Annotated in this window: 51 protein-coding genes, 1 tRNA gene and 2 rRNA genes (1 of these 54 running past the window's edge); 19 read left to right on the top strand and 35 right to left on the bottom strand. The window is 47.9% G+C overall.

Going from position 1 to position 57671, the window contains the following annotated elements; all coding sequences use genetic code 11:
* From MAQ5080_RS17420 to MAQ5080_RS17520, 7 genes are all read right to left on the bottom strand, one after another.
* Positions 1-248 carry the 5' portion of a hypothetical protein gene (locus MAQ5080_RS17420; RefSeq protein WP_067210046.1) on the bottom strand. The gene continues 94 nt to the left of window position 1, outside the view, so only the first 248 of its 342 coding nucleotides appear in the window; it begins with the start codon at positions 246-248; the stop codon falls past the left edge of the window.
* 333 nt (positions 249-581) lie between these two features.
* Entirely contained in the window at positions 582-1481 is a 900-nt protein-coding gene (locus MAQ5080_RS10935) for an AbiTii domain-containing protein (RefSeq protein ID WP_067210049.1), read from the bottom strand.
* Between the two features lie 95 nt (positions 1482-1576).
* Entirely contained in the window at positions 1577-2059 is a 483-nt protein-coding gene (locus tag MAQ5080_RS10930) for a hypothetical protein (protein WP_067210053.1), read from the bottom strand.
* 84 nt (positions 2060-2143) lie between these two features.
* Positions 2144-3910 carry a hypothetical protein gene (locus MAQ5080_RS10925; protein ID WP_067210056.1) on the bottom strand — a complete coding sequence of 589 codons (1767 nt, stop codon included), beginning with the start codon at positions 3908-3910 and terminating at the stop codon, positions 2144-2146.
* 86 nt (positions 3911-3996) lie between these two features.
* Complete coding sequence (locus tag MAQ5080_RS17415) at positions 3997-4911, bottom strand: hypothetical protein (RefSeq protein WP_067210059.1); 915 nt, start codon at positions 4909-4911, stop codon at positions 3997-3999.
* A 57-nt stretch (positions 4912-4968) separates the two neighbouring features.
* Positions 4969-5349 carry a hypothetical protein gene (locus MAQ5080_RS17525; protein ID WP_197464607.1) on the bottom strand — a complete coding sequence of 127 codons (381 nt, stop codon included), beginning with the start codon at positions 5347-5349 and terminating at the stop codon, positions 4969-4971.
* Positions 5322-5819, bottom strand: a complete 498-nt coding sequence (locus MAQ5080_RS17520) for a hypothetical protein (RefSeq protein ID WP_197464608.1) — start codon at positions 5817-5819, stop codon at positions 5322-5324. The genes MAQ5080_RS17525 and MAQ5080_RS17520 overlap by 28 nt, the downstream gene beginning before the upstream one ends.
* A gap of 1066 nt (positions 5820-6885) precedes the next feature.
* Here MAQ5080_RS17520 and MAQ5080_RS10910 point away from each other — a divergent pair.
* The 3 genes from MAQ5080_RS10910 (at position 6886) to MAQ5080_RS10900 (ending at position 9045) form a co-directional block, all read left to right on the top strand.
* Positions 6886-7155 carry a DUF3820 family protein gene (locus MAQ5080_RS10910; RefSeq protein WP_067210217.1) on the top strand — a complete coding sequence of 90 codons (270 nt, stop codon included), beginning with the start codon at positions 6886-6888 and terminating at the stop codon, positions 7153-7155.
* 103 nt (positions 7156-7258) lie between these two features.
* The gene (locus tag MAQ5080_RS10905) at positions 7259-7636 is read left to right on the top strand and encodes a hypothetical protein (RefSeq protein ID WP_067210062.1); all 378 of its coding nucleotides are present in this window, start codon (positions 7259-7261) and stop codon (positions 7634-7636) included.
* A gap of 59 nt (positions 7637-7695) precedes the next feature.
* The gene (locus MAQ5080_RS10900) at positions 7696-9045 is read left to right on the top strand and encodes a PepSY-associated TM helix domain-containing protein (protein ID WP_197464609.1); all 1350 of its coding nucleotides are present in this window, start codon (positions 7696-7698) and stop codon (positions 9043-9045) included.
* A 95-nt stretch (positions 9046-9140) separates the two neighbouring features.
* On the opposite strand, the gene MAQ5080_RS10895 is transcribed toward MAQ5080_RS10900, so the two are convergent.
* From MAQ5080_RS10895 to MAQ5080_RS10875, 5 genes are all read right to left on the bottom strand, one after another.
* Positions 9141-10517, bottom strand: coding sequence for a class II fumarate hydratase (locus tag MAQ5080_RS10895; RefSeq protein WP_067210067.1), 1377 nt, complete (start codon positions 10515-10517; stop codon positions 9141-9143).
* Positions 10514-10882: a hypothetical protein gene (locus MAQ5080_RS10890; RefSeq protein ID WP_067210074.1), complete on the bottom strand. Its 369-nt coding sequence runs from the start codon at positions 10880-10882 to the stop codon at positions 10514-10516. The genes MAQ5080_RS10895 and MAQ5080_RS10890 overlap by 4 nt, the downstream gene beginning before the upstream one ends.
* Before the next feature lie 267 nt (positions 10883-11149).
* Positions 11150-11629 carry an FKBP-type peptidyl-prolyl cis-trans isomerase gene (locus MAQ5080_RS10885; protein WP_067210075.1) on the bottom strand — a complete coding sequence of 160 codons (480 nt, stop codon included), beginning with the start codon at positions 11627-11629 and terminating at the stop codon, positions 11150-11152.
* Positions 11630-11684: 55 nt separating this feature from the next.
* The gene (locus tag MAQ5080_RS10880; protein ID WP_067210076.1) at positions 11685-12269 is read right to left on the bottom strand and encodes a DUF1439 domain-containing protein; all 585 of its coding nucleotides are present in this window, start codon (positions 12267-12269) and stop codon (positions 11685-11687) included.
* Between the two features lie 19 nt (positions 12270-12288).
* Positions 12289-13143: a mechanosensitive ion channel family protein gene (locus tag MAQ5080_RS10875; RefSeq protein WP_067210079.1), complete on the bottom strand. Its 855-nt coding sequence runs from the start codon at positions 13141-13143 to the stop codon at positions 12289-12291.
* 125 nt (positions 13144-13268) lie between these two features.
* Between MAQ5080_RS10875 and MAQ5080_RS17730 the strand changes: the two genes are divergently transcribed.
* Positions 13269-13691 (top strand): YebG family protein, encoded by a 423-nt coding sequence (locus tag MAQ5080_RS17730; RefSeq protein ID WP_067210080.1) that lies wholly within the window; start codon positions 13269-13271, stop codon positions 13689-13691.
* A gap of 33 nt (positions 13692-13724) precedes the next feature.
* Here the strand turns inward: MAQ5080_RS17730 and MAQ5080_RS10865 are convergent, their stop codons facing one another.
* The gene (locus MAQ5080_RS10865) at positions 13725-14384 is read right to left on the bottom strand and encodes a cytochrome b/b6 domain-containing protein (protein ID WP_067210084.1); all 660 of its coding nucleotides are present in this window, start codon (positions 14382-14384) and stop codon (positions 13725-13727) included.
* Between the two features lie 162 nt (positions 14385-14546).
* On the opposite strand from MAQ5080_RS10865, the gene MAQ5080_RS10860 reads away from it, so the two are divergent.
* The 4 genes from MAQ5080_RS10860 to MAQ5080_RS10845 all read left to right on the top strand — a co-directional run bounded on the left by MAQ5080_RS10860 (position 14547) and on the right by MAQ5080_RS10845 (position 19148).
* Complete coding sequence (locus tag MAQ5080_RS10860) at positions 14547-15554, top strand: GyrI-like domain-containing protein (RefSeq protein ID WP_067210087.1); 1008 nt, start codon at positions 14547-14549, stop codon at positions 15552-15554.
* 162 nt (positions 15555-15716) lie between these two features.
* Positions 15717-17003 carry a Xaa-Pro dipeptidase gene (gene pepQ, locus MAQ5080_RS10855; protein WP_067210090.1) on the top strand — a complete coding sequence of 429 codons (1287 nt, stop codon included), beginning with the start codon at positions 15717-15719 and terminating at the stop codon, positions 17001-17003.
* 206 nt (positions 17004-17209) lie between these two features.
* Positions 17210-18151 carry a pca operon transcription factor PcaQ gene (gene pcaQ / locus MAQ5080_RS10850; RefSeq protein WP_067210093.1) on the top strand — a complete coding sequence of 314 codons (942 nt, stop codon included), beginning with the start codon at positions 17210-17212 and terminating at the stop codon, positions 18149-18151.
* Between the two features lie 55 nt (positions 18152-18206).
* Positions 18207-19148, top strand: coding sequence for an AEC family transporter (locus MAQ5080_RS10845; protein ID WP_067210096.1), 942 nt, complete (start codon positions 18207-18209; stop codon positions 19146-19148).
* A 59-nt stretch (positions 19149-19207) separates the two neighbouring features.
* Here MAQ5080_RS10845 and aroQ read toward each other — a convergent pair whose 3' ends face one another.
* The 7 genes from aroQ to MAQ5080_RS10810 form a co-directional block, all read right to left on the bottom strand.
* Complete coding sequence (gene aroQ / locus MAQ5080_RS10840; RefSeq protein ID WP_067210103.1) at positions 19208-19660, bottom strand: type II 3-dehydroquinate dehydratase; 453 nt, start codon at positions 19658-19660, stop codon at positions 19208-19210.
* 166 nt (positions 19661-19826) lie between these two features.
* Entirely contained in the window at positions 19827-21044 is a 1218-nt protein-coding gene (locus tag MAQ5080_RS10835) for an MFS transporter (RefSeq protein ID WP_067210106.1), read from the bottom strand.
* A gap of 76 nt (positions 21045-21120) precedes the next feature.
* Complete coding sequence (locus MAQ5080_RS10830; RefSeq protein WP_067210112.1) at positions 21121-21783, bottom strand: glutathione S-transferase family protein; 663 nt, start codon at positions 21781-21783, stop codon at positions 21121-21123.
* A gap of 119 nt (positions 21784-21902) precedes the next feature.
* On the bottom strand, positions 21903-22616 hold the full coding sequence (locus tag MAQ5080_RS10825) for a dienelactone hydrolase family protein (protein ID WP_067210115.1): 714 nt from the start codon (positions 22614-22616) through the stop codon (positions 21903-21905).
* 121 nt (positions 22617-22737) lie between these two features.
* Positions 22738-25110: a bifunctional diguanylate cyclase/phosphodiesterase gene (locus MAQ5080_RS10820; protein WP_067210118.1), complete on the bottom strand. Its 2373-nt coding sequence runs from the start codon at positions 25108-25110 to the stop codon at positions 22738-22740.
* The gene (locus tag MAQ5080_RS10815; RefSeq protein ID WP_067210121.1) at positions 25110-25721 is read right to left on the bottom strand and encodes a methylamine utilization protein; all 612 of its coding nucleotides are present in this window, start codon (positions 25719-25721) and stop codon (positions 25110-25112) included. The genes MAQ5080_RS10820 and MAQ5080_RS10815 overlap by 1 nt, the downstream gene beginning before the upstream one ends.
* Before the next feature lie 23 nt (positions 25722-25744).
* Positions 25745-26635 carry a DUF4394 domain-containing protein gene (locus tag MAQ5080_RS10810; RefSeq protein ID WP_067210124.1) on the bottom strand — a complete coding sequence of 297 codons (891 nt, stop codon included), beginning with the start codon at positions 26633-26635 and terminating at the stop codon, positions 25745-25747.
* Between the two features lie 186 nt (positions 26636-26821).
* Between MAQ5080_RS10810 and MAQ5080_RS10805 the strand changes: the two genes are divergently transcribed.
* A tRNA-Arg gene (locus tag MAQ5080_RS10805) sits at positions 26822-26898 on the top strand.
* 20 nt (positions 26899-26918) lie between these two features.
* On the opposite strand, the gene MAQ5080_RS10800 is transcribed toward MAQ5080_RS10805, so the two are convergent.
* Positions 26919-27851 carry a LysR substrate-binding domain-containing protein gene (locus tag MAQ5080_RS10800; protein ID WP_067210127.1) on the bottom strand — a complete coding sequence of 311 codons (933 nt, stop codon included), beginning with the start codon at positions 27849-27851 and terminating at the stop codon, positions 26919-26921.
* A 134-nt stretch (positions 27852-27985) separates the two neighbouring features.
* Here MAQ5080_RS10800 and MAQ5080_RS10795 point away from each other — a divergent pair, with 134 nt between their 5' ends.
* Positions 27986-28750 carry an SDR family NAD(P)-dependent oxidoreductase gene (locus MAQ5080_RS10795; RefSeq protein ID WP_067210130.1) on the top strand — a complete coding sequence of 255 codons (765 nt, stop codon included), beginning with the start codon at positions 27986-27988 and terminating at the stop codon, positions 28748-28750.
* A 16-nt stretch (positions 28751-28766) separates the two neighbouring features.
* The gene (locus MAQ5080_RS10790) at positions 28767-29525 is read left to right on the top strand and encodes an SDR family NAD(P)-dependent oxidoreductase (RefSeq protein ID WP_067210133.1); all 759 of its coding nucleotides are present in this window, start codon (positions 28767-28769) and stop codon (positions 29523-29525) included.
* 55 nt (positions 29526-29580) lie between these two features.
* On the opposite strand, the gene MAQ5080_RS10785 is transcribed toward MAQ5080_RS10790, so the two are convergent.
* A complete protein-coding gene (locus MAQ5080_RS10785; protein ID WP_067210135.1) occupies positions 29581-30519 on the bottom strand; it encodes a nucleoside recognition domain-containing protein in 939 nt (312 codons plus the stop codon).
* Positions 30520-30757: 238 nt separating this feature from the next.
* A complete protein-coding gene (locus MAQ5080_RS10780) occupies positions 30758-32098 on the bottom strand; it encodes an MmgE/PrpD family protein (RefSeq protein WP_067210139.1) in 1341 nt (446 codons plus the stop codon).
* Between the two features lie 474 nt (positions 32099-32572).
* Here MAQ5080_RS10780 and MAQ5080_RS10775 point away from each other — a divergent pair, with 474 nt between their 5' ends.
* The 6 genes from MAQ5080_RS10775 (at position 32573) to MAQ5080_RS10750 (ending at position 40877) form a co-directional block, all read left to right on the top strand.
* Positions 32573-33781: an aromatic ring-hydroxylating oxygenase subunit alpha gene (locus MAQ5080_RS10775; RefSeq protein ID WP_067210142.1), complete on the top strand. Its 1209-nt coding sequence runs from the start codon at positions 32573-32575 to the stop codon at positions 33779-33781.
* Positions 33782-34073: 292 nt separating this feature from the next.
* Complete coding sequence (locus MAQ5080_RS10770) at positions 34074-35021, top strand: dihydrodipicolinate synthase family protein (RefSeq protein WP_067210145.1); 948 nt, start codon at positions 34074-34076, stop codon at positions 35019-35021.
* Positions 35022-35024: 3 nt separating this feature from the next.
* A complete protein-coding gene (locus MAQ5080_RS10765; RefSeq protein ID WP_067210148.1) occupies positions 35025-36542 on the top strand; it encodes an aldehyde dehydrogenase in 1518 nt (505 codons plus the stop codon).
* Positions 36543-36636: 94 nt separating this feature from the next.
* The gene (locus MAQ5080_RS10760) at positions 36637-37983 is read left to right on the top strand and encodes an NAD(P)/FAD-dependent oxidoreductase (protein WP_067210150.1); all 1347 of its coding nucleotides are present in this window, start codon (positions 36637-36639) and stop codon (positions 37981-37983) included.
* A 46-nt stretch (positions 37984-38029) separates the two neighbouring features.
* On the top strand, positions 38030-39139 hold the full coding sequence (gbcB, locus tag MAQ5080_RS10755) for a glycine betaine monooxygenase reductase subunit (RefSeq protein WP_067210153.1): 1110 nt from the start codon (positions 38030-38032) through the stop codon (positions 39137-39139).
* A 121-nt stretch (positions 39140-39260) separates the two neighbouring features.
* Complete coding sequence (locus tag MAQ5080_RS10750) at positions 39261-40877, top strand: BCCT family transporter (RefSeq protein WP_067210155.1); 1617 nt, start codon at positions 39261-39263, stop codon at positions 40875-40877.
* Between the two features lie 77 nt (positions 40878-40954).
* Here the strand turns inward: MAQ5080_RS10750 and MAQ5080_RS10745 are convergent, their stop codons facing one another.
* The 7 genes from MAQ5080_RS10745 to MAQ5080_RS10715 all read right to left on the bottom strand — a co-directional run bounded on the left by MAQ5080_RS10745 (position 40955) and on the right by MAQ5080_RS10715 (position 49007).
* Positions 40955-42274 carry an MFS transporter gene (locus MAQ5080_RS10745; protein WP_067210158.1) on the bottom strand — a complete coding sequence of 440 codons (1320 nt, stop codon included), beginning with the start codon at positions 42272-42274 and terminating at the stop codon, positions 40955-40957.
* Positions 42275-42370: 96 nt separating this feature from the next.
* Positions 42371-43360 (bottom strand): isopenicillin N synthase family dioxygenase, encoded by a 990-nt coding sequence (locus MAQ5080_RS10740; RefSeq protein WP_067210160.1) that lies wholly within the window; start codon positions 43358-43360, stop codon positions 42371-42373.
* A 112-nt stretch (positions 43361-43472) separates the two neighbouring features.
* Positions 43473-44438, bottom strand: coding sequence for a GlxA family transcriptional regulator (locus MAQ5080_RS10735; protein WP_067210163.1), 966 nt, complete (start codon positions 44436-44438; stop codon positions 43473-43475).
* Between the two features lie 90 nt (positions 44439-44528).
* Entirely contained in the window at positions 44529-45536 is a 1008-nt protein-coding gene (gene proX / locus MAQ5080_RS10730; protein ID WP_067210165.1) for a glycine betaine/L-proline ABC transporter substrate-binding protein ProX, read from the bottom strand.
* A gap of 25 nt (positions 45537-45561) precedes the next feature.
* Positions 45562-46533, bottom strand: a complete 972-nt coding sequence (gene proW, locus MAQ5080_RS10725) for a glycine betaine/L-proline ABC transporter permease ProW (RefSeq protein WP_067210168.1) — start codon at positions 46531-46533, stop codon at positions 45562-45564.
* A gap of 31 nt (positions 46534-46564) precedes the next feature.
* Positions 46565-47737 carry a glycine betaine/L-proline ABC transporter ATP-binding protein ProV gene (gene proV, locus MAQ5080_RS10720; RefSeq protein ID WP_067210172.1) on the bottom strand — a complete coding sequence of 391 codons (1173 nt, stop codon included), beginning with the start codon at positions 47735-47737 and terminating at the stop codon, positions 46565-46567.
* Between the two features lie 286 nt (positions 47738-48023).
* Positions 48024-49007: a LysR family transcriptional regulator gene (locus MAQ5080_RS10715; RefSeq protein WP_067210175.1), complete on the bottom strand. Its 984-nt coding sequence runs from the start codon at positions 49005-49007 to the stop codon at positions 48024-48026.
* A 365-nt stretch (positions 49008-49372) separates the two neighbouring features.
* Here MAQ5080_RS10715 and MAQ5080_RS10710 point away from each other — a divergent pair, with 365 nt between their 5' ends.
* A complete protein-coding gene (locus MAQ5080_RS10710) occupies positions 49373-50602 on the top strand; it encodes an OmpP1/FadL family transporter (protein WP_067210179.1) in 1230 nt (409 codons plus the stop codon).
* A 63-nt stretch (positions 50603-50665) separates the two neighbouring features.
* Here the strand turns inward: MAQ5080_RS10710 and MAQ5080_RS10705 are convergent, their stop codons facing one another.
* The 3 genes from MAQ5080_RS10705 to MAQ5080_RS10695 form a co-directional block, all read right to left on the bottom strand.
* Positions 50666-50983, bottom strand: a complete 318-nt coding sequence (locus tag MAQ5080_RS10705) for a c-type cytochrome (RefSeq protein ID WP_067210182.1) — start codon at positions 50981-50983, stop codon at positions 50666-50668.
* Positions 50984-51134: 151 nt separating this feature from the next.
* Entirely contained in the window at positions 51135-52160 is a 1026-nt protein-coding gene (locus MAQ5080_RS10700) for an HD-GYP domain-containing protein (protein ID WP_067210184.1), read from the bottom strand.
* A gap of 11 nt (positions 52161-52171) precedes the next feature.
* On the bottom strand, positions 52172-55537 hold the full coding sequence (locus MAQ5080_RS10695; protein ID WP_067210187.1) for an MHYT domain-containing protein: 3366 nt from the start codon (positions 55535-55537) through the stop codon (positions 52172-52174).
* A gap of 153 nt (positions 55538-55690) precedes the next feature.
* Here MAQ5080_RS10695 and MAQ5080_RS10690 point away from each other — a divergent pair, with 153 nt between their 5' ends.
* Entirely contained in the window at positions 55691-56869 is a 1179-nt protein-coding gene (locus MAQ5080_RS10690) for an AGE family epimerase/isomerase (RefSeq protein ID WP_067210190.1), read from the top strand.
* Positions 56870-57209: 340 nt separating this feature from the next.
* Here MAQ5080_RS10690 and rrf read toward each other — a convergent pair.
* A 5S ribosomal RNA gene (rrf, locus tag MAQ5080_RS10685) occupies positions 57210-57324 on the bottom strand.
* A 239-nt stretch (positions 57325-57563) separates the two neighbouring features.
* Positions 57564-57671, bottom strand: a 23S ribosomal RNA gene (locus MAQ5080_RS10680); the annotation flags it as partial.

Here is a 57671-nt window from a genome sequence, read left to right as displayed (position 1 = left end):
ACACCAAAGAAATGCTGATAGTCCGATGGCATTGGACAGCAACCGTAGGGCTCTACAACCCATAGAAAACTAAGGCAACACAATGCCCATCCTGAGCACACAACAACAAATGACATCAACTTATGCATGCTTAACAAAGAAAACTCTTCGTCTGGTGTACCTTTATGGAAGCGGAAATATCCAATGCCAAGAACCGCGGATACGGCACTTACTATTCCTGTTATTCCATTAATTAATTCCCAATCCATATGATGCTCTTATTAACTTTCGAACCTAGTTAATTTTTTATCTGACCCTAATTATCTTGGCACCCTGACTACCTCTAACTTGGATGTCTGAATTATCATCCGTTTTCAAAACGATCAAACCAAGTAGCGGATAGATCACTTCACTCAAGTTAGGAGCATGATGCTCTAATCGTTCTACAACACAAAAAAATACTCTTTTAACAGCTCAAATTGATTAACTTTTACTACCATATTTCCTCCTGCCTTACATAGTAGCCCTAACGCCCGCATTTTCGGATAGTTTGGATCGCAGCTAAAAGCAGTCCGACAACATACGCTTGTTATATGTCAGTACTACAACCCGTAAAATTTTGCAATTGCTGTCGCGAGTAAGCTACCAGCAGCCCCTACACTTACCGCCCAAGAGCCATTTGCAGCCTTTGAAGTCATCTTTCCTATCCAGTTACTAACCTTTGGACCAAATGCCCCACTTTCTCTTGCTTCTGGATCTTCAGTGATAGCTTTTTCTAAAGATTTGATATCTTCTTCTGCAACATCTTCCTGCCTAAAATATTTCGCCAAAGAATCAAAGTTTCCTGGTGTTACTGTCATGGACATTGATTGGCTTATATGCCCACCAGAGACATCACCTAAGACACCTTGGAAATTTTGTATGCTAATAGCTGATTGATTCTTGCTAGCAATTGCCTTTTCCTCAGCAGAAAAACTAATTCCATCTCCCAAAATCCCTCTAGCTTCAAGCTGTAGCGCCCAGTCTAATAGCTGGGTTCTAACCTGCTCCAACACACTTTTCACCTGATTACTTCCTATGATTCGTGTTGGTTCCAGCTGAGCAAATCCACCTTGCATCCTCATTAAGGCTGCTTTTTGTTCAGGTGCAAATGGAAACGTTAACTGATTTTTACTGTTAGACTTTGAAATCAAGTGCTGAAGCGATTCAACAGACTCAAAAATTTTAACTTCACTAACCACTCTTGCCAGCTCACCATCTTCAATAATAAATGGCTGATAACCATGATAAGGGTTAATCACTTTTAGCTGTGACCCAATTATTCGATACCTCGGAATATCTTCTTCCGACTGATAGCCATTTAATTCTGAAATGACCCACGATTTAAAGTCCTCCAATCCGAGCTTTGATGAAATAAGCAATGCTTTCCGTAGAAGGTCAGGTAAATGATTTTGACTATCAGATGCCATCTCTTGTAGTTGTATAACAATAGGAGTTTTCATCAATCTTCCTCTGACATATAACGCTGCGTTAAAGGACCGGAACTGCGTAGCAGTGGAGGTCCCAAGGAGCGCAGCGACTGATTTTGAACGCCTTGTTATAACGTTTTATAGTAACCATTATGTGAAAGCTGCAACGTACGTAACAGCGGATATTGCTCTGGTATAGCATTTTTAGCAACAATCCCACAGCCAATAACCTTTTGACGAATTTCAGCCATAAGCTCATCAATGGATATGATTTTTCCACCTGCAAGTTCATCTCTACCTTTGGGATGTGATATGAGAACGGCAACTTGCTCAACTTCCATACTTGAATCAAGCCACGTAAAAACCTTGCTAAAAATATATTTCCTAGCGGCATTGAATTTTTTCGTAAACCTTTCTTCCCGTGTAGCCCATGAGTGGGCATCAACTGAGGGCTCGATATGAATCAAGTGTCCGGTATGCGGATCAAAAGCGATTACGTCCAACTCCATTTCCCAACCACCGCGACTTAATCTGCCGACCTTGATATTGCGCTTTATCAAGTAGCCCTTCCAGTCGTAGTACTCGGCAATTAAATTTTCTAAATGTGACATGACTTCCTTGAGTTATAACGCCCCGCTCACCGGTAAATTGGGAGCGTAGCGATAAATTTAACCGTGTGCAGCGGCTTGTTAACACTACACATTACAATAAACAATTGGGATTGCATTCATATCTTTTACGGCATGTGCAAATGAAGACAAAATCCATAAGAGTTGGACTATATGCCCTCTAACAGGTGTACCAGCTTGTATTTTCCTAAATTCAGCTTCAACAGCAGACTTTGACAAAAAAGAACAACTCAAAATACATTTTCGATGCAACTTATAATCTTTCAATAGACCATCCAAGTATGCATCCGCATCATTTGGATTTCCTTTTCTTATTCTATTTATGTTTGTCTGAACTCTATTGTTATTGTAAGTATTGGAAAATGTCCCATTTATTCGTTCGATCATTTTTTCCTTATTGAAATACATATACCCTAGATTCTTGATTCCTTGCCCAACTACTTCATGGAGATTGCTCGCTGAGGTACTAATATCACCATGTTTTGAGTGTATAAAGCTAATGCTTGAATCTTCTTTATTGAGGGTTATGTGGTCTGCCCACTCTATCCCGAAGTCATCGCAAAATACATAATCGTCACCTGCGTGTAATTGCTCAACAACACCGAACATTGAATCAGCATCAAATTCAGAGGAAGTATTTGTAAACTCTCCCTTTTCAGAAGTTACAGCTGCAATTTCATTTTGAGGCTGTAGTATTTCTAGAATGCTACTAATTTCCGAAATCCCCGATGAATCTTCAAAGCAAGACCCCATAAAGTACATAAATTTAGGGTCAGAGAAAGTTACGCTATAAAAACCATTTTTTACAATAAATTTCTGCAATGTCACATCTTTACCATTCTCCGTTACACGAAATTTGGTCAAGATCTTCGATGACAGTGTTAGAGTCTTTTCATTTTTTCTAAGCTTAGAGCAGCCTTCTCTTCCGACCACATTATGGCCGGAATCGAGCTCATAAACTTGCTCAAGAGCAGAAAATAATGAATTTACTATTCTGCTAGAAACTTTGATATTACGACCATGCGAAGCTTTATATAGAATTGGAAGTCTATCTTTTTCGATTCTTGCGTACAAAGGATTACTTTCTATTAGAATTGCTGATGGTTCACACATAGAAAGAACTTCAGCTAGCTCTACTTTCTTTGCAAATGATTCCAAAAAGCTATTGTTATCCGACGGGGTTTCAATTGAATCAACTTGCTCTTTGACCCAGCAAGCAATTTCGTCGAGAGTTTTACGCTGAGAGGATTCAACAATACGACCTGTTCCGGAAATAGTTTTAGTAATGGCTCCCTGCCTAAATTTCAGATAGTAGGGTATGGACCTTCCGGCTGAGTGAGTTGATAACAAGCCCTTCAAATCAGCAGCTTCATATGACCGAGCTCTCATTGCTCTCTCCGACACAGTCATATTTCGCAGAGCAAGCTTTTGAAATTCCACTTCGTCATCATTGAAAGTTGAACTAAGATCCCTGCTATCTATTAGAGTAAAATGCTCTTTTAATACATCCGAAATATTTGCGCAGCTTTTTTTAAATACAGCCAAATAATTTTGATATTCAATCAAAATTATAAACGCAAATACTCTATCTTCTAATTCCTCGTCGATAAAATATACAGGACGAGTGGATGGAAAGACTCTAATTGAGCACTTGTAGTTTATGTCCCCTTCATCGACTACTCTATCTGATCTAAACAAGTTGATTACATATTCTGAGTTAGCTTCCATATTATCGCTAGCTGCGCCCAAAATTTCGTTTAAGATTGAATCGTCAACGGCATTCTTTGGCACATAAAACTGAGCATTTTTTGTAAGTTCTAGTCTCTCAGGCAAACTTCAATACCTCCGTGTAGTGTTAACGCCCGCATTTGCGGTTTATTTGGAGCGCAGCGGAAAATAAATCCGGTAACATGAGCTTGTTAGTGCCCACAGGTAAGGCAAATCGAATATGTGTCGCTAATGACATTACCCGGGCACACTTCTTTGTCTTCGCTGCAATCGTTTCTGGAGACCTCATACACTGAATCACAAACCGGACAATAAAGACTTGAACAACTTACATCTCTTGACGTTAATCGAGCCAGCTTAAATTCAAAGTCAACGTCATGATTGGCTTCGTAGTGACATTCAGGGCAGAAATAAGCTCTTCTGCCTTTGTCAATTTTGAAATATTTCTTTGCTTGGGCCGGCGTGAGCAGATCAATTATTATCGATAGCTCTCTACATATTTCATTGCTTATGAAATCTGAGCTGCCAAGCTCCGAATTAGGGTGGTTTGATAGCCCCTCTTTACGAATTTTCGCCCAAGACTCGGATGGGAATAGCGTACTATGCATATAAAGCAGTGACTCTATAACCTCACTAAACTGCACATCTAGAGAAGTACTTAAAGAGTGCATTATGACGTTTCTCTTTTCCCTCAAATCATTAAATTTCTGAACAAAAGAAACATCTAACTTCTGATCTGAGAATGTATCAAGAACCCTAATTAAATCCTGAGCATCAAGAGTTCTAAATTTGCTAAATTCAATTGACTCGTAATCATATGGCGACGGCCATTTCGATGGGGTATCAGAGATAAGAAGATATGGGGAAATTTCACATATCCGGCCCTTCAAAAGAAACTCAATACCTTGCTGAGTAATTGCAAGTGCTGTATTGATCTGCCTGCTAGCTAAGCTCCAATACTCCTCTGACACTTCCTCTGGATCAACTCCAAAATACTCTGCATCATCCAGATTAAGCAATAACTTTGCAACTATATCCCATGAGAACACCAGTAGCTCTTTACCTGTTTTATAGAAGTCTTCATGTGTTGGAATATTAGAAATCATTCAAATCCTTGATAGCACTAACGCCGCATTCAGCGGCTTGTCCGCTGTAATGCTTTGTTATGCAAGCTCACGTTCTGCCAACGTTTTTAGCATATGATAACCGTCTATTGTTAACCCACTATCGAAAAAACCTTCATGCTCAAGGTCTTCGATATACCTTCTAGGCAAATCATTTGCTAATGAGTTGAATCTTTTGGTAACGAGTGATCGTGGAGCCTCCAATATTCTTTCTAGGCCAATTTTTCTCAAAACATGGGAGCGAGTAAAGTCTATTGCACCGCTGCTAAAATCAATACCCGATTTTAAATTTCGCTTTCTTTCTAATCTGTCCATGAACAATCGCTTGTTCATTTGGCTAAGTTCTTTTTGAGCTCCGGCCAGCTCCTCTTCTTTTTCCTGTAGCTCTGAAGTTATTTTTGATTTTTCTTCTTCCTGCAAATTAGATCTTTCAATGAGCTGGGCAATAATTTGGTTTCTTTCTTGAACCACTTTATCCATTTCACTTTTTCGGTTTCTATCTTCTTTTTCGTTTCTTCTACGTCATCGTTTGGCTTGCTACCATAATGTTGTAGCGAGTCTCGCATTGAAGTATATCCTTCATCGAGGTTTCTTAATCTTTCCCCAAACCCACTCTCAATTTTCACCAGAAGTTGAGCAATATCCTTCGTGAAATTGTAAGTATTGTCATAAAACGTGTTACTCGTTTCTGTTGCTTTAAAATAGAACAGTGCTGCTAGCGCTACTGAAAACAAGGCGAGTAAAAGAGAAAGTAACGTTGGAAAATCAACAGTGAGATTTATTGGGGTTAAATAGACCTTATAGGAAAACACACCAACTATTGCTAAAGTTGATATCGCTTTAACCCATTCCCAAAGCCCGATCTTGCTATTTTTTTTGTCATCTGACAATTTCGATTACTCCTTGTAGTGCATAACAGTTTAATAGTGCGCATGCTCGTTTACGCTGTGTCAGAGAACGCAAATAATGCTCTCTAACAAGCTGCTTTCACGCCACTTTTCAGGTTTATCCAATAACACTCAAAACACGAAATCGAGCATGCGCGATATATCATCTTTCCACAGCACATTATTCTGGCTGTCGTATTGCTTAATTATTGATCTTAATACACTTTCGCTGACGCTTCTATGACAAAGCGAGAAACTGAATAGCATTCAGATCATGAAAACAGGCACCTAATTTGCAGATGTAAAAATAAACTGTGTATTTATACAGATACAGACAATATATCCACAAGGATCGTGCGATACCCTCCAACCCTTTTACGAATCATCTACACAGTGTGCTACGAGTCCAAGGCTAGATCGGGCTGCAACAGCTCTCTTACAAAACTTCGGAGTAGAGAGAAAGAACCAATCGCCGGTCGGAGACGGCTCGTACGGGAGAGTTTGCGGGCTTATTAGCGATATCCCATGTGTTTGATTCACGCGCTCTTTAATTAAGACAAAGTCGGGGCCGAGGAACGAGGATTGCGCAAGCGAATTGAATTACATGGGATAGAGCCTTCAAAGCGGTTGATAAGCACCAAAGCTGAGAATTCTCATTGCCTGCTGAGCTGCTAAACCAATCAGGTTGGGACAGCCCTCTCACAAAATTAGGAGCTTCTGATTAACTGCGAAGCTGCTAGCCCTATCGCCGAGCGGAGTCGGCTCGTACGAGAGATTGCGGGCTTATTAGCGATATCCCATGTGTTTGATTCGCGCGCTCTTTAATTAAGACAACGTTGGGGCCGAGGTACGAGGATTGCGCAAGCGAATTGAATTACATGGGATAGTGCCGCCAAAGTAGGTCATAAGCACCGAAGCTGAGAATTCTCATTGCCTACGGAGCTGCTAGTCCAATCGGGCAGGGACAGCCCTCCCACAAAGGCGCAAGAGATTTTGTCGGGGCAAGGATACCCCTCCTACAAGGGAGTTTTGTGGTAGTATGCGGGCTTGTTTGGGTATGGTGGTGGTTATGATTGAGAAACAGGATTTGCTGGATATTGCGCGTCAGACGATGCCGTTTGGTAAGTACGAAGGTCGTTTGATCGTTGATCTGCCAGAAGAGTATTTACTGTGGTTTAACCATAAGGGCTGGCCGGAAGGTAAGTTAGGCCGTTGGTTGCAGCTGGCGTTGGAGGTTAAGGTGAATGGTCTGGAGAAGATCGTGGAGCCATTAAAGCTGCCTGAAGCGCCAAAGCCAAAGCAGCCGAAGGTGCAAATCCGCTTTGATGATATGGATTAATTCCCGCTGATATTGAACAAGGGCAAGGGAATTATTGCTTGCACCGCCACAGCAGCTTTCGTAAAGTTGCGCCACTTTTAAACGAACCCGATTCTTATTTACGATGAAACGCCGCTCTCATGTCTTTCTGATCCTCTGCTGGCTAGTGTACTTTGCCGTACCGCTAGTGAATGGCATTGGTCAAACGGGTGCGCAGCGAATCGAGATCTGTACCACCCTTGGCGTTGAATCCTATTACGTCTTTAGTGGTGATGCCTCGGACAAGGATAAAGCGAGCCAGCACAGTAGCTCGCATTCTTGTCCTTGTACCCATTTCTTTATGGACATCACCACAACGGCGTTGGTGTTCCATGCTCCCTCAAAGGCGTTTGATTATAGCTTCGCGCCGACTTCGGATGTGCTGGCGGTTACCCCACGTACCGTTCAAGCCCGTGCGCCACCTTTCGATCCTGCGTTGAGTAAAGATCAAAAACTAGCCTGATGCCCTGACCGCTGTTGGGGCATCGATTTTGTATGCCCTATTTAGTAGCAGGATTTCTAATGTTTGGTACAAAGGACTTTTATCGTTCCGTTTGGCGCTGGCACTTTTTTGCTGGTCTGTATGTGGTTCCATTTTTAATTATGTTGGCCGTCACTGGCTTAATGATGATCTTTGATCCGATCATCGAGCGCGCGTTGCACTCTGATTTATACAAGGTTGAGCAGGTCTCGGCTGAGCCGGTTTCCCTTGAAGCCCAATACCAATTGGTGGCAGAGCAGTACCCAAATAGTACGATTAAGCGTCTGTATGTTTCCGATGATGCCAGCGATGCGACCCGCTTCCAGGTTCTGGTTGGCGAGGATACGCGCTCGGTGTTTGTTGACCCTTATCGCGCTGAAGTCACTGGTGACATCAGCATTACCCAGTCTTGGTACACTTGGGCGGACGATACCCACGGTACTTTTATGTTGGGCTTAACCGGTGATTGGCTGATCGAGATCGCGACAAGTTTTACCATTTTGTTGATTTTGACCGGCGTGTATATGTGGTGGCCTAAGAGTGGACAATCTGCTTGGCAAGCCGCGACTCGTATCAGCGGTAAAGGCCGCAGTCTATGGCGTGACCTACACAGTGTGGTTGGGATTTGGGTGGCCGTGATTTTACTGTTCTTTTGCATCTCCGGACTCGCTTGGGCAAGTGTCTGGGGCGGTAAGATGGTACAAGCTTGGAGCACCTTTCCAGTTGAGCAAAGTGCGAAGAATGTCTCGTCGACGCTGACCCACGAGGACTTGAACCTAAAAGGTTTGAAGCAGATGCCTTGGAACCTTGAGCAAGCGCCATTACCAGAGTCCAATATGCCAGTATTTGGTCAAAATACCATCACCCTAGATCGTGTGGTGCGTGACGCTAAGAAGATGGGCTTTACCAAGTTCCAAGTGCATTTCCCTCGTGGAGAAAAAGGTGTCTTTACGACGTCTGCTAGCACCATGGGGCGCGATATTCATAACGCTTTGGACGATCGCACCGTGCATTATGACCGCTACTCTGGCGCGGTGATCACAGATGTGGGTTTTATGGATTACAACTGGTTTGCACAGTCGATGGCGTTTGGTATTGCACTGCATATGGGACAATTTGGCGTGTGGAACTTGGTGGCTTGCACTTTGTTCTGCTTAGCCGTGATCTTGCTGAGTGTGTCGGGGGTGGTGATGTGGTGGAAGCGCCGTCCTGCTAACGCGTTTGCGGCGCCGCCTATGCCGAAGGATCTCAAACGCTGGCAGCATGCGGTTTGGTTATTGTTGCCGGTCTCTTTACTGTTTCCGATGGCGACAGTGGGCATGATTGCTATTTTAGTCGTGGATGCTTTGCTGTTGCTGTCTATTCCTAAGCTACGCAAGGTTTGGGCTTAATCAATCGCCCGTACTAAAAGGTGGGCTGGAGGGGCTTGCATCCCCCAGCCCGTTCCATCGTCCGTGATGGAACATACTTGCTCTTTGCTTTTCGTTTACAGTCCGCCTTTGGTCAGATGGGCTGGATCCAAATGGGCTTCCAGTTCTTCACGGGTTAAGTCGGTTTCTTCTACTGCTACGTCAATAACGGGGCGTTTTTCTTTGTACGCTTTTTTGGCGATTTCCGCGGCATTGAGATAGCCAATGATCGGATTTAAGGCGGTGACTAAGATCGGATTTTTAGCCAAGGCTTCGTTGAGTTTGTCTTCATTCACACTCAGGGTGGCAATGGCTTTGTCCGCCATCAGTGTGCCTGTGCTCGTAAGTAAGTGGATACTATTCAATAAGTTATGAGCAATCATGGGCAACATGACATTGAGCTCGAAGTTACCTGATTGACCACCTATGGTAATCGCCGCGTCATTACCAATGACTTGTGCCGCCGCCATGGCGGTCGCTTCAGGAATCACAGGGTTTACCTTACCTGGCATAATCGAAGAGCCAGGTTGCAACGCTTCTAAGGTGATCTCACCCAGCCCAGCCAAAGGGCCTGAGTTCATCCAACGTAAATCGTTGGCGATCTTCATATAGCTCACGGCTGTACTTTTTAAAATGCCCGACAGGGCTACCGCGGTATCCTGGGAGCCGATCAAAGCAAAATAGTCGTCTGCAGGACTAAAGGTCACCTTGCTGATGGTGGACAGCTCTTCACAGATCAATTTAGAAAAGTCTGGATGGGCATTAATACCGGTTCCAACTGCGGTGCCCCCTTGAGCCAATTTGGTCACTTTCGCCAAAACAGCATTCAGGTTATCAATATTGTCCTGTAGTTGTGCCGCCCAACCATTGAAAACCTGGTCAAAGCGCACCGGCATGGCGTCCATTAAATGGGTGCGACCGGTTTTGGTATGGCCCTTGAGTGTCTGGCCTTTTTCTCGGATCGTATTTTTCAAGTGCTCCAAGGCTGGAAGTAAATGTTTACTGACCTCAATCGCCGCACTGGCATGGATCGCACTGGGGATGATGTCATTGCTGCTCTGGCCAAAATTGACATGGTCGTTAGCACCGACGCTCTCCCCTAATCGCAAGCTTGCCAAGGTGGCAATCACCTCATTGGCATTCATATTGGAGCTGGTGCCAGAGCCCGTTTGGAACACATCAACCGGAAAATGCTTCATCAATTCAGGGTCTTTGAGCAGCTCTGCACAGGCTTGATCAATGGCATTTGCCATGGGCTCACTGAGGCAATCGAGACGTAAATTCGCTCTCGCTGCGGCTTGCTTTAGGCTGATCAAGGCATGAATAAAAGGTTCTGGAAGTGATTGCCCACTTACTGGGAAGTTATTAATCGCGCGCTGAGTCTGTGCACCATAGAGGGCATATTCAGGGACTTCGAGCTTACCCATACTGTCTGCTTCAATTCGGCTATTCATTTGCTGACTCCCATTTGCTTGCTCGACATAAAGTAGTGACTCAGGGCACGCAGTTCATGTTCTAACTGGAAGTATTCCACGGCATCTTGGTCCGTGATTACAAAGCGTTTCAGTTGCGTCAGTGGACGATGAATCGAATCCAGACACAGCTCACGCCAGTGCATCGGTACTGCCGCATCGCACACGGTCTCAAGCAATACGCGAAACACGCGCTTGTAGAGGTCATACGCCTCAGAAATCCCTAACTGTTCCGCGTACGTCTCACTGGTGTCCAAATATTGGTGCAACACTTTGGGTGAATCGGATGCCACACCACGTTTAATGGTTTGCTCAATAACAGAGAACGGAACGATGTGATAAGTCATGACTCAAGCCCCTTTGATGCAAATGATAATAATTATCAATTAATCATTGAGAGCCAACTTTGTCAAGCAACGGTTTTTAAGTTTTACCCATTTAGCTTGGAACACAACTGGCAAAAATGCATGTAAATCGAGCGAAATAACGGCAAAGTACCGTGGATTTTCCCGTTTAATGGGGCTATTTCAGGGGAAGTAAGGGAAGTGAAAAGATTTCAGGAGGGGGTGAAAAGCTTGCCGTCGATCAATAAAATCGACGGCAAGTGGCAGTGCTTAGTGGTGGTGACCACCGACGCCGTGCGCATGACCGTGAGCGATTTCTTCTTCTGTGGCGTCACGTGTATCAACGATTTGCACAGAGAAAGTTAGCTCTTTGCCCGCTAGTGGGTGGTTAAGATCCACGGTTGCGTGCTTCAGGCCAGCTTTAACGATAGTGACTTGGCGAACGCCTTGGTCAGTACGTACGTTAGCGACCATGCCTGGCTTCCATTTTTTCGAGCCGTGTAGGTGCTTCACAGGGATCTGTTGCGTTTTATCTTCCTGACGCTCACCGTAACCTTCAGAGCAAGGTACCGTCACTTCAAACTCATCACCTGCGGCTTTACCGACCATGGCTTTTTCAAGACCTGGAATGATGTTGCCGTGGCCATGTAGGTAAGCCAAAGGATCGTTGCCAGCAGAAGTCTCGATTAGAGTGTCGCCTTCACGAAGTGTGTAGTGGAATTGCACCACTGTGTTGTCTGCAATAGACATATGTTGTCCTCATTTCAATTGTCGGGGGTAGGCTACTCTTCCGCCCCCTGTGCGCCTAAAAAATCATAAACTCAATGCTGTCCTCGGTGATCACGATGTCTTTTACCATTCTTGCTGCGGCTTTCTCGGCCGTGGAATGGTTCAACACATACACCGGATGGGTATCGAAGTAACGCGCCAAAGCGCTTTCGAAATCTTCATGCAGTGACCCCAATGTATTGCGGAACATTTGATCACTGATACTGTTGCCCTGCACAGCAATTTGCGTCAACTTCGCGCCCACTAGGTAAACGCGGTCTTCTTCGATACGTAAGCCCGATTCAAACGATGGGTCCAGTTGTGCCGTCATGCTCATATCTTGACCAAAGACGTTTAAGGTGCCACGAATATCAGTTTTCATGTTGACCATCACCAAGCCACCATCGCGTTCGGTGAGGTCTATAATGGCTTCCTTAATCAGCAAATCAAGGTTTAGAGTCGATTCTTCTAAGGTCAACTGAATGATATCGGGCTGACTGGTCACCAGTCGTTTGGCAACCTCGGCATTCAGCTCCTGTTCACTGACACTCATATCCGAGCAGCCCGACAGCATCACGGCCACCGCAGCACCCACCAACCAGCTCAATTTCTTCTTCAACATATACAATCTCTTGGCGCCCTTAACACTGACGCTTTTTTTCAAACCAGATACGCATAAAGTCTTCAGTGACTTTCTGCTCAATTTCCGCGGCCTCATGGGTCGGACAAAACAGCGATACCGTAAAGACATTGTAGCCTTCGATCGTAGTCTGTACGCGCACGGTTGGCTCAGGGCCTGCTATTTTGATGTCCAAACGTTTTTCAATCAGACTGTTATAACGAATCGCCACTTCGTGAAAGTGCTCACTGTACTCACGAATTTTCGCCAAAATAGGCTCTTTAATTTCAAACAAATTTACGTCATCTGTCAGTCTAGAAATCGAAAAGGAATGCTCAACATAGCGCCGCATGTAGTTTAAGTTCTGCACTGAGTTGGTCAGTAAGAGACTATTTGGCGCCACGGTAGTCCGCCCTGTGTAAGCATAGCTGCCGCCTTTAAAGTCTACTTCAAACAAGGTCGTTGAGAGCCAGTCACTGTCGGTCACTTCCCCTTCAAATTGACCGATGCGCACCCAATCCCCCACTTGGTATGGGCGGGTACTGGCTTTATAAAACGCTCCGACGATACAGGAGATAAATTCTTTAGTGGCGATCACCAGCGCCACCATAAAGGCCGCAATAGAAATGGCAATATTCTGCAATTCCGTGGCCCAGATGAGTACCAAGCCCACAAACATGACCAGATTGAACACGTTATCAACGGCGTTTAAGCGACGACGCTTGCGATCCATCTCGAGCTTTTCATTGGCACGTAGGATACGCTTCATGTAACGGCGGATGACGACAATGCCGACGATCCAAACGAGCGTCGCAATGTATTCAAAGTTGTCGGTAAAAAACGCCGCATCAAGCTGCGACCATTCAAATGTAGACATAACGAATCCAAAACATGACTTTTCGCGCCACTTTACCAATACGGTTGCGAATAGCAAACAAAATACTGGACAAGCATAAAAACATAACTGTATATTTATACAGTATTTTAAATGAGGTGCGATTTATGCCTGTCGTAATTAAATATGTTGTTGAACGCAATGGTGTTGAGAAAATGACTTTTTCCTCTAAAGCGGAAGCAGACCACTATGACAAACTGCTGGAAACCGCAGAGAACCTTGAGGATTTACTGCACAGCAGTGGCGTGATGGATGATGAACAATTGACATCAAAACTGGCCATGTATTTAGCAGAAAACAAAGAAGATGTGCTCGAAGCACTCGGTAACAAACGTAAGAAAGCGCCAAAAAAGCCGACTGAGAAAAGCACTCAAAGCTCAGAACCAAAAGACGAGCAAACAGACCTAGAAGATTTGATCATTGAACCAGACGAAACTTCTTACCTCGAGGAGTCCGCTGACGACTATGGCAGCGATGATAGCATCGATTACAACAAAGATGAGATCTACGGCGAGAGTGATGCGGCCTAAGCTGCATCCCTCCCGCGCTGCGATCTGGTTCGCTTAAACAGGGATACTCCAAAGCCAAGCCAACCAGCCCACTGCCGCGCCTAATGACAGCAGCACACCAATACGTGGTGTGCTGGCATGTTTTTCAACGTCTGTTGGATGTTTTTTCTTGCCGTGTAGCATGGCCGCGACTAGACGCTCTTTAAAGCGCAGCTCATGGTACAACACCGCCAAAATATGCAGTGCGACTAAGGCCAATAAAATATTGGGCAAACTGTGGTGCAAGGACGCGAAACTGCTGCTCAGATCGTCCGAAATCATCCCATAGAATGGGCCAAACCAAAAAATCTCATCGCTGATAAACAGACCTGTGCCCCATTGTACGGACAAGGCTAATAACAGCACCAGCACCATTACCCCACCAACAGGATTATGTCCTAGATAAGCTTTGCCCTGACCGATCAGCAATGCTTTGCTATGTTGTAGAATTTCCACTGGGTGATAGAGAAACTGCTTAAACTTGGCAAAGTCGGAGCCGATAAAGCCATATAACACGCGCGCCAACACCACCGCCGACAGGCCATACCCCATGTAAAAGTGCCAATCCATATTGTCGCCATCCCCTTTACCGGTGATGATCAAGCCGCTAAATAACAACACCATCGTCCAGTGCAGCAGCCTAATTGGCCAATCCCATACCAACACTTTTTGCATCCGCTATTCCCCATTTCACCTAGTCGCGTTAACTTTGTCCTAAACTAACAAGCATTACTATACTGACCTTAGGATTTGCCTTTTTCTCCAATTTAGGGACATTATCTACCTAAATGGAATTACTTCTGCCCGCAGTTACGTGGCAGTAAGGAGCGCAATACCGTGATCGTTGGGCTAATAATAATCGTCTCTTTGTTACTTTGCCTTGCAGGCTATGCCCTGTTCACGCAAAGATATGTTTATATACACCATACTTCCTTATTATCCGCTGCAAGCGATACCTTTGTTGAAGAAATTAACCAATTGGAATATTGGCCCAGTTGGCTACCTTGGTCTTTGTTCGACGACAATGCTTCGGTGTTGGTTAACCAACCCCATAGCCAATCTCTTGAAGGCGCTTTAGTACAGCTAAAGGGTCAACACATTGGCCGAGTGTCGTGCCATATTGAGGCCAGCTCCGCTCCCCAAGGCGCGGCTTTCTGGGTTCAAACAGACCGCTTCTATCCAAGCCCGATTCAAGTGCGCATTGAACTGAGCCAAACGGAAGATCAGCAGCTGTTGTTAAACGTGATCGCCAGCAGTGAACTGAACTTCTGGCATCGTTATAAGCACACCAAGGTCCTAAAACAAATCCACGCGGACATGCGACTCTTGTTATTGCGTCTGCAAGCCCGCTTAGAACCAGATGGTGATACTCAGATGGCCTTTGAGCTCGAGGATGTTCGTACCTTGGCCAATGTCGATGCCGTCACCCGCCCTTTCCTGGTCAGCGATCACTCCATGTCAGTGCAGATGGAACAAGGCTTTCGAGATTTGCGCATTAGCCTTGGGCCAGAAAACCGTCCTGCTGGGCCTAGCTTCGCGCTGTACGAGTCGGCCGATCTGAGACAACATTATTTTACGGGTCGACTAGGTATCCCTATCCAAAGCCTCAGTCCCTGTGAAGCGCAACCGGAGCGAATCACTTTTAAAGGCAATTATATGGGGCTTAAGTATCAAGGCAGCTATCAACACCTTTGGGTGGCATGGCATGTGTTACACACCCATGTGAAACTGCATCACGTAAAAGTCGCGCCGCAACGCAATAGCCTTGAGGTCTATGAGGTATCCCCCAAGGAAACGAACGATACTCTGCAATATGTGACACAACTCTATCTGCCGGTTCAATAACTTACATTTGATTCTGCGGCTAGCGTCCGTCAACCTGATAGCGCCACTGGCCCTCCAGAGGTCGACTCAAACATTTTTTAACGCTTGGCTTGAATTTACGTCGACGCTACCTGTGTCCTAAACTAATCAGACACAGCCGTTGCGAATTAAGGGGAATGATCAATGCAGAATTCACTATATATCCGCCACTTAGAGATATTATTACAGCGCTACCTCGTGGCGATGTCGTCTTTTAAGCTGGATGCGATTGTCATTGCCTCCGGCAAACCCAGCTATTATTTCGAAGATGATAACAGCCACCCGTACAAGCCCTTTGCCGCAGCACAGCAGTGGCTCCCCTTTGACCTGCCAGCTGGCTGCTACATCGTCATCCAACACGATAAGCCGGAGCTAATTTGGCCGGCGAAGCAAGACTTCTGGCACATGGACAACCCTATTCCTGAGGGTGAATGGCAAGCCCATTGGCATATCATCCCTGCGCTCAATGATGACTGGCTAACATCATTGCCTGAAAGAGTCGCTCTAATTGGTCCCGATCCTGTCGGCCCCCTGCAGCACAGTCCAACCTTACTGACTTGGCTCAACTATGACCGCGCCACCAAAACCGACTATGAAATTGCTTGCTTAGAGGCCGCTTCAGATCTCGCCGTCAAAGGCCACTTGGCAGCCCAGTCAGCGTTCCTCGCCGGTGCCAGTGAATTCGATACACATTTGGCGTATCTAAAAGCCACTACCCAAGATGCCTGTGACACCCCTTATCCAAATATCGTTGCTATTAATGAGCACGCTGCGGTCTTACACTACGAGCAAAAAGCCCACCATCGGCCGTTTCGACCATTGACCTTATTAGTGGATGCGGGAGCGCAATTCAATGGCTATGCCAGTGACATCACCCGCACTACCACTGCACTGCAAGACGACTTCAGTGCTCTGGTGGCGGATATGGATGCTTTACAGCAGGGAATCGCAGCACAAGCGGTGGCAGGGACGCCCTTTTTAGAATTGCATCAAAAAAGTCTAATCGGGGTGGCAGGACTGCTTAACAAACACGATATTTGCAGCCTGAGTGTAGAAGAGCAACTTGAAAAGCGGATCCCGCACCATTTCTATCCGCATGGTTTGGGTCACCTACTGGGGTTACAGGTACACGACGTTGGTGGTCGTCAAACAAACCCTCAAGGGCAAATTATCGCCCCACCTAAGAGCAGTCCATTTGTGCGCCTGACACGACACTTAAATGACAACATGGTACTGACCATCGAACCGGGGCTGTATTTTATCCCTATGCTGCTCGAAAAGCTGCGTGCCGAACAACCGCAACACGGCTGTAATTTGGACAAGATTGAGCAATTGCGTCCCTATGGTGGAGTACGTATTGAAGACAATATTGTGGTCGGCGTGGAAGGGGTACGTAACCTAACCCGTGAAAGATTCGCCAAATACGGTTAGATACCATTTTTGGTATATGACGACGCCCGAGCTGCGACTTTCTTTCTATATACGTCGCTAATGGTTGTTTTTTGGCAGAAATAGCGTCTTTGATCTTTCATTTTATAGAAAAGCATATCAAAAATTGTATATTTTACTTTTAAAGCTTGGCAAAGCAGGTTGTAATACACGACTTCTGTAAGCGTCGAGTTAAAGGGCAAAATACCATGATAGAAAACCGCATTAAGTATCGCCACTTAGAGTGTTTTTTAGAAGTCATTCGCCAGGGCAGCGTAGTGCGCGCGGCGGATGTTCTCTCCTTGACGCAACCCGCTGTTTCGAAAAAGCTCAAAGAGTTGGAAGAAATTCTTGGGGTGCGTTTGCTCGAACGCAGCAAAAAAGGCATCGAGCTGACCCATTACGGCAACCTCTTTTTAGAACATGCTAGCACCAGTGTCGCCGCCCTGCGCGAAGGTGCCGAACGGGTCAATCAGGCACTCGTGACGGGCCAGCAAAAACTCAGCATTGGGGTACTGCCTACCGTGGCGACCAGTGTTTTACCCGAGGCGGTGAAGCGCTTTCGCTCCAATAACGTCGACGTGCGTTTGCATTTAGTCTCAGGACCGAACTCCTTGCTCATGAGCCAATTGCGCGTAGGCGAATTAGACTTGGTCGTGGGCCGTATGGGCGTGCCTGAGGCGATGGCGGGGATTTCCTTCCAGCACCTTTACTCGGAACAAGTGGTGTTTGCCGTGCGTCCAGGTCACCCACTGCTCGACAAAGCCGACTTCCAACTGAACGAAATCACCCAATACACGGTTTTATACCCACCGGAAGAATCCATCACCGGCCCGACCGTTGATCGTTTCTTGCTGGCTGAAGGAGTCAGTAATATTCGCGATCGTATTGATACCGTGTCGGACTCGTTTGGCAAAGAGTTTATCCGTCATACTGACGCCATTTGGATCATCTCTCGTGGTGTGGTCGCCCGTGAAATCGCCGATGGCGAATTAGCCGAGTTACCGGTGAACACCAAAGAAACGCTAAGTGCCGTGGGCCTCAGTGTGCGCGCCGATACCAATGCTTCCATGGCCTTGCAATTATTCAGTAAAGCGGTCAAGGACACGGCTGCTAACCTAGACAGTTACTACAACCCAGATCACTCCTAAGGTGTGCTCTGGGTGTTTCTTGTAGACTCTTCTCTGCTACCAGTGATGGTAAACCATGTTTGAAATGTTGTTCACCACAGCACCGATTTTCATCTTAATGGCGCTTGGCTACAGCGCCGTGCGTACTCGTCTGGTCAGTGATGAAAGCATCGCTGGAATGGCTAAAATCGTGCTCTACTTTACCCTACCGGCGCTGATTTTCAGTACCCTTGCGAAAATGGACTCCGCTGAAGTCTTTGTTCCAGAGTACCTGTTAGCGTTCAGCTTAGCGTCTTTACTGTCGCTCGCCATCGGTATCTTATTTACCGTTTGGGCACTGAAAAAAGATACCCTACAAGCCTCGCTCAAAGGTGCCGGTATGGCCTGTTCTAACTCAGGCTTTTTCGGTTTTCCGGTGATGCTGCTGGTATTTGATGATCCCCCGACGGCCGCGTTTGCTATGACCTTAATGGGTGAAAATGCCATCATCTTGCCGACGGTGTTCGCGCTGCTGAGCTACTTCTCGTCCAAGGATCAAGGCCTTAGTTTGGCGCAGACCTTGTTAGACACCAGCAAACGCTTAGCCAAGAACCCTCTAGTCCTTGCCGTGATCTGTGGCATGTTCTTCTCGCAGTTCCATTTAACCCTGCCAGACGTGGCCGATCGTGTCCTGCTGATGTTGTCTGGGGCCTCGGCAACCTTAGCTCTGATGGTGTTAGGTGGCTCCTTGGTCGGTACCAGCATGAAGGGCAATGTGGCGGACATCAGCGCCATTACCTTTGGCAAACTGATCATTCACCCTGCCTGTATGGCCCTATTCATGTGGCTCATTCCAGGCATCGATCAGCATCTTAAAGTTGGCGCAGTAGTGCTCGCATCCGTGCCGATGATGAGCATCTACCCGATTATTGGTAGCCAATACGGTTACCGCTCCTTCTGTGCCAGTGCCTTGTTAGTCACCACCATCGCCTGCTTCCTGACCTTGCCCGTCTTATTGACGTTTATCGGCCAGCTTTGACGCGCTTAGAAACGACAAAGCCGAGCAATGCTCGGCTTTGTTATACAACTCAATAAGGCTTACTTAGCCACTTTGTTGAGCAAGCCTTGCATGCCCAATACGTAACCCTGAACACCCATGCCAATGACAATGCCCACTGCACAAGGGGAAATGTAAGAATGGTGACGAAAGGCTTCACGGGCGTGGACGTTGGAAATATGCACTTCTACCACCGGCACTTCGGCACCTTTGATCGCATCGTGTAGGGCAATAGATGTGTGCGTGTAAGCACCTGGGTTGAATACGACCCCTAACAGCTTACCCGCTTTGATCAGTTGACCCGCTTCGTGAATGGCATCTACCAATACCCCTTCATGATTCGACTGGCGAAAATCCACATCATAGCCGTGCTTAGCCGCTTCGGCTTTACACATAGCTTCCACGTCTGCCAAGGTCTCGTGGCCATATTGTTCTGGCTCGCGCTGCCCTAGCAAGTTTAGGTTCGGGCCATTTAGAATCATAATTGTAGACATATTCACTCCTCAACAAGGCAAAGCAGATCGTGTATCAAGCCGTTTGCCCTAAAAATCGAAGGCCGTAATATAGCATTAGGCCCCCGTTAAAGCTCGCCAATCACCATTGAATTTTTGCCAAGGAAATTCAAAAGTTCACTCACAGAAGGTCTTAGCAGACTGCAAGTTAAGCCGCTAATGCCTCTCGGATACGTGCCACGGGACGCTCATCAATAAAGATATGAATCACCGCCGTGGCTAAGGCAATAATGGATGCCGACCACCACACCACATCATAGGAGCCAGTGGTATCGTATAAATAGCCCCCCAACCATACACCACAGAAAGAGCCCACTTGGTGACTCAAGAAAACGATGCCGTAGAGCATGCCCATGTGTTTAAGGCCAAACATTTGCCCAACCAGTCCAGACGTTGGCGGCACCGTGGCTAGCCACAAGACGCCGGTGGCAATGGCAAACAGATAGACACTCGCGGTGCTCATCGGCCACCACATAAACAACGCAATCGCCACGGCTCTTAAGCCATAGATGTAGGCCAGCAGCATTTTTTTCGAATACTTACCAGACCAAGAGCCGGATAACAGACAACCGAAAATATTAAACAGGCCAATCAAGGCCAAACACATCACTGCGACTTCCGGCGCAAAACCTTTATCGGCTAAAAAAGCCGGCATATGGACCGTGATAAAAGCAAGCTGAAAGCCGCAGACAAAGAAGCCAGCCACCAACAACCAATAATGTGAGTAAGCACTCGCTTCTTTGAGCGCTTCCTTTACCGTTTGTCCTTGAGGTTCATTGCCTGCTGAGCTGCTGGCAGAGCTTTTGCTCAAGGGTAAGGCACACACCATCATCAGCAAGGCACATGCCGCCAACAACAGCAGTGCGCTACTCCAGCCATAAGCTGAGAGGAACTCTTGTGCTAACGGTACCACCAACAGTTGACCGGCTGAGCCTGCGGCACTGCCGAGCCCTAGCGCAAAAGCGCGTTTTTCCGGTGCCACCATTCGCGCCATGGCCGGTAATACCACCCCAAAACCTGTGGCGGCGATGCCCATGCCCATCAAAAAGCCGGAACCGATATGCAGCGCCGTCGCGCTGTCAGCATTCGCCGTTACATATAAGCCCAGTGCATAAATCACACTGCCCGCTAATACTGTTTTTAAGGTACCAAAACGGTCTGATAACGCACCAGCAATCGGCTGGGTTAAGCCCCACCAAAGATTCTGTAACGCCAAGGACAAGGCAAACACTTCACGGCCATAGCCAAATGAGTCGGAGATGGGAGCCATGAAAAAGCCCATCGAGGAGCGTAAACCAAAGTTTAGAGCAAGCAGGACACAAGCAAATGCAACAGCAATGCTCAAGAGGCGCACAGGTTGAGACATGGTTAATCCTTGGAGACCCAATCAGAAGTGTCAGACAGTACGCCAATAATGGGGCTTGGACAATTAGATTAATGTCTTAAAAAGACTGAAATTCGCCAACTTTCGCGACCGCACGCTGATAGGCTGGATCTTTGGTCACACTGCTCAGCCAGCGCTCGATATGTGGATAGTCGTATAAGGCAAGCGTGCTCGTTAACGCCAGTAGCGGAAAGCTCATCTGCATGTCTGCACCACTTAAATGCTCGCCGGCGAACCAATGTTTTTCACTCAGATGGTCTTCAATCAGGTTTAACGCATCGCGTAAGCGCGGTTCGATAAAGCCGCTGATCACTTTGCCTGAGATCGCCTTGGCAATCGGACGCACAAAAAAAGGCATCGGCTGCTTGGGAATTTTTCGAAACAGCAAGGTCATCACCAGCAATGGCATAAACGAACCTTCGGCAAAATGCAGCCAATATTGGTAGTCCCTACGCTCCAATTTATTGAGTGGTTTTAGCTTCTGATTAGGATCGTATTCATCGGCTAAGTACTCTAGGATAGCACCGGACTCAGCAATGATCACATCGTCATCCTCCAGTATTGGCGCATGCCCCAAAGGGTGGATACGTTTTAGGGTTTCCGGGGCCATTTGCTCGGGGGTGCGTAAGTAAGTTTTGACCTCATATTCCAAGCCTAGTAGCTCTAGTGCCCAAGCAATACGCTGAGATCTGGAGTTCTCCAAGTGATGTAATAGCAGCATAATAGCCTCCCAAATGCTTTCCCTAGATACGTTAAAGTAAAGCAACTGGATTGTTTCAGCGCATAAAAAAACGCCTAGATAAGCGACTATCTAGGCGTTTTTTAAACTGAGGCGATGGCTTAAGAAGCGAGTTCACTCAGGAAGAAACGCAGTGCATTGCGGCCTCGAGCACTGGCCGCGGCGCTGAACGCGTGGCCATCTTGTGGTGCATTGGCGCTTGGCAGCATAAACGAGTGCTTGGTTTGGCCAAAGTCGACAAATTGCCAGTCTAGCCCCATGTCATCTAGATCGGCGCGCGCTTGGTCGGCGGCAGCCACGTCTACCATTGGGTCTTGATAACCATTAAAGATGATGAACTTAGCTTCGCGGTTGGCGTCTTCTGAGCTCTCTGGGCGGTAGAAATTCATCAAGCCATGAAAACTTGCTGCGCCCTTGCTGCTTGGGATATGCAAGCCCGCCTCAATGGCCAGTCGACCACCCAAGCAGAAGCCCACATGGACCAGTTTTTTATTGGGGTGTGATTCTGCAATCTCTTGGCAAATATCGGATTGTAAAGCCGTGAGAGGACCCTTTTCGGCAACCAGCGCCATCATGGTGTCGGCTTTGTCTTGTAATTCGGTCGGGTTATTGCCCACCCCATACAAGTCGACGGCGGTGGCCGTATGCCCCCAACTTACCACTTCTTCGGCAAAACTTTTTTCAAAGTCACTAAGGCCACTCCAAGTCGGCCAAATAACAACGTGAACGTCAGACGATTCATCTCCTACCCACGCAACATGCACATGGGCACGTTTTATGTCATTGACAAACTGCTTTTCAAATTCCGTAGCCATATAAACTCCAATGGTTATCAAACTGCGAGCACTATAATAACGGAAGCTAAACAACTTCAAGATTTCGCAATCTTATCCATAAGATTTACATAATTTTGCAAGATAAGCGTCATATAAGGCCTTATTTCAGCCCATGACGTGCATTCCATTCCTCTCGCCACTCTTTAAAGTCGGTCACTGGCATGGGTTTGCCAATGAAATAGCCTTGTACCTCTTCACACCCTAAGGCGGCCAAAGTTTGGTACATTTGTTCTGTTTCCACCCCTTCGGCGACCACATCTAAGCCAAGGTTATGGGCCAGATCGATAGTCGACTGCACGATCATACGATCGCTGTTGTTTTCAATCATACCAAACACGAACGACTGATCGACTTTCAGCTCGTTCACGGGTAAACGTTTTAAATACCCCAACGAAGAGTAACCCGTACCAAAGTCATCAATCGACAAACGAAAGCCCATATTCGATAGCTTAGCCAAGGTTTGCTCAGCAAAGCTTGGATCGTCCATGATGGCACTTTCGGTAATTTCTAAACACAGACCGGATGCAGGAATATTGTATTCTCGTAATGTCTGTGCCAAAAACTCTGGGAAACTGGTGGTCATCAAATCCCGTGTCGATAAATTAACCGACACACGAAATGTATCATTGCCCTTTTGTAAGCCATGCCATTGTGCCGCAATTTCACGGATCATCCACTTGGTCAGTTCACGAATAAAGCCCGTTTGTTCGGCAAACGGTACAAACTGATAAGGTGGCACTAGCCCCTTTTCTGGGTGCTGCCAACGGACTAATGCCTCCGCCGCAATCACTCTGTTATCTTGGCTGGATACTTTGGGCTGCAAATACACACGCAGCTCATGATTCACCACCGCCTGACGCAATTCGGACAACAAGCTTAGGCTTTCCGGCGTTGAGGTCATCAGCTCTTGTTTGTATTGAACGATGTCCTCGGTACGTTTCTTCGCCGCATACATGGCCACTTGCGAAGCATTAATCAAACCATCACAGCCGGCGGCATCCTGCGGCCAACTGGCAATGCCAATACTGGCACTCAAATCAATCAAAGTATGATCTATTTCCAGCGGCTCGTTCAGTTTTTCTAGTAGTGATCTTGCCACGTCCATAGCGGGCTGGCTATCAGGCAACACTAATACTGAAAATTCATCTCCGCTTACACGGGCCAGTTTATCGTGCGCGGAACAGCTGATTCCCAATAGGCGCGAAGCGGTGGCTTTGAGAATTTCATCGCCCATTTCATAGCCCAGTACATCGTTTACCTGCTTGAAACGATCAAGGTTAATGGTGATCACACTCAGGGAATGATATTGGCCACCACGCATCAGGTTGGCGACTTTATTACGAAAACTCAAACGGTTCGGTAACCCTGTCAAAGGATCGTAGTAGGCCAGCTTGGTGATGGTGTCTTGTTGCTGCTTGATACTTTTACGCATGCCATCAAAACTGCGCGCCAACAGGCCGACTTCGTCTTCGCGCCGAGTACCACTGATGACCACATCATAGTCCCCCTGTTGCAAGGCACTGGTGGCATGGGTCAGTACTTCTAGCGGCCGCGCGACTCGGCGCGAGAGCCATGTGACGGTAATGGCAAAAATCACTAAGCCCATGGCAGTAATGAACAAGTACTGATGGAACAGCTCGGCGAACTGTTGGTTGGCTTCATTCAAAGACTCCATCAACGCCAAGCTGATATAGCCCCCTACCACCTGTTGTCCGTGGATCATGCTGACAAAGGTGTCATCATTAATCGGCAAATCAAACAGTAAATCCTCGAGAAAGTACTCCCCGGGAATATTGCGTAAGAAGTGTTCTTTTAACGGCGTCGAGCTGGCCACGACATTGACTGAATTGCTCTCACTGCGAGACATCAATACCAGTTCAACGCCAGATAAATCGCTTGCTTCAGCAATCATATCGGGCTTGATCGCAAAGCCCATTAACACATAGCCGATGACACGCGGGGCGCGAACCGGCACGATCACAAATTGAGTGGGATCGCCCTCATATAACGCGGTTAAATAGGCTTCTTCACCTTCTTTGGCCCGTGTCTGGGCTAATGCCTCAATAAGATGCTGCACATTGTCAAAGTGACGCATGGTCTCTTCTGAGGAAGCCTTTAACTGCCATTGGGCATCCACCAAAATCGCCACCGACGCGCCGATGCGGTTAGCACTATTTTGCAGTGCGGAAGCAATCGTATTGGCATCACGAGACGCAACCGCGGAGCGAAAACCAAAATCCGAGGCCAACAACTCCGCCCCTTCCGCCAAGCGCTGATGGTTTTGCACCAATAACTTGTTCCATACCCGCTCCGCAACGGTAATGGCATGTTGCACCTCTCCGCGTACATAACGATCCACCGTCGCCTGTACCACGCCAAAGCCAATGCTCTGAATGAGCACTAAAAGCGCCAAGGTCATGATGATAAAGCGGAACGATAAGCGCCCGCGCAGCATACGAGATAGGGCTCCCATTACAAGGCAACTCCAGGGGTTTGTAGTGCGACTGTAAACTCAGAGGAATCCTTCCCCCTAGTCAATTCAAAGGTTTCGTAAGGGGCGCCATAGGGGAAATGACGATGCCAAATATCGACACTTAGCGCATCGCTCTGATCGTAATCAAACCTTACCACGCCGGCGTCATCGGTCACCCCATAAAGAGGTGTGTCATTAACCAATACCCAGCCCAACATACTGTCATGAATGTTGCAGCCCAACTCCACAATCCCCACCTGATCAAACACGATCGGGGCTTCCGGCTTGCCAATGTAGAGCTTTAGTTCAAAGGTTTTGGCTGGGGAAAAGGAATAGACGTGATGGCGCACGTCATCACGGTTGGGAAAGTCCACCGCCGTGCCCTGCGTCACCACCTGTACTCCAGGAATAAAGGTGCGGTTTTGTTGGGCTATCTCGGCCTCAGTAAGCGGCTGTGAACGACTTAGTAAACTCGGGGATTTGAGAAACACCACAGCATCGGCTAATGGCTTCCCGTTTGCATCCGTTACTTGAATGGCCACATCGGCCCAAGCCAGCGCTGGCAATGCACTGCACATTACCAACGCCACCTGCTTTACGTACTTCAACATACGCAATGATTACTCCTAATAGGCTAAGGCTCAATCGCCAACCCTGTCACATGTGCGCCGTCACCCAACACACCAATCGAGATGGCTTGTCCTGTTTCCAAATCAAGCTTAAATAAATGCGTCTGTTGGCCATTGACGGGCAACAACGCAGCAAGCGCCGTATTGCTAAGGTCGCTGATATCCAATGAGGCATCCTTTAACGGTCCTGTGCCCAGTGCGCCCACCGAATACAACACCCCTAAATTGGGCGACACAGATGGCGACACACCTTCTTTCGTGCCTTGCATAAGCAGCATACCTTTTCGACGATCAATCGCATAGTTGGTGGTCAGCTTGCTGTCATTGGCATTATAGGTGTACGCCGCCGCGACAATATCTGGAAACTCATCACGGTAGCTATCGTTCACAGCAAACGCTAGATCGGGATCCGTTTGTACACCGGAACGCTCTTTATCAAAGTCCACTTTCGCCCCGCTGTCTGGGTCTAAACGCAGATTCTTATTGCGATCCCCTACCACACGCAGCTTATCCGCCGCAGGGTTGAAATCAAAGCCATAGGGGCCAACAGCCATTTCTGCCACCGGCTCAGAACCGTCCACCAAGATCGCCTGCCCTGATTGCGTATCCAGTCGATAAATGCGTCCGCTATGCGTTAAAGCGTACAGCTCACCACGCGCCACTCGAAAATCAATGCCGATGATACGATCTTGCGCCATTAAACCGGTTACTTGATGGGACGTTAAGATTTTGGAGGGCTGATCTGGGTGCACATTAAATAAAGTATGCTGGTCGTCTACCCCCCAAACAGAAGTGGGGGCTTTAGATAGTGAAGGGGCCGCCAGCGCCGTCGTCGCGGATAACGTGGCGCTGATCAGAACTAACTTGGAAAACTCTCTGCTACGTTGATAAAACATACGGTGACTCCCTACTTGACGGTTACTGAAACTTCCTGTTGTGAGACTACGATATAAACGCTTGATAAACATTAATCTCTACAAAAAACTACATCCCGCTATCAAGATGACATAAGTTTTAAAGGATCATAACAATCCTTCTTGAGTGATGACACACAACCCCTTATAATTCGCCGCCTACAATGTGCGCCCGTAGCTCAGCTGGATAGAGCGTGCCCCTCCGGAGGGCAAGGTCGAAGGTTCAAATCCTTTCGGGCGTACCATTTCTGCTTAGCAATCAATGCTATGACGTACTTCCCCCAGATAATGCTACTTGCTGCAGCAGCCAATCCCTTAGGTTTTTCACCTTATGCGACTGCGCTTTAGAACGATGGTAAACAAAATAATGCACTCGGTCATCGGCAAGGTAGCTGTCAGGAAAAAGCTTCACCAAGCGCCCTGAGTCTAAGCTGTTCTGCACCAGGTGCTGCCAGCCAAGACCAACCCCTAGCCCTTGGTGTACAGCATCCAATAACATTGAAAACTGACTAAATTGAAGATCACTACGGCTTTCTGAGCGCTCAATCCCCTGCAATAAAAACCAAGCATCCCAATCCATCGGCGTCCACAGGCGCGCTTTCCAGTAGGATGCACTCAAATTCAACAGCGGTAACCCCAGCAGGTCGTTGGCGCAGCGGATCTCAGGGTGCTGAGCGAAAAACTCTGGCGTACAAACCGGAAAGATCTCTTCAGAAAATAACGGCACGGCGATGTAATCTGGATGATCTTGCCACCCCAGCGCAATGGCCGTTTCGAAGCCTTCGGCGCAGTTAGGACTCTCATCACCACTTATAAGATGCAGCTGTATGTCTGGAAAGCTCTGCCCAAAGGCTTTAAAGCGCGGCATAAACCACAATTGGGCAAATGACGTTGTGGTATAGAGCGATAAATGGTCGCTGCTTTGCTTGGCTAACAGAGACTGTGAGGTATCAGAAATTTGTCGCAATGCCGAACTCACCGCCAACCTTAGTTGCTCTCCCTCCTGGGTTAAAGAGACAGCACGGTTGTGACGTATGAATAACTTCAAGTTGTAATAGTCTTCTAACGCCTGAATCTGCTTGCTCACCGCTGCTTGCGTCACACACAGCTCCTCAGCGGCCAGCTTAAAACTCGACTGTCGCGCCGCTGATTCAAACGTACGCAAGGCATTTAAAGGGGGAAGAGTTAATCGTTGCAACGGCGTCGCCTCTGTCAAAAAACACCAAATATTCAGTTAACTTTTGGTTAACTATATAGCACGAAAACTCGTTTGTCCGAAGATGCTGACTCGTTAACAATAGGAACGAGAAATCAACACAAGAGGACAACACGATGAGATTTAAAAATAAAGCGGTTGTGATCACCGGAGCCGCTGGTGGCGTCGGCCAAACTCTAGTACAGCTCTTCGCCAAAGAAGGCGCCCATATTGTCTTGGCGGATCGCGATGAAGCGGGGTGTGTATCGGTTGCAAACCGCGCTGAAGCACTGGGCGCTAAAACCATAGTAGTGGCAGGTGACCTGAGCGAGAAAGAGTACTGTGAGGCCGTCATTGATCGCTGCGTACAACAATTTGGTGGCGTAGACATTCTGCTCAATAACGCCGGAATCATTCCACGTGGCACCATCGAAGAAACTACGGATGAGATGTGGTTTAGCGCCATGAATGTGAACTTGAATGCGGTGTTTTTCTTATGCCGTGCTGCCATTCCCCACATGAAAAAAAGTGGCGGTGCGATCGTCAACACGTCCTCGGTGTGGGGCACTTACCCTGGCCCTAAGCATGTGGCCTACTGCACCAGCAAAGGGGCCGTCGCAGCCTTGACTAAAAACCTAGGTCGCGACTGTGCGCCGCTAGGCATTCGCGTCAATGCCGTGTGCCCCCATGAAATCAACACCCCAATGATTCGCAGTGGCTTTGAGCGTCGTGGACTGGACCCGAACAAAGCGATTGAAGAGCTAAACAAAACCGTGCCATTAGGGCGTATTGCCGAGCCGGAAGACATTGCCGATGTCATCGCCTTCTTGGCCTCAGATCAAGCACGCTACATTGCAGGTGAATGTGTTGAAGTGACTGGCGCTAAGCCAGTATCCGGTTAATTGGGAGGAACTAATCATGCGTTTAGAAAATAAAGTAGCGGTAGTCACAGGCGGTGGTCGCGGTATTGGTCGAGGTATTACCGAGCAACTTCTTAGCCAAGGGGCGAAGGTATTGATTGCACAGCGACAACCGTTAGATGAGCCGCTGTCCCAACAAGAAAATGTGGCCTATATCAGCGTTGATTTGGCGGATGTAAACGCTCCGTACCTGATCGCCAACACGGCACAAGAAGTCTTTGGCGGCGTGGATATCTTGGTCAATAACGCTGGTTTTATGTTTGAGAAATCGCTAGACGATATGACCGAGCAAGAATGGGACACCATGATGGCAGTGAATATGCGTGCTCCAGTGTTTTTAACAAAAGCCTTGTTACCGTTAATGCGAGCTCAGGGGGGCGCGAGCATCATTAACATTGGCTCAATCGAAGGGCTTGGGGCCAACCCTTGGCATGCCGCCTACTGTGGTTCGAAAGCAGGGGTTCATGGTTTTACCCGCGCTTTGGCAATTGACTTAGGTAAGGACAACATTCGTTGCAACGCCATCGCCCCAGGTTGGATTAACTCGGATTTGAGCCATGACTATATTAATGCTCAAGACAACCCAACGCAGGCAAAACAGGAACTGTTGAAACTTCATCCCGTAGGTCGCACCGGTGAGCCAGCCGATATTGGCGCCACCGTGGTGTTTTTAGCTTCTCAGGACTCGGCGTTTATCACAGGCCAAGTGATTGTGGTCGACGGCGGACGAACGGCCAAGCTGCCACTGCCCTTCTAAACTGCGTAGCAGGAACCAAGCCCTTCGCTATAGGAAGGGCTTTTTTATATGGATGCTAGCTAAACCAGATCACATGCATACTGGCGCGAACCAACAGCCCAATACAAGCCCCCGCTAGCGCATAACGAAAAATCACATTGATCCTAGGGCCTAGTACAGAAAAGATGGTAATGCCCACTAAATCGACCGGGTTACTGGCCAGCCCGGCAATGATGTTCAGATCCTTAGCACTGATCACCCCTTGCTCAATCTGATCCACCATCACCCCCATATACGCGGTGCCACCAGCTATGTATTTGGTAATCACCGGCAAAGCCGAGGCTTCTGGTAAGCCCAGTAAAGAGAAAGCAGGGGCCATGGCACGGGTGAGCCATTCAATGGCATGTAAATCTTTTAAAATCGCCATTAGAAACAAAGTAATGATCAGCATCGGGATCATATTAATGGCGATCTTCATCCCTTCCATGCCGCCCTCATTGAGGGACTGAAACAGCGTTTTATTGGGGACGGTGACGGCTTCGTTTGCTTTGACTTGGTCGTCAATAGGGCCAACAAGGATATGCCGAGTTAAGCCATAATAGGTAATCGCCGACGCTACTACCCCACCGACCAAAGACGACAGCAAGACAAAGCCGATATCCAAGCCATAGGCAATCATGGGAAACGACACATTGGCTTGTGTCAGGGTGAGCACCAAGGCTAACGAGGCCGCTAGCTTGCGTTGATCCTGCTCTAGAGTATCCAGCTTTTGCAAGGTTGGGATCGGCGCAATGGAACTGACAAACAGCATTTTAGACAGGCCGATGATACTCAGACCGGAGGCACCAAAGCACCTGGTAATTGGCGATAACAGCGCCGACAGCATGGCCAGCAAACCTTTGTTTTCCAGCGCCTTCATCATGCCCCCCATGACCACCGTAATCGGCAGCATAAGATACAGGGACAATTCCAATGCTAAACGGCCTGCGGCCAACATATGCTCTATGATGTCCATCGACACTCCCTTATAAAAAAGGAGAAGTATGCCAGCAATTTGGGTCGCACATACTTCTCCTAGCGATGATTAAAACAGCCTTTCATGAAGCCCTTTCAGCATCTTTGCTGCTTACTAGACGGTCCCCTTTATTGACTATCTCTCTTCATGGTGGCGGTCAAAATCATCTTTCACTCTCAATTTAGAAGAAATAAAACCTGTTCATTTCAATCGAACTACGCAGAAAGTTCGATGAACTCTATGGTTTCATCGTCACCATCGACAACAACCTTGCCAAGCTAGGTTGTGACGCCAATGACTCAACTTCCTCAATGAGGGCATACTGCTGATCAGAGCTAAGAATACCTGTGGTGTAGTGCAAGAATTTATGATGGATATCCGCTTTACGCATCGGCACGGCAGGGTCGCCTTTTGCCTGAGTAATTGGGCTACGTACGCGGCGGCCATCTTTTAACAGGATCTCAACCACGGAAAGAATTTCAGCAGGGAAACGCTGTGACAACTCCTGCGACTCCACGATCTCAACCAATTGGCTCAGAGCCAAAATCGCTTCGTCATGCACCTCCGCATCACTGACTTGCTCCGGTCCTAAGGTGCCATAACACAGCATCGCGGCCACCGGAAAGGCCAGAGCATATTGCGCTTCATCGGCATTTTTCGGCTGGTGGCCCTGTAAACGCATGGACTCATGGAAGGTCTCAATGCGAATCGATTCAATGTTGGCAGCACAGATATCGCTGTCCAGCTCTAGCATTGCTTCTACCGCTGTTAGCGCAGGCTGCGCCCAACGACATACCGGCCAAGGCTTGTAATACTGATTGTCAATTTCCCACTCTTGACCCAGTGACTGCCAAGCAGGGCTGAGTGTATCGGACAACAACAATTCGGCTGGTGCCCCGGTAATACCACTTTGAGCAATCAGCAAGGCATTGATACCAGTAAAAGCACCGGCGCCATGGGCATCACGCAAATTGCTTGGGTAATCCACCAAGCGCATCATCGGACAACGTGGCGCAAAGTATTCGGCAATGCCCAGTGCGTGCTGTTGTACCTCTTGCGGCAGATCGAGCAACCTTGCCCCCGCTGCCACCAAACCAATACCGGAAAAAGCCCCTGAGGCATGGTAATCGCTAGCACTCTGCATTAACGACACGCCAGCCCGCAAAGACGTTTCATAGGCAATGGTTAATAGGGTTAGAAACTCTTCGCCAGTGATATCGCGACCTTGTTCACAGTGCGCATCCACCAGAGCCAGTAGCCCTGGCACCACCGTTGCCCCGGCATGACCTTTTGACAAAAAGTGCCCTTCATGACCGTCTAGACTGTCGGCAGCAAAGCCTCCTGCCCATGCAGCACCTAACGGAGAAACACTGCGCCCATCAAACAATAAGCGGGCAGAAGTTTGGTTTGCACTATAATGCTGAGTCGCAAAACTTCGAATATTTTCGTAGGTATTATTCTTAGTCGCCGCGGCAATAATGCCCAAGATATCAAGTAAGGAAGAGGTAATAAGCCCCTTAGTTTGATCTGGAATTTCAGAGTATTTCAAGCTTGAATTAAACCCAAAAACTTTAGACATTTTTGCGCCTCGCATTATTTTTTAAATTAAACTGTCTTAAACAAGGCGCAAATTAATAATACTAATTGATCAAAGTCAATGAGTATTTTGACACATAACCCCTTATTAACTGCATTTTAAAGTGTTTAAAAATCCTCAAAAACACGTTTAAAAGAAAATCATAAGTCATTCATTTTTATAATTTTTTATCTTCAGGAATCGTACGCTTGCGCCCTCCACCCCAGTACCACCCATAACCTGAAGTATTCAATCTTCCCAAAAAAAGGTCGCTTTACCCTATTTGGGGTGCCCCCTAGACTTAATCACAAGCTAGGAAACAACACAGACCAAGCTGTACAAGGGCGCTGCCAGAATTACAACGCCTTATCGAAGCAGGCTCAAAAGCCGACATCGTGGGGAACCAGTTTTAACAGATGCTTTTTCAGTCTTAGCATTGCATAGAACTGCCGATGTAAAACATTACGGAGTAAAACAATGAGTAGCCAAAAGACTACCTTAGATTTGATCAATGAGCGTAAGCCACGTCACGCACTCAGCCGCGAGCTTTACACTGAGGAAGCCGTATTCCAGCAGGACTTAGCGCAAATTTGGCATAAAGAATGGATCTTCGCTGGTCATACCTTTGAAATCGAAAAGCCTGGTGAGTACATCACGCTGCAAGTTGGTAACTACCCTGTAATCGTTGTTCGCGACGACAATGGTGCGGTGAAGGCATTCCACAATGCCTGCCGCCACCGCGGTTCACGCATTTGTAAAAATGCCAAAGGTAAGAGCGCCAAGCTGGTATGCCCATACCACAAGTGGACCTTTGGCCTAGATGGCAAGCTCTTGTTCGCTGGCAATATGGGCGACAACTTTGATGCCTCGGAACATGGCTTAAACACAGTTCACTGTGAAGTGGTCAACAGCTATATCTACGTTTGTGTGGCGGATCAGGCACCGGATTTCGAAGCCTTCCGTGAAACCATGAGTACCTTTACCACTCCCCATAACCTAGATGACTGCAAAGTGGCGTTCGAATCGAACATCATCGAAAAAGGCAACTGGAAGCTGGTGTTTGAAAACAACCGCGAATGCTATCACTGTGATGGCAGCCACCCTGAATTGCTCAACTCATTCGTTGAAAACCTATCGGTTGCTGGGGTTGGCGGTGAAGAAGACCCAGAACTGACGGCACACTGGGATAAATGTGAAGCAGCCGGCCTACCAAGCCGTCTAGTGATGGACCAAGAAGGTCAGTTCCGTATGACCCGTATTCCACTGTCAGCTAAAGCCGTCAGCTACACCATGTCCGGTGCGCCAGCGGTCAACGGCCGATTAGACACTTCCGGCGTTGAAGACATCGGTGCCTTGTTGTACTTCTTGTACCCATCGAACTGGAACCACTTCCTAGGGGATCACGCGCTGAGCTTCCGCGTTTTGCCATTAAGCTCTGGGGAGACCTTAGTAACCACCAAATGGCTGGTGCCTAAAGATGCCCAAGAAGGCGTGGATTACGATCTCGATAACCTAACCAAGGTGTGGCTCGCAACCAACGATCAAGATCGCGAGTTGGTCGAAGAAACATTCCTTGGCGTGCAGTCGCCAGCGTATGTCCCAGGGCCGTTTTCAGACATCGCTGAAAATGGTGTCTGCCAGTTCGTAGATTGGTATTGTGACATCATGAAAAAACGTTTGGCTTAATAATAGTCTTTCAAAACAGTTATTCCCTTCTTTAAATGCGGCTTAATAGCCGCATTTTTTTGCTTCACCACTCTCTTATGCCACTTTTATTTAAGAAATCATCTTATATCAGAGCACTTTAGCACCCACAAATTGATTATTGATAACTTCAGGTTAGGCATTATGCCGAAAAAAGGTTGATTGTGGAGATATTAACTTACTGAGTAACATTTCTGTCACGAGGGACTAATTCGAGCTCAAAAAACTCGTTATCTGGATCGCCCTAAAACGACATAAAAATGAGAGAAACAACATGAAATTTGAAGGTATCTACACCCCAGTCATCACCCCATTTCGTGATGACAGCTCTATCGACTTCGATGCTTATCAAGCACACGTAAATTACCTAGTTGAGTCTGGTGTACATGGCTTGATGATTGGTGGTACCACAGGGGAATACTACGTTGAAAGCCACCAGGAACGTATCGAGTTACTGGTGAAAGCTAAAGAAGTTGTGGGCGATAAAGCGCAAATCATCTTTGGCACAGGTTCTCTTGACCCAGTAGCATCTCTAAAGCTTGCTGAAGATGGTAAGAAAAACGGTGCAGATGTATTACTAGTGGCCACACCACCTTACTCACTACCAACACAACGGGAGCTATCACTGCACGCTTTGGCCATTGATCGCGCGGCCGATTTACCGATCATGCTGTACAACTACCCAGATCGTATGGGCGTCAACATGGAAGAGGAATTTCTCGACCGTGTAGGCCAATCCAAAAACTTCTGCGGCATCAAAGAAAGCTCTGGTGACATCAACCGCCTTCACATGTTGCTGCGTGACTACCCACATATCCAAACCGCCTGTGGTATGGACGACCAAGCGTTGGAATTCTTTGCTTGGGGCGCACGCAGCTGGGTCTGCGCCGGCTCTAACTTCCTGCCCAAAGAACACATCGCACTTTACCAAGCCTGTGTCCTAGAAAATGACTTTGTCAAAGGCCGTCGCATTATGTCGTCCATGCTGCCGCTGATGCGCGTACTGGAACAAGGCGGCAAATTCATTCAATCGGTGAAGTACGGTGTCACCCTAGATGGCCGCTTCGCCGGTACCGTGCGCAAACCGCTACGTGACTTGAACAAAGATGATAAGCGCCAAATGGAGCAAGTTGTACGTACTTTAAAAACATCGATTGCCAACATCCTAGGTGAAGCGCCTTCTCAAACAACCGTAAAAGCCAATAAGAAAGCAGGAGAATAAACCATGTCAAACGTACTAACTTTGCAAGAATACCAAGCGATTGCGGGTTCTTTGACACTGCCAACCATGGCTTTTATCGACGGTAAATTCCGCCCTGCTGCTTCCGGTAAAACCTTTGCCAGCAGCAACCCAGCCACCGGTGAGCACCTAGCGGATATCGCCGCCTGCGCCAAAGAAGACGTGGACTTTGCAGTTGCCAAAGCCCGTGAAGCGTTTGACGACGGTCGCTGGAGCAAGCTGCATCCGAATGAGCGTAAAGAAGTCCTGATTAAGCTGTCTAAATTGGTCCTGCGCAATCGCCACGAATTGGCGGTCATGGAAAGCCTAGACTCAGGTAAACCTATCACTGACTGCGAAAACTTGGACATCGATGAGTTCGTACACATCATGAACTGGCACGCAGAGCTGGTCGATAAAATCTACGATCAAACGGCACCCGTTGGCAGCGATGCCATCTCGATGATTGTGCGTGAACCAATTGGGGTAGTCGGCGCAGTACTGCCATGGAACTTCCCGCTGCTGATGTTGGTTTGGAAAATGGCACCAGCGCTGGCAGCAGGCTGTTCCATGGTCATCAAGCCAGCGGCACAAACCTCTTTGACCGCGCTACGCATTGCCGAACTGGCCTCTGAAGCCGGCCTGCCACGTGGTGTGCTCAACATTGTCACGGGTGGCGGAGCTGAAGTGGGTGAACCCCTAGGCCTGCATATGGACGTCGATATGGTGACCTTCACCGGTTCCACCGCCACGGGTCGTCGTTTCCTACGTTACTCAGCTGACTCAAACATGAAGAAAGTCGTGCTTGAGCTGGGTGGCAAAAACCCATGCATCGTTCTCGACGATGCTGAAAACATCGATTATGTCGCCCAACAAGTGTGTGCCGCCGCCTTCTGGAACATGGGTGAGAACTGCTCTGCGGGATCTCGTCTGATCGTCCAAGCCGGTATCAAAGAGAAGCTATTGGAGCGTGTCAAAGCCCATGCTCGCGAGTGGAAAGTCGGCAATCCGCTGGACCCACAAAATGCTTTAGGCGCGATGATCGATAAGGGTCACTTTAGCAAGGTAGCAAGCTTCCTAGATAAAGGCAGACTGGCGGGCTATGACATCTTGGTCGGCGGTGACACGCTAGAAGGGACTTACATTCAACCGACGATCTTCGACGGCGTTGCCAACACTGATGAACTGGCTCGTGAGGAGATTTTTGGTCCGATCTTATCTGTGATTACCGTCAACAGCTATGAGGAGGCTCTGCAAGTCGCCAATGATACCGAGTACGGTCTGGCCGCTTCCGTGTTCACGGCAAATGGCAAAAAAGCCATTCGTGCGGCACAAGCCATCAAAGCCGGTACGGTGACAGTGAACTGCTTTGGTGAAGGCGATGTCACGACGCCGTTTGGTGGCTACAAGCAATCAGGCTTCGGTGGCCGTGATAACTCCATCCATGCACATGACCAATACACTGAGCTGAAAACGATCTGGATCGATTTGAGCGACAGTGCTGTGGACGGTGCGATCGACTAACCATCTCGGGTCGATTGTAACGGGGCCCCTCCTTCCAAATCCATAGTTGGTAGGGGGGCGTCTTGCCATCACTTTCTATTTAGTGGGATTAAGCATGACACAGAAAAAAATTACCCGACTCCCTAAAGATCCTGGACCAGCGGCTTGGAATAGCATCATCGAACCAGATCTTGGCTTCGCCAGCGTCAGTACGGACATCGAGGCGGATTGGGTCATCGTCGGCGGTGGCTGGTCGGGGTTGGCGGCGGCACGTCGCCTAAGTCAGTTATTGCCAAGTGACGAAAGCATTGTGTTACTGGAAGCCAAGCGCCTAGGAGAGGGGCCTGCAGGCCGTAACAGCGGTTTTATGATTGATTTGCCCCATGATCTCAACTCGGACACTTATGCAGGCAACAACGATCATGACTTAAAGCAGATCAAGCTAAACCGACAGGCGATCGATTTCGCTGAATCCGCAGCGTTTGAATATGGCATGCCGAAGGCTGTCTTCAGTCGTTCAGGTAAAATCACCGCCGCAGCCACGGAACAAGGCATTCAGCACCTCGAAAGCTACAGCAAGCACCTGGTTGAAATGGGTGAAGCGTTCAAGTTTAAAAGCGCAGAGGAGATGCTCGGTATCACTGGCTCGTCTTTCTATATCAAAGGCCTGCAAACAGAAGGAGGCGCCATGGTGCAACCGGCAGCCTTTATTCGCGCCTGCGCCAACGGCCTACGCCAGCGTGTCCAGTTTTTCGAAAACTCTCCCGTAATCGAACTGAACAGTGGCACGCCCCATGTATTAAAGACACCGGCCGGAAAAGTCCGCGCGCGTAATATTATCCTCGCGGTGAATGGCCACATTCAGTCATTTGGCTTCTATCCCAAGCGCCTATTGCACGTGTTTACCTTTGCTTCCATGACGCGCAAGCTGTCTCCTAGCGAGCTGCAAGCCCTTGGTGGTCAAAGTGATTGGGGCATTTTACCCGCAGACCCGATGGGCACCACGGTACGTAAGATTTCAAATTATTCCGGCAGCGGTGATCGCCTTATCATTCGCAACTTAGCGACCCTAAACCAATCATTAGAAGCGCCTGAGACCGATATGCGGCGCGCCAAAGCCATGCAGGATCACTCCTTTAAAAACCGCTTCCCGATGCTCAAAGGTGTCGACATGGAGTACCGCTGGGGCGGCCGCTTATGTCTGTCACTCAACTCGATGCCCGCTTTTGGTGAACTTGAAGAGCGTATTTGGTCCGCTTGCTGCCAAAACGGTTTAGGCACCGTAAAAGGTACTTTATCAGGCATCGCGGCAGCAGAACTTGCGGTGTTAGGCAGCTCAGATCTATTAACGGACTTCTTAGAGCATCAAGCGCCCAGCAAGCTGCCCCCAGAACCTTTCTTGTCACTCGGCGCCAACATGACCATGCGCTGGAAACAGTGGCAAGCAGGAAAAGAGCTGTAACTGAAACAGCCCTGCTCGTTTTACCCTATGCCCTTCGGAGAACACCATGAGTGATTTCAATACATCGGATTTTCTAAATCCGATGACGACTCAAACTTGGAGTAACGGTCGCCACCTCGTTCGATGTGTCAAAGTTATCCCTGAAACCCATGATGTCACCACCTTTACGTTCAGCATGAATGAACCGGTGATGTTTTTCTTCAAACCCGGTCAATTCGTGACCCTAGAGCTGGATATTGCGGAACAGCGCGTAATGCGCTCTTACACTATTTCTAGCTCCCCATCGATCCCTTACAGTTTCTCGATTACCGTGAAACGTGTGCCCGGCGGTGTGGTGTCAAACTGGTTGCACGACAACCTAAAATCAGGCGATCAGATCGCGGTACACGGTCCCGTCGGTCACTTTAACTGCATGGACTTCCCGGCTGATAAAGTGCTGTTGTTGTCTGGCGGCGTTGGCATCACACCGGTGATGTCGATGGCACGCTGGTGGTTTAATACCGATTCTGAAGTCGACATGGTGTTTGCCCACAGTGCCCGCTCACCGAAGGACATCATCTATGCCAAAGAGCTAGAGTACATGTCCACGCGCATTGATAACTTCAAGATGCACCTGATTTGTGAGCAGACCAATATTGGCGAATCTTGGGGTGGCTATCGCGGCTACCTAAATGCTCATATGCTGCAACTGCTGGCGCCAGACTTTCTCGAGCGGGAAGTATTCTGCTGTGGCCCCGAGCCTTACATGAAAGCCGTGCGCACTATCTTGCAAGAGCTAGGCTTTGATATGTCGCGCTACCATGAAGAGTCCTTTGGTGCGACGCCTGTTAAAGATGTGGCGCTGGCCGAAAAACACGCCGACCAAGCAGAATTAGAAGATCAGGCCCCTAAAGATATGATCATGTTGCGCATCCCGGAAATGGAAGTGATGCAACAAGTGGAACTGGACGTCATTCTTAATGAAGCGGCCGCCGAAGCTGGGGTCAATATTGCCAAAGCCTGTGGCGTTGGTATTTGCGGCTCCTGTCGCGTTAAAGTCACCCATGGCCAATATGAGATGAATCACAACGGTGGTATCTCTCAAGATGAGATTGATGAAGGCTATGTGCTGTCCTGCTGTACTCGTCTAAAAAGCGACGTAGAAATCGAGCTGTAATCTCTGCTTACAAGTCATCACCGACTCCCCTGCCAAGTTAAGCTAAACTCTTTATAAAAAGAACGAAATCAATGCGTAGCTGCTCCTAGCAGCGCCTTTGATTTCGAAGGAACCCCTTGTTATGTCCTCGAATACTAAACCCCAACAATCTGAGTACGTTACCGACTACCTTGCTGGGCAAGATAATACTCAATTTAAAATCGGCCCCTTCCACATTGATATCCACTTATCTGTGTTCAGCTTTACCGCATTTCTAGTGGTGTTTCTGGTTTCATTTTGTTTAATCTTCCAAGAAACAGCCAGTAGCTTGTTTGGCACCCTACGGCCATGGTTAACGACGCAGTTTGATTGGGTGTTTGCCATCAGTATGAACATCTTTGTGGTGTTCTGTCTGTTCTTAATCGTGTCACCTTACGGCAAAATAAAACTCGGCGGCCCAGACGCCACACCGACCTATTCCCGTGTCAGTTGGATTGCCATGTTGTTTGCCGCGGGGATGGGCATTGGCTTGGTGTTTTATGGGGTGTTAGAGCCCATGCAACACACCCTATTTCCTCCCTTAGGCGACAGCGCGACGGTAAACTCGGACGGCTCGCTGGTGGCTGGTTTTGACCGCGACAGCGCTATTCAAACCGGCATGGCCGCGACCCTTTTCCACTGGGGTATTCACCCTTGGGCCGCCTATGCTGTGGTCTCCCTAGGCTTAGGCATTTTTTGTTACAACAAAGGCATGCCGATGACCATCCGCTCCGCCTTTTACCCGATTTTAGGGGAACGAGTATGGGGCTTCCCTGGCCATTGTATTGATACCTTTGCGGCACTGGCGACCCTTGCCGGTCTTGCGACCTCGCTGGGGTATGGAGCAACGCAGGCGGCGGCAGGCTTGAACTACATTTTCGGGCTAGAAGCCGATAACACCTTAATGGTGATCATCATTCTAGTCGTGACTGGCATTGCCATGTTCTCTGTCTATCGCGGTTTGGATGGCGGCGTGAAACGCTTGTCAGAGATCAATATGCTGTTGGCCCTAGCGCTGTTCCTATTTATTGTGTTTGTCGGCGCCACCACGGATATCCTCAGCACCTTCTTGTTTGGTTTAAAAGGCTATGTCACCGATCTGCCGGTGTTATCGAACTGGGTGGGGCGTGACGATACGGACTACTTCCACGGTTGGACAACACTGTACTGGGCTTGGTGGATTGCTTGGTCACCGTTTGTCGGCATGTTCATTGCCCGTGTTTCCGTGGGTCGTAGTATCCGCGAGTTTGTGCTGTGCATGTTGCTGATCCCAACTCTAGTCAGCACCGCGTGGATGGCCGCTTTTGGCGGTAATGCCTTGTCACAGATGATTGGTGGCTACATGGACGTGCAGCAGACCCTGTTAAACTGGACGCCTGAATTGTCACTGTTTGTGATGTTGAAAGAGCTGCCCTTTGCAACCTTATCGTCTGCCATGGGCATCATCTTGGTACTGGTTTTCTTCATTACTTCCTCGGACTCGGGCTCATTAGTGGTCGACACCATTTGCTCTGGTGGCATTCAAGAAACGCCTACCATGCAGCGTTTATTTTGGTGCATGTTTGAGGGCTTAATTGCCATCGCCTTGTTGCTGGGTGGCGGTCTTGGCTCACTACAGGCCTTGGCGATCGCCACGGGGTTCCCGTTTGCCATTCTATGCGTCTTAATGTGCTACTCCATTCTGCGTGGCTTACAGGATGAAAAACGTCTCTTGAGCTAATACCATGACGACAATACACACCGCCATGGCCCGAACATGCGGTGTGTATTGAAATTTCATACTGGATAGCCTCTACGTTACAGTAGCTCACTTTTCCCCTTCGGCTCTTCGGCATAATGACGACTATCGGCTTCCACGACTTCCGCGAGAGTTTCCAGCTCAGGGTCCGCATCCACCCACATTTCTGTGTTGGCCACCGATGTCATCGACAAGCCGACGTAGATCGAGCTGCCCTGCTCCTCCACACGCATCGGCGGTTTGGCCATCATGCGATACACTGCAAAAATAGCCACCCCTAAATGCGCCAGCGATAGGAAGTAAAACAAGGCATCAGGCTGGGTCCAATCCATTAAAGTGGAGGCGATAATCGGACCAATCACACCGCCGGCCCCCTGTAACAAGATCATGCCACTGCTGGCAGACAATACTTGTTCTGGGCGCAGCTGGTCATTGATGTGCGATGAGCCAAGTGAGTACAGAGGAAAGGCAAAACCACCCAGTAGAAACATCCCCGCAACCATCAAGGTAGTGTTACCAATGGCACTTGCGTAAGGCACGATCAAGGCCACAGCACAGGCAACCAGAGACACCCATAACAGTGTCAGACGACGGTCTTGGCGATCAGACATCTTGCCAATCGGCCACTGAATCAACATGCCACCGATATAACTGGCACCGACAAACAGTGAAATCTGCGCCACGTCCATACCGATCATGGTGCCGTACACCGCTGCTAAGCCCATGATGATGCCGCAACTAAAGCCGACCACAACCACTGCGGTCGCCCCGAGCGGGGCCGTGCGCACTAACCCCAGCAAGTCCAACTTCTCCGGTAAACTGATGGTTGGCGAAGGTGTGTGGACCAATAACATCGGTACCAACGCCACCGAAATCAGCACCGAGGCGATGATAAAGAGGTCATATCCAGCAGGCGGCGCCACATTCAACAACAGCTGACCAAAGGTTTGACTGGCCCAGATGACGATGACATACACCGACAATAAGCGCCCGCGGTTGTCATTGGTAGCGATGGTGTTGAGCCAACTTTCAACCACAATGTACAAGCCGGCATAGCATAGGCCGGTGCCAATACGCATCGCGATCCAGAACCAAGGCGTGACAATGGCAGACTGCATCAGAATAGTGATCGAGGCCAACGACGCCACCGCGGCAAAGACACGTATATGCCCGACATTCTTGATCCAATTAGGCACTAAAATGGAGCCAACAATAAAGCCGACGTAAAAGCCTGCCATAATATAGCCGGCCGCAGCGGTATCGAAATTTTCAATGGAGGCTCGCAGCCCAAGCAAAGAGTTTTGCAAAGCATTGGCCGTGGTGATCATGGCCAAACCGAAGATAAGACTCCAAATGGGTAACAGCGTTTGTTTAAACATAAGCGGCGCTCCATTATGACAAGCTAAAAAACCGCAAGGCCTTAACAGCGCTTGCGGTAACAAAGGGTGATTTTTGTACCCACTCACTGGGTCGCTTTAAGCGCTCTTCTCCACTTGAAGATGCGCATAACTGTCGACAAAACGTCGGAACTTGTGTTCACCACAAGTGTACGCCTTGTACTTCGCTGGGTTAGCGTCCGTCACACATGTCGGAACGGGCTCCACCACAGCATTGAAATCCATATCCAAAAAGAATGGGTATGAATAACGTTCTTTGCCACTCGTGTTGATCACACGATGGTAGGTCGAAATGTATTTGTCATTGGTGTACGTCTGTACCAAGTCACCAATGTTAACGATGAAACTGCCCTCAATCGGTGGCGCGCTGATCCATTTGCCAGCACGGTTTTTTACTTGCAAACCACCCACTGCATCTTGCGAAAGAATCGTCAAAAAGCCGTAGTCGGTGTGCTCACCAATACCGATTTTGTCCCGCGTGATCTGTCCGGTTTGGGGCGGGTAATGCAAAATGCGCTGAATTGAGATCGGCTTCTGTTGCAGCTTGTAGAAGTAATCAAACGGTAGCCCCAAGCTCAACGCAATGGCCCCAATAAGCTTATTGGCCAGCTTGAGCATCTGCGCATGGTACTCTTCCATGGTTTCTTTAAAGCCAGGAATCGATTCTGGCATCAAGTTTGGACCAAAGAAGGGAGAGACACTTTCTTCATGATGCGCGTAGTCGAAACACTCTTTAAAGTCTTGAGTGTAGTCAGGGTCGACGTTTTCGCCAAACATTGGGATATAGCCACGCAAGGTTTCGCCGCTATTTTCAATGTTTAACTTTTGCTTCTCTTCTAATGGCAAGTCAAAAAACTGCTCTGTATAGCTTTTAACTTTATCCATTAATTCTTTACTAACACCGTGGTTAACAATATAAAGAAAGCCTAAATTTTCACAAACATCACCAATTTTATTCGCAACAGAGTCCGGGTCGCTGCCATCTATTAATGTACTAACATCAACGACTGGAATACTGCTTACTTCTGTTTCTTCTGCATTTAGGTAGCTATGAAGTTCGATACTCATATGCGCTCTCCCTTTGTGTTTTTTTATGTGAGGACGAGCGCTATTATGAGAACTTTCGTTGTATGCCTGATATTAAAAATACGAACATTACTAACAATTTTTCTTCTAATCATTAATGTGTCGCATAGCTACGCTTACGAATCGCCGATGGGTGATCGCCGAACTCTTTACGAAAGCACTGCCCCATGTAGCTATGGGAAGAAAAACCACAGGCATTGGCGATTTCAGACAGCGGTAAACGTGTGTCTTCGACCAGCTTAAACACTCTCTGTAAGCGAATTTTTAAATAGTATTTATTCGGCGTTGTCGCAAAATGCTTACGAAACAGCAGCTCGAGTTGGCGCACAGAGCTGCCAATCATGTCACTGATGACCTCTATGCTGTAAGGCTCCTCAATATTGGCTTCCATGATCTCCACTGCCGCCCCTAGGGCAGGGGATCTGAGACGTAACCTAAGATGCTGATTACTCTTATTAATTTCATCAAGTGTGCGAATCTTATCGTTGTCAAAACGTACTGATATACGCTCGGTCAGCTCCGTACCAAAGTCTTTGCCGATGATGTACATCATCATATCAAGCGCTGTCATGCCACCACGACAGGTATAAATGCGATTCCCCACGGTGTATAAGCTTTCTTGTAAAGTGATGTGTGGGTACAACTCACGAAACACGTCTTCATGCTCAGACGTCACCGTGCAGGTGGTATTTTTAAGTAAGCCAGCATTGGCGAATATAAAGCTGCCACTTGAGAGGGAAGCTAAATATCCTCCTTGTATATAGTGCCGCTTCAGAATCTGATTAAATTGATCATTTTGAAACCTAGGGGCTCCTTGATAAGCACATAGACAGATTAAATCTGCCTGCTCAAACTCAGATATGTGTTTATCTGTTTGCACTTTCATACCGTTTGAGCTGGTGACGACTTTTTCATTAGGATCATCCGTCACACTGTAAACCGTATATTTATAAAGAGTATTCTGTGTTAATAAATTTGCGACACTAAAAGCTTCTACTGTCAGTGAAAATGAGGTCAAAGCAAAGCCAGGTAATAAAAAAATGGCAATATTCTTAGTCATACCTGCCTCCTTATTGGGAATAAAAATACATCTATTAAAATAAAAAAGGCCAAGGGCTAGCCCTGACCTTTTTTGTTCAGATCAACTCAATTATTTTGATGTCATACGCGCAGTTTCTAACCAGCTATCAAACTCAGCCTGGTGAGACTGGATCCATTCTTGTGCATGACGCTTGATATCCGCTTCAGAGTTCTCGCCGTTGCGCATCTTTAGGTTCTGCGCACTTTCGTCCGCAGAGCTCACCTGCACTTGCGATAAGAACGCCATCGCGGCTGGGTTTTCCATGCCGAACTCTTTGTTCACTACCGACATCACTTCATCCACTGCAAAGCCAAGGTTTTTACCTTGGTAAGACGTGATAACATCGTTATCACCGCTAGGCAGATCGGTATAAGGCGCTTCCAGCCATACCACCTCCTGATCCACTTTCAGTACACCAGCGATCCATTGTGGCACCCAAGTAAAGAACAGTACTGGCTTGCCTTCTTCGTAACGAGCAATGGTATCAGCCATCAGAGCAAAGTAAGAGCCACGGTTGTGGGTCACTGTCTTATCCAAACCATAGGCTTCAATGTGATGGTCAATGATCAGTTCACAGCCCCAACCTGGGTTACAACCGGTTAGATCCGCTTTACCATCACCATTGCTGTCAAACAGCTTGGCAATCTCAGGCTTTTTCAAATCATCCAAAGAGGTAATGCCGTACTGATCCGCAGTCTTTTTATCAATTTGGTACCCCTGCAACACCCCAGGCATGATGCTGCCCACTTTCATCATGGAACCATCGCCACCGGCTTTTTGATAGAAGGTATCGTGTAGCTTATCCCATAAGTGCACACTAAAGTCCGCATCGCCGTAGCTTAGCGCCAACATCATGGTGGCGTATTCAGATTCTTTAGGTTCTTCTACCTCATAACCTAAAGCTTCTAGACCGGCCATCGCGATTTCACCACGGAAACGCTCTTCGGCAATGGATGGAAAAATGGGCGTCACTTCCACGCCCTCACCAGGCATATTCGCGGCCGTGGCAGCAGAGCAAGCGCAGGCAACGGTTAGAGCGGCAACAGTATGTTTATAAAAGTTTGTAACAGTGTTCATAAGATTTCCTTTTGCTGGAGTATTGTTATTCTTGTGTTGCTTTTGTTTGTGGCGTCGCCACGTTTTGTTTTGCGGAACTGTCAAACCATGACAAGACCAAACCAATCGGGCCGACTTGATACCAACGCACAGCACCGCTGCTGTTGGATTGCTCACCCATAGCCTGCGTTAAACGGTCTAAAAAGATCGCCAACAGCACCAGGCCAAGACCGCCCACTGTGGCCAAGCCCATGTCCAATCGACCAATACCACGCAGTACCATTTGTCCCAGACCTTCTACCGAGATCATGGACGCAATCACCACCATCGACAGAGACAGCATCAACGTTTGGTTAACACCGGCCATGATGGTAGGCGTGGCAAGTGGCAGCTGTACCTTGACTAGCATTTGTTGCTTAGTACAACCAAAGGCACGCGCCGCTTCGATTTTATCTTCAGGAATCTGGCGAATACCCAAGTTGGTTAAACGCACCAAGGGTGGCAGCGCAAAGATAATGGTCACTAGGACGCCTGGTACGTTACCGATACCAAACAGCATCACCACAGGGACTAGGTAAACAAATGCTGGCAACGTCTGCATCGCATCCAATATTGGGCGAATGGTTTTCTCGACGCGGTCATAACGAGCACTCAAAATGCCTAGCGGCACGCCGATCACGACACAGAAAAACAGCGAGGTGATGACCAAGGATAGCGTCACCATAGACTGCTCCCAAACACCGATCAGGCCTAGCATAGTCAGCGTAATGGCACAGAAAACGCCCATGCGTGGTCCCGCGACTTGCCAGCCAAATAATGCTGACAGCAGGATACCAATCAGCGGAGGAATAAAGCTTAAGATGCTTTCAACCAGATCAAGAATCTGATCGATCGGCCAGCGCGCTGCACGGAAAAAGTCGCGGAAGTTATGCACGAGATAATTTAATACGGACTCAACCCACTCCCCCACAGGAATGGTTAAGTTTTGAAACGGGTCTAAAAAACTCACATCAATCATAATTAGGTGCCTTTTGTGTTCTCTGTTCTTATTAGTTATTTGCGAGGGTCGCTAGGATATGGTCTTTGGACAGCGTGCCTTGGTAGACACCTTTGTCGTCTAATACCGGAACCGGATAAGGAGACTCTGAAACAATCGAGATCGATTCTTTTAACGAAGTGGAGGCATTTAAACTGTATTGAGCGCTGAGTCGTTCGCTCATCAATGACGCCACGGTTGAAGATTTGCCTTGGGTAATCGGAGACACTCCGACAAATCGGCCACCATCGTCCAACAGGTAAGCAAACTGACCAGAGGCTTCCGTTAATGCCACATCGGCACTGCTCGTAGATGAAACCGTCAAAGCATCTTTTTGGGCGATGTCTTTCACTTTAATGGTTTTGGTTGCATCCACCCCTTTAAAGAACGACGCCACATAGTCGTCCGCTGGGTTGTTCATAATCTCTTGCGGTGTGCCGATTTGGACAATGCGGCCACCTTCCATGATGGCAATACGATCACCGATGCGAATCGCTTCATCCAAATCATGGGAAATAAAGACAATGGTGCGCTCTTGCTCTTTTTGTAGGCGGATCAACTCCCCCTGCATTTCATAGCGAATCAAAGGATCCAAAGCCGAGAAGGCTTCGTCCATTAACAAAATGGTTGGATCGTTAGCGAGTGCACGCGCTAAGCCGACACGCTGCTGCATACCACCTGACAATTGATCTGGACGACTGTGAGCATAACTGCCTAAGCCCACTTGCTCTAATGCCGTTAACGCACGCTGGTGACGAGTTTTCTTATCAATACCGGAGATTTCCAAACCAAACGCAGCATTTTCGATGACCGACATATGTGGCATCAGTGCAAACGACTGAAACACCATACTCATGTCCTGACGGCGAACATTTAATAGGTCTTTGTCTTTTAGGTTGGTGATGTTTTGCCCTTTCAGTTTGATGCTGCCTGAACTCGGTTCGATTAAGCGATTCAGCAGTCGTACTAAGGTAGATTTACCAGAACCAGATAGGCCCATAATGACAAAGATCTCACCACGTTTTACGGTGAAACTGGCATCGAATACCCCCACATTTTGGCCCGTTTCACTTAGCACCTGCTCTTTAGTGGCGCCGTTTCGCAGCATATCCATCGCTTGGTCGGGAGCATCTCCAAAGACTTTAAAAACGTTATTCACCTCTAGGATTTCTTGCGTGTTACTCATATGTTCCTCGTCGTATTCGTAATCTGCTGCCGCGTCGGCATGAGCTTTTTGGATTATTATTTTGGTCAAAAAGCGACTAACTCTACGGTAAGAACTTTGCCGAAAACCGTCCAATCATATATTTTCGGGGTCATTGATAACCTTAGGTAATGAATATTCGAGGCTGAGAATATAATGCCGATAACTGATGTGATGGGATTTCAGGTGAAGGAGTAGATACCAAAAAGCACCATGGAGAAGGTACTACATGGTGCTTTAGGAAACGTAACTGTGATTCTAAAAGAGACTAGCTGATGGCAACATCGGGGAGTGTTGCTTGGATCTTTTCCATCAACCAAGTACGAAAATGAACAAAGGCTTCGTTCTTTTCCAACTTGTCTGGATAGGTCAAATAGTGGCACTTTTCTTTGTAAATAATTTGCTTTTTACCCACTCTAACCAGTTTGCCTTCAGCAATCGCGCGCTCAACCAAATGATGCCAACCCAGGCTGACCCCTTGCCCAGAAATCGCCAGCTGAATCAACATGTTGTAATCGTTAGCATTGAAAATTCGCGCTTGTTTGGAGAGGTCTACTTCCATTCCCAACGAGCGTAACCAGACTTCCCAGTCCACATGTTCCGCTACCTGATAACGGCCGTAAGGGGTGAGGTTTAACAAATCCGCATTACGCAGCCCTTGCAGAGACTCAATTTCTGGATGCTTTTGCAGATACTCAGGACTGCAAACTGGATAAACAATGTCATGGAAGAGAGGTACTGAGTGGTAGCCTTCTCTTGGATCATTGATCTTACTAATCAATAAATCAGGCGTTACACCGGGGTCGCCTGAACTGGCACTGAGCAGGTTACTGGTGGAGATCACGCTGACATGAACATCCGGGTTATCTTGTAAATACTGGCCTAGATGCAAGGACAACCAGAAGGAAGAAAAGGCCGGCGAACAACAGACACTCAACTCTTGCTTTACTTGCTGATTGTTCTGAATCCGCTGCGCCGCTTGGGCAATGTTAACAAAGGACAAGTAAGCCGCATCGTAAAACATGGTCCCTGCTTCTGTGAGTTCAACCGTCCTGCCAGATCGAACAAAGAGATCCACACCAAGAGACGCTTCAAGCTCACGTATTTGGCGGCTAATCGCGGCTTGTGTGACACATAGAGACTCCGCCGCGCGCGTGAAGTTTTGATATTTTGCCGCGGCAACAAACGACTTCACCGCTCGTAAAGACGGCATTTTGACGAGAATCTGATCGGGTTCAATGTGGTTTGCCATAAGACATTCCTTCGATTCTTTGCTCAAACAGGACAGAGAGGTTTGTGAGATAGCAAGCCCCACAAATCAAGGACAAGGGCATGAGATTAACTAATATGCGCCTTAAAATATATATAATTCAAGTAATTACCCGCGAGTTCGTGAAATGTCACGACGTCTTAGAGAAAAATATTCAATCCCCATACCCTCTACTATAACTGTAGCACCCTTCCTTTGATCCTGAGCAATCGCTGCCTAGCTTGTTTAATCATCCGGCTCTAAACTCAATATAACCAAATACCCATTTTTTCCTTATCTCTTATATCTAATAATGCTAATATTGTTTTATCTAATTTTACCTTTCCTTTTTTGAGATTGAGATCAACATGACTTTGCCAAAGCCTCTCGTACTTGCTCTCGCTGCAGTCCCATTCACAGCACACGCCACCAATGGTTACTTTATTCACGGCACCAGTATTCAAGCCCAAGGCATGGCCGGCGTCAGCATTGCCCTAGCCCATGACAGTGTCCAATCAGCAAGCAATCCTGCGTCTTTGATTAAAGTTGGCGATCAGCTAACACTGGGCAGCAGCTGGTTTAAACCAGAGCGTAGCTCGACCATCGAAGGCAATGGTTACGGCATGGACGGCGACTATGATGGCAATGAAGACCAGGCTTTTTGGATCCCTCAAGCGGGATTTTCACGTGCTTACTCACCTAAGATTGCCTACGGCGTAGCGGTCTATGCTAACGGTGGTATGAATACTAATTACCGCAACAACCCATTTGCATCAGTGGGGGCCTCTGGCAATGCTGGGGTCGACCTCAATCAGCTGTTTATTACCGGCTCTGTTGCCTACCAAGTAACACCGAAGCACAGCGTTGGCTTTGGTATCACGCATTTGTATCAACGCTTTAAAGCAGAAGGCATTCAAAACTTTGCGCAAATGAGCCAAGAGCCGGATGCCGTGAGCAATAATGATTACGATAATGCGACTGGCTGGGGCGTACGTTTTGGCTGGCAAGGACAGGTTTCTGAAACGCTCACACTAGGCGCCACTTGGTCTTCCAAGATCGATACCGAAGATTTCACTCAATATCGTGGTCTGTTTGCTGAGCGCGGTGGCTTTGAAGTACCGGAAAGCTATGGCTTAGGCTTTGCCTGGCAAGTGGACCCTGCGTGGACGTTGGCGGGGGACTGGGAACATATCGACTACAGCGCCATTCGTTCAATTAATAACCCACTGGCGATGTCGCTAGGCAGTGATGACGGCGCAGGATTCGGCTGGCAGGATATGGACGTTTATAAGCTTGGCATCATCTTTGAGGCATCACCTCAGCTCACCTTGCGCGCTGGCTACAGCCATGCCAAGCAACCAATTCCGGCGAGCCAAACCTTCTTCAATATTCTGGCCCCTGGGGTGATCGAAGATCATGTCAGCATCGGTGGCACCTGGCACATTAGTGATCTTCATAGCCTGACAGCTTCCTATACCCATGCTTTAGAAAATACTGTGTACGGTAATCAATCGATTCCACAAGCGTTCGGTGGCGGTGAAGCGAACCTCACCATGGACCAGAACATTGTGGGTATTTCTTGGAATATCAACTTCTAAGCAGCGGCTGTCTCGTATAACAACAGCCATACCAATACCGCTATGGCTGTTGCTTTGACAAACTTATTCTGAACCGAGCTTGTACTTTAGGTAGGCGGCAATGGCATAGGCTTGTGCTGGCGTTAGCTGTGAAAAGGTGGGCATGCTGGGCTTATCTTGGTGCCCAACTCGAATCAAATCAGAAACCTCATTGACGCTATACTGCGTATCTCGATTGCGCGGTATGCCTGCTAGAAATTGGCCATTACCACTCTCTTTGTGGCAGCTGGCGCAATACATGGAATACAGCTCATTACCATTTTGCACGTCCGTTGTGGCTTGTTTTTTATCTGTACAGCCGAATAATCCCAGCAGCAGCACAGTTAATAAAACTTTGCCCATAGGATAACCTTATCTGTTTTCTTCCCCTTACATCATATTCTGCTTAAGTACAGCGACGTACGATGATTGTGTATGAGTCTGTAAGAAAACGCAGCTAAGTGTAGCGTTTAGTAAGCAACTCCTAGGGATAACTCATTGGCCAATATGAGAATTATTGGTTTGAGGCAGACGAGATATAAAAATTTTGCTCTGCAAATTGATTCTTAAAATCGATTATTTTCGGCAGTTCCTGCTTAAATAAACGCACCAGCTCGGGATCAAAGTGCTTGCCAGCTTCCTCTTCCAAAAGATGGACAGCCTCTTCTACTGACCAAGCAGCTTTGTAAGGGCGCTCGCTGGTCAAGGCGTCAAATACATCCGCGACCGCAGCAATGCGTCCCTCTAACGGGATTTCTTCGCCCTTTAATCCTTTCGGATAGCCACTGCCATCCCACTTTTCATGGTGGGTAATAGCAATCGAGTGAGCCAAAGCGACCAGTTGAGACTGCGGGTTCGATAAAATATCAGCGCCAATTTGAGCATGGGCTTTCATTTGTTGGAACTCACCTTCATCCAGTCGGCCAGGCTTCAGCAAAATGTTATCCGGAATGGCAATTTTACCAAGATCATGCATTTGCGCGGCCAAGAGCAGCTCATTAGCCGCTTCTTCGTCAATGCCTGCCGCGAGTGCTAGCACATAGGAATAATGGCTCATACGCTGCACATGCATGCCGGTTTCATTGTCTTTGTACTCAGCTGCGCGACCTAAACGCTGAATCAAATCTACCTGCGTTTCTTTTAGCACATCAGCCTGCACCAGAGATAAGTGAGTCTTCACTCGCGCCCTAACAATAACCGGTACGATAGGCTTGGTGATGTAATCCACTGCCCCGAGGTTAAAGCCGGTTTCTTCGTCGATGGTATCTTTTAGGGCGGTAACGAAAATCACCGGAATACGCGCCGTATGAGGGCGTGCTTTAATCTGTTCACACACTTCAAAGCCGGTCATGTCTGGCATCATAATATCCAGCAAAATCAGGTCAATGTGCTCTTTTTCAAGTAACGCCAAGGCATCTGCCCCCGAGCGAGCAAACGACAAACGGTAGCTGTCTTGTAGCACCTGACGCAACACTTTTAGATTAGCTGGCTCATCGTCCACAATCAGGATGCGAGGAAGCGCTTTTGTTAGTAATGACATAGTTTCTTCCTTTACTGATGGAGGGCGGTACGCGCCTGCTTAATAAGTGCCACCGCATCCTTGAATTCAAATTCATCGATCGCTTGCGTCGCTTGATAGACAAGAGGAGCGATATCACTGCGCGCACCATTCACTATTTGCTGCGATAGCTCATCATCTAGCTCGCCAGAATCGGTGATGCCCAGCCACTCAGTTAATAATTCAATTAACCTCTGATCGCTCAGTTTACCGGCTTCGTCTTGCTCGTCAGAGACCGCTTGTAAATCAGATTCTAAAGCTTGGATATCCGTCTCTAATTCGAGCCATACCGTCTCGATATGCTTTAAGGTTGCTTCAATATCGTCTAGGCGTTGGCCATCACAGGCTTTTTCTAGGGTGATAAAATGCTGATATAGAGGGGCTAGAGCTAAATTCCCGGTCAAGCCTTTGAGAGCGTGAGCTCGCTCGCTTAATAGGTCCAGCGCTTGATCATTCAAATAGTTCTGTAGAGTCGCCACCAGGGCTTGGTGCTTGTGATAGAACTTCACCAATTCCGAAGCATACACAGCATAATCGCCCCACAGCTCTAGTCCTTTTTGCAAATTTACGACCGACAGGGTATGACCCTCACTGGCGTAGCTAGGCGTACTCTGAGTCAGCACTTCCGCTTCTAGCTCTAACACGCGAGCGATTTCTTGGCTTAAGGCTGGGAGATCGACGGGTTTGTTAGCAAAACCACTCATACCGGCTTCTTGCGCCTGCAAACGGTCCTCTAGCAAGACACTGGCGGTCAACGCGATGACGGGAGTTGTCTGTAACCCGCTACTCTGCTCATACTCACGAATGGCTTGGCATGCACCGAGGCCATCCAATCTTGGCATTTGAATGTCCATCAGAACGACGTCTGGATACAACGTCTTAAATTGCTCAACAGCTTCCACACCATCATTGGCCAATAATATGGTGTGTCCTTGTTTACCCAACAGGATCTGTAGCAAGGTCAGATTTTCTTCAATATCGTCCGCCACTAAGATTCTAAGTGGCGGCAGCTTTAACATCTGCTGCGTGTCGATAACTAACTCAGCGTCCGAGGCCGGTAGAGGAATATCAAAGTAGAAGCAGCTGCCCTCACCCAGTTGGCTTTCGAGATAAATCTCACCTCCCATCAGCTCAACCAACTGCTTGGAAATCGTCGTTCCTAGCCCAGTACCACCAAAGCGTCGGCTCATTGAGGCATCCGCCTGCGTAAAGGCCTCAAAAATGCTGTTAATGCGATCTTCAGCAATACCAATGCCGCTATCTTGCACTTTAAAGCGCACCCAATCGGGGCGCTCAGAGATCGGCAGTACCTGTAAGGAAACGCTCCCCTGCTCGGTAAACTTAATGCCGTTGCCGACCAAATTCATCAGGATTTGGCGAATGCGATCTTCTGCGCCATTGACCACGTTTGGCAATTCATCGCTGATCTCAAACTCCAAAGATAAGCCTTTATTCTTCGCTTGCAGCCATAGGGTAGAAATAACGGTGTCCACACAGCTGTTGAGACGGAAAGGTACCAACTCTAAATCCAGCTTGTTTTTATCCAATTTGGCACTGTCGAGAATATCGTTCAGCAAGTGCAATAAGGATTGCGCTGATTGGTTGATGGTCTGCAGGTGACGACGCGTGTCCGCTGGTAACGAGGCATCCAATAAAATACTGCTAAAACCAATAATCGAATTCATCGGCGTGCGGATTTCATGGCTCATATTGGCTAAGAAAGAGGCTTTGGCTTCGGCGGCATATTCTGCCTTAGACTTGGCGTCACGCAACTCCTCTTCCATGTTTTTGCGTGCAGTGATATCAAGCATAACGCCATCAAGCCATTTGGCGTTGCCTTGCGCATCGTAAACAATGGTACCGCTTTCCAGTACCCAAATAATTTGGCCATTCTTATGGGTCACACGGTATTCGAGTTCATATTTATCTTGTTTCCCAATGGCTTCTTCAAAGAATGCGATCACCCGTTCTTGATCTTCAGGATGTAGCCAAGAGCCAAAACTTAGGCGTCCCTCTAAATACTCTTCCGCTGGATAGCCATTTAGTTTCTCAATCGCTTCCGACAAAAACAGTGGCGTCCAGTTGTCATCAAGCAAACAACGAAATGACACCCCAGGAATATTGCGAATCAGGGAACTTAAGCGCTCTTCACTCTTGGATATGCGCTCTTCCATTTCTTTGCGTTCAGAGATATCCGATGCAAAGCCCACGTACAGTAAGTCACCGTTTGGTAGGTTAATTCGACCAATGCCAAGCTCGATGGGAAAAGTGCGACCGCTTTTACAGCGTGCCATCAGTTCACGATTGAGACCCACAATACTGTGCTGTGGCTTCTCAAAATACTCGACTAGAAAGCCGTCATAGTCATCGTCATCTTGATCCGGAAATAAGGCGGCGACGGACTGCCCAGTAATTTCTGGCTCTTGCCAACCAAAAATCGCTTGTGCCGCAGCATTAAAGCCTTCAATTTCACCTTTGGCATTAATGGTGATGACCGCGTCCGTTGCGGTGTCTAATATTGCTTGAGTACGCGCTTCACTCGCGGTTTTTTCCATCAATAGCTGGCGATAACGCAGCTGAGAGCTCACGTTTACGGCTAAGATAAATACCAGAAACGCAAAAATCGAAACGGAGTAGCCCAACAAATAATTATTATGCTGGAGAACGGGCTGCGTGATAGAGGGGGCCTCTGCAATAAAGTAGGCGGCCGACATACCTGTATAGTGCATCCCTGAAATGGCTAAGCCCATGATGCTTGCAATAATCAGTTTGATACGGATGGTAGGCATAGTCGGAAAAGATAACTTCATGGCTCGGCGTGCCAATAACGCAACACATGCCAGAATCACCGCCACAAAAATCGACAACACAAATATATAAGGGTTGTACTTCAGGGTGAGTGGCATCTCCATCGCAGCCATACCGATGTAATGCATGCCGCCAATACCAGCCCCAACAATGATGCCATTTCTAACGGTCAGACCAAGTGACAGCGTATCTTTCTCTTGGACGTATATCAGTGAACGTAGGACGATATTACTAGCAATGATGGCAGGCACCAGTGACAGCACGGTGAGCCCTATGTCATAGCTGTGATGATAAGGCATATCAAACGCAAGCATGCCGACAAAGTGCATACTCCAAATACCGCCCGCTAGAATACTAGAACCTGTAACGGTGGCAATGTGGCGATATTTAGAAATCACAATGTGGCGCGCAGTTTCCGCAAGACGTAACGCGAAGAAAGATGCACTGCTTGCGACGATAATAGACAGCACCACTAATAGGGGGTCATACTGCCCAATCACAAGACGAGATGGATCAACATTGGTGACAAATAACGTATCTAGCCAGTTCATATAAAGCTCTGCAAGTTCGCATGGTTTGGTGCCTATTCTACCCTGCTTGGCACTGCGCTACTCTATCAGCCTGCTGTTTATATGACAGTTAAGATACGTAATTATCTGTTATTCCTTACTGTGCATATTATGTTTATTGAGCAAGGAGCCCATATGCCGCGTAACTTTCTCAAAGCGTCTTTTCTGCAGCAACACACACGCGATATTCTGAACTTCTACGAACCGGTTGTGCTGGACGATCAGGGTGGCTTTTTTCAGAATTTCTTAGACGATGGCCGCGTCTTTGATCATCAGTCGAGGCACCTAGTTTCCTCTACTCGCTTTATCTTTAACTACGCCGAAGCCTATCGTCGTGGCTATGGTGAGCATTACGCTGACTGGGCAAGACATGGTTTAAAACACTTAGAAAAGCAACATTATTTAAGTCACACCGAACACTATGCCTGGCAGTTAGGTGAGAGCATTGATAAAACGGCCATGGCCTATGGGCAAGCTTTTGTTGTACTCGCCTATGCTCACGCACACTTAGCGGGGATCTGCGACGCTAAAGAGAAGCTCCTTAAGCACTTTCATTGGCTAGAAAAACACTTCTATCAAGACACGTACCAAGCTTACGCAGACGAGCGCTCAGGAGACCTGAAAACCTTGGATGCCTATCGCGGCCAAAATGCCAATATGCATCTTTGCGAAGCCTTTATTGCCGCTTATCGAGCTACCGCGGATGAACGCTTTCTGAAACGCGCAAAACAGCTAGCGAAACGCTTTTCAGGCGAACTCTGCGACCTCGCTGGCGGTTTGATTTGGGAGCATTACGATGAAAATTGGCAGCCGGATTGGCACTACAATATTGATAAGCCAGATGATTTGTTCAAACCTTGGGGCTTTCAACCAGGCCACCAGGTCGAGTGGACGAAGTTACTGCTTCAACTCCATCAACTCAGCCCTGAACCTTGGTACGTGGAACGTGCTAAATCATTATTTGATCAAGCAATTGCCAAAGGCTGGGATCAAGAGTTCGGCGGTTTAGTCTATGGCTTTACACCAAAAACAGGCGCGTTCGCCGATGCGCAGAAATACTTCTGGGTACAGGCAGAAGCCATCGCGGCGGCCTATCGCTTATTCAAGGCGACAGAGGACGATGCTTACTTAAACTGGTACAACAAACTTTGGCAATACAGCTGGGACCATTTAATTGATCACCAACACGGTGCCTGGTACCGACTTGTCGCCCGCGATGGTAGCAAAATCACCGATGAAAAATCCCCAATGGGTAAAGTGGATTACCACACCTTAGGCGCTTGCTGGGATGTACTGGATATGATGAGTTTGTGATATCGCGTGTTCCTTCCCCCTTTTTAAGGAGAAGGTTGGGATGAAATACAAACCTAAATCGCTGTCAGGAGACAGCTCGTACGACCCGGCTCCGTCCGGGTACGGGATTGCTTTGATCGCGGGGTACAACCCGCTCGTACGACCCGACTCCGTTCGGGGAGCAAAGGCTTTATCATGGGTAATTTCCTTCGCACAGCGAAGTCCTACAAAGCCAACACCGCATTGTAGGACCGCGATTCCCGCGGGAAGGGTTCTGTTCTGGCGGGCCAGATGACCTTTCCTATGTCCCAAACGTAAAAAAGCCCTGACAGCGTTAGCTATCAGGGCTTCTTAATTAAAAGCTTGACGACGACCTACTCTCACATGGGATCTCCCACACTACCATCGGCGATGGCGCTTTTCACTTCTGAGTTCGGGATGGGATCAGGTGGTTCAACGCCTCTATGATCGTCAAGCAAACGGGTTTGCGTTCGTTCTGATGTTGTGATCAAAACACGCAAGTTCGTAAACTTGAGTCTTTAACAATTAGACTTTGAAATAGTCGATAACCAAGGTCAAACCGTTGGTTTGTATCGTAAATTCTTTGTAGTTCGATTAAGTTTTCTTCTTAATCTAGCTTTAGCACGACCTCCATGGATGGAGGAAGTACTGGAAGTTGTCTGGAACAACTTCAGTAAAACCACTTTGGTGTTATATGGTCAAGCCTCACGAGCAATTAGTATTGGTTAGCTCAACGCCTCACAACGCTTACACACCCAACCTATCAACGTCCTAGTCTCGAACGGCTCTTTAGGGCACTTTA

It is taken from the genome of Marinomonas aquimarina (genome assembly GCF_900089755.1).
Taxonomy (GTDB): Bacteria; Pseudomonadota; Gammaproteobacteria; order Pseudomonadales; family Marinomonadaceae; genus Marinomonas; species Marinomonas aquimarina.
The sequence above is the reverse complement of the archived record's forward strand: the minus strand, read 5'-3'. Positions and strand labels throughout refer to the sequence as shown.

Coding starts and splice junctions, on each gene's coding strand:
- MAQ5080_RS10935 (WP_067210049.1), bottom strand. CDS start 1,481: ATGAAAACTCCTATTGTTATACAACTACAAGAGATGGCATCTGATAGT.
- MAQ5080_RS10930 (WP_067210053.1), bottom strand. CDS start 2,059: ATGTCACATTTAGAAAATTTAATTGCCGAGTACTACGACTGGAAGGGC.
- MAQ5080_RS17415 (WP_067210059.1), bottom strand. CDS start 4,911: ATGATTTCTAATATTCCAACACATGAAGACTTCTATAAAACAGGTAAA.
- MAQ5080_RS10910 (WP_067210217.1), top strand. CDS start 6,886: ATGATTGAGAAACAGGATTTGCTGGATATTGCGCGTCAGACGATGCCG.
- MAQ5080_RS10905 (WP_067210062.1), top strand. CDS start 7,259: ATGAAACGCCGCTCTCATGTCTTTCTGATCCTCTGCTGGCTAGTGTAC.
- MAQ5080_RS10900 (WP_197464609.1), top strand. CDS start 7,696: ATGTTTGGTACAAAGGACTTTTATCGTTCCGTTTGGCGCTGGCACTTT.
- MAQ5080_RS10895 (WP_067210067.1), bottom strand. CDS start 10,517: ATGAATAGCCGAATTGAAGCAGACAGTATGGGTAAGCTCGAAGTCCCT.
- MAQ5080_RS10890 (WP_067210074.1), bottom strand. CDS start 10,882: ATGACTTATCACATCGTTCCGTTCTCTGTTATTGAGCAAACCATTAAA.
- MAQ5080_RS10885 (WP_067210075.1), bottom strand. CDS start 11,629: ATGTCTATTGCAGACAACACAGTGGTGCAATTCCACTACACACTTCGT.
- MAQ5080_RS10880 (WP_067210076.1), bottom strand. CDS start 12,269: ATGTTGAAGAAGAAATTGAGCTGGTTGGTGGGTGCTGCGGTGGCCGTG.
- MAQ5080_RS10875 (WP_067210079.1), bottom strand. CDS start 13,143: ATGTCTACATTTGAATGGTCGCAGCTTGATGCGGCGTTTTTTACCGAC.
- MAQ5080_RS17730 (WP_067210080.1), top strand. CDS start 13,269: ATGCCTGTCGTAATTAAATATGTTGTTGAACGCAATGGTGTTGAGAAA.
- MAQ5080_RS10865 (WP_067210084.1), bottom strand. CDS start 14,384: ATGCAAAAAGTGTTGGTATGGGATTGGCCAATTAGGCTGCTGCACTGG.
- pepQ (WP_067210090.1), top strand. CDS start 15,717: ATGCAGAATTCACTATATATCCGCCACTTAGAGATATTATTACAGCGC.
- pcaQ (WP_067210093.1), top strand. CDS start 17,210: ATGATAGAAAACCGCATTAAGTATCGCCACTTAGAGTGTTTTTTAGAA.
- MAQ5080_RS10845 (WP_067210096.1), top strand. CDS start 18,207: ATGTTTGAAATGTTGTTCACCACAGCACCGATTTTCATCTTAATGGCG.
- aroQ (WP_067210103.1), bottom strand. CDS start 19,660: ATGTCTACAATTATGATTCTAAATGGCCCGAACCTAAACTTGCTAGGG.
- MAQ5080_RS10835 (WP_067210106.1), bottom strand. CDS start 21,044: ATGTCTCAACCTGTGCGCCTCTTGAGCATTGCTGTTGCATTTGCTTGT.
- MAQ5080_RS10830 (WP_067210112.1), bottom strand. CDS start 21,783: ATGCTGCTATTACATCACTTGGAGAACTCCAGATCTCAGCGTATTGCT.
- MAQ5080_RS10825 (WP_067210115.1), bottom strand. CDS start 22,616: ATGGCTACGGAATTTGAAAAGCAGTTTGTCAATGACATAAAACGTGCC.
- MAQ5080_RS10820 (WP_067210118.1), bottom strand. CDS start 25,110: ATGGGAGCCCTATCTCGTATGCTGCGCGGGCGCTTATCGTTCCGCTTT.
- MAQ5080_RS10815 (WP_067210121.1), bottom strand. CDS start 25,721: ATGTTGAAGTACGTAAAGCAGGTGGCGTTGGTAATGTGCAGTGCATTG.
- MAQ5080_RS10810 (WP_067210124.1), bottom strand. CDS start 26,635: ATGTTTTATCAACGTAGCAGAGAGTTTTCCAAGTTAGTTCTGATCAGC.
- MAQ5080_RS10795 (WP_067210130.1), top strand. CDS start 27,986: ATGAGATTTAAAAATAAAGCGGTTGTGATCACCGGAGCCGCTGGTGGC.
- MAQ5080_RS10790 (WP_067210133.1), top strand. CDS start 28,767: ATGCGTTTAGAAAATAAAGTAGCGGTAGTCACAGGCGGTGGTCGCGGT.
- MAQ5080_RS10785 (WP_067210135.1), bottom strand. CDS start 30,519: ATGGACATCATAGAGCATATGTTGGCCGCAGGCCGTTTAGCATTGGAA.
- MAQ5080_RS10780 (WP_067210139.1), bottom strand. CDS start 32,098: ATGTCTAAAGTTTTTGGGTTTAATTCAAGCTTGAAATACTCTGAAATT.
- MAQ5080_RS10775 (WP_067210142.1), top strand. CDS start 32,573: ATGAGTAGCCAAAAGACTACCTTAGATTTGATCAATGAGCGTAAGCCA.
- MAQ5080_RS10770 (WP_067210145.1), top strand. CDS start 34,074: ATGAAATTTGAAGGTATCTACACCCCAGTCATCACCCCATTTCGTGAT.
- MAQ5080_RS10765 (WP_067210148.1), top strand. CDS start 35,025: ATGTCAAACGTACTAACTTTGCAAGAATACCAAGCGATTGCGGGTTCT.
- MAQ5080_RS10760 (WP_067210150.1), top strand. CDS start 36,637: ATGACACAGAAAAAAATTACCCGACTCCCTAAAGATCCTGGACCAGCG.
- gbcB (WP_067210153.1), top strand. CDS start 38,030: ATGAGTGATTTCAATACATCGGATTTTCTAAATCCGATGACGACTCAA.
- MAQ5080_RS10750 (WP_067210155.1), top strand. CDS start 39,261: ATGTCCTCGAATACTAAACCCCAACAATCTGAGTACGTTACCGACTAC.
- MAQ5080_RS10745 (WP_067210158.1), bottom strand. CDS start 42,274: ATGTTTAAACAAACGCTGTTACCCATTTGGAGTCTTATCTTCGGTTTG.
- MAQ5080_RS10740 (WP_067210160.1), bottom strand. CDS start 43,360: ATGAGTATCGAACTTCATAGCTACCTAAATGCAGAAGAAACAGAAGTA.
- MAQ5080_RS10735 (WP_067210163.1), bottom strand. CDS start 44,438: ATGACTAAGAATATTGCCATTTTTTTATTACCTGGCTTTGCTTTGACC.
- proX (WP_067210165.1), bottom strand. CDS start 45,536: ATGAACACTGTTACAAACTTTTATAAACATACTGTTGCCGCTCTAACC.
- proW (WP_067210168.1), bottom strand. CDS start 46,533: ATGATTGATGTGAGTTTTTTAGACCCGTTTCAAAACTTAACCATTCCT.
- proV (WP_067210172.1), bottom strand. CDS start 47,737: ATGAGTAACACGCAAGAAATCCTAGAGGTGAATAACGTTTTTAAAGTC.
- MAQ5080_RS10715 (WP_067210175.1), bottom strand. CDS start 49,007: ATGGCAAACCACATTGAACCCGATCAGATTCTCGTCAAAATGCCGTCT.
- MAQ5080_RS10710 (WP_067210179.1), top strand. CDS start 49,373: ATGACTTTGCCAAAGCCTCTCGTACTTGCTCTCGCTGCAGTCCCATTC.
- MAQ5080_RS10705 (WP_067210182.1), bottom strand. CDS start 50,983: ATGGGCAAAGTTTTATTAACTGTGCTGCTGCTGGGATTATTCGGCTGT.
- MAQ5080_RS10700 (WP_067210184.1), bottom strand. CDS start 52,160: ATGTCATTACTAACAAAAGCGCTTCCTCGCATCCTGATTGTGGACGAT.
- MAQ5080_RS10695 (WP_067210187.1), bottom strand. CDS start 55,537: ATGAACTGGCTAGATACGTTATTTGTCACCAATGTTGATCCATCTCGT.
- MAQ5080_RS10690 (WP_067210190.1), top strand. CDS start 55,691: ATGCCGCGTAACTTTCTCAAAGCGTCTTTTCTGCAGCAACACACACGC.